General features: G+C 71.1%; 46 protein-coding genes and 2 pseudogenes. 22 read left to right on the forward strand and 26 right to left on the reverse strand.

All coding sequences use genetic code 11. The features are described from left to right. From ABZS54_RS19115 to ABZS54_RS19135, 5 genes and pseudogenes are all read left to right on the forward strand, one after another. Window positions 1–911 (forward strand): alpha/beta hydrolase (locus ABZS54_RS19115; RefSeq protein WP_355536926.1); only part of this gene is annotated, 911 nt, incomplete at its 5' end. Then, window positions 904–2,037, forward strand: a complete 1,134-nt coding sequence (locus ABZS54_RS19120; RefSeq protein WP_355536929.1) for an acyltransferase — start codon at window positions 904–906, stop codon at window positions 2,035–2,037. The genes ABZS54_RS19115 and ABZS54_RS19120, both read left to right, overlap by 8 nt. 46 nt (window positions 2,038–2,083) lie before the next feature. Further along, on the forward strand, window positions 2,084–3,451 hold the full coding sequence (locus ABZS54_RS19125; RefSeq protein ID WP_355536932.1) for a sensor histidine kinase: 1,368 nt from the start codon (window positions 2,084–2,086) through the stop codon (window positions 3,449–3,451). A gap of 5 nt (window positions 3,452–3,456) precedes the next feature. Next, on the forward strand, window positions 3,457–4,122 hold the full coding sequence (locus tag ABZS54_RS19130; RefSeq protein WP_355536935.1) for a response regulator transcription factor: 666 nt from the start codon (window positions 3,457–3,459) through the stop codon (window positions 4,120–4,122). 21 nt (window positions 4,123–4,143) lie between these two features. Continuing rightward, window positions 4,144–4,551, forward strand: a pseudogene (locus tag ABZS54_RS19135) (fumarylacetoacetate hydrolase family protein); the annotation flags it as partial. A gap of 132 nt (window positions 4,552–4,683) precedes the next feature. Here the strand turns inward: ABZS54_RS19135 and ABZS54_RS19140 are convergent. The 3 genes from ABZS54_RS19140 to ABZS54_RS19150 form a co-directional block, all read right to left on the reverse strand. Beyond that, complete coding sequence (locus ABZS54_RS19140; RefSeq protein ID WP_355536938.1) at window positions 4,684–5,079, reverse strand: RidA family protein; 396 nt, start codon at window positions 5,077–5,079, stop codon at window positions 4,684–4,686. Between the two features lie 535 nt (window positions 5,080–5,614). Then, window positions 5,615–7,312 (reverse strand): Cys-Gln thioester bond-forming surface protein, encoded by a 1,698-nt coding sequence (locus tag ABZS54_RS19145; protein WP_355536941.1) that lies wholly within the window; start codon window positions 7,310–7,312, stop codon window positions 5,615–5,617. A gap of 317 nt (window positions 7,313–7,629) precedes the next feature. Next, complete coding sequence (locus tag ABZS54_RS19150; RefSeq protein WP_355536944.1) at window positions 7,630–8,178, reverse strand: hypothetical protein; 549 nt, start codon at window positions 8,176–8,178, stop codon at window positions 7,630–7,632. Between the two features lie 270 nt (window positions 8,179–8,448). On the opposite strand from ABZS54_RS19150, the gene ABZS54_RS19155 reads away from it, so the two are divergent. Further along, window positions 8,449–9,057 (forward strand): hypothetical protein, encoded by a 609-nt coding sequence (locus tag ABZS54_RS19155; RefSeq protein WP_355536947.1) that lies wholly within the window; start codon window positions 8,449–8,451, stop codon window positions 9,055–9,057. Window positions 9,058–9,152: 95 nt separating this feature from the next. Here the strand turns inward: ABZS54_RS19155 and ABZS54_RS19160 are convergent, their stop codons facing one another. The 6 genes from ABZS54_RS19160 to ddaH all read right to left on the reverse strand — a co-directional run bounded on the left by ABZS54_RS19160 (window position 9,153) and on the right by ddaH (window position 14,686). After that, on the reverse strand, window positions 9,153–10,013 hold the full coding sequence (locus tag ABZS54_RS19160; protein ID WP_355536950.1) for a zf-HC2 domain-containing protein: 861 nt from the start codon (window positions 10,011–10,013) through the stop codon (window positions 9,153–9,155). Then, window positions 10,010–10,570 carry a sigma-70 family RNA polymerase sigma factor gene (locus tag ABZS54_RS19165; protein ID WP_355536953.1) on the reverse strand — a complete coding sequence of 187 codons (561 nt, stop codon included), beginning with the start codon at window positions 10,568–10,570 and terminating at the stop codon, window positions 10,010–10,012. Before ABZS54_RS19165 ends, ABZS54_RS19160 begins: the two co-directional genes overlap by 4 nt. Before the next feature lie 229 nt (window positions 10,571–10,799). Then, window positions 10,800–11,591, reverse strand: coding sequence for an ABC transporter permease (locus tag ABZS54_RS19170; protein ID WP_355536956.1), 792 nt, complete (start codon window positions 11,589–11,591; stop codon window positions 10,800–10,802). Next, the gene (locus ABZS54_RS19175; protein ID WP_355536959.1) at window positions 11,588–12,565 is read right to left on the reverse strand and encodes an ATP-binding cassette domain-containing protein; all 978 of its coding nucleotides are present in this window, start codon (window positions 12,563–12,565) and stop codon (window positions 11,588–11,590) included. The genes ABZS54_RS19170 and ABZS54_RS19175 overlap by 4 nt, the downstream gene beginning before the upstream one ends. 574 nt (window positions 12,566–13,139) lie before the next feature. Further along, window positions 13,140–13,607 (reverse strand): hypothetical protein, encoded by a 468-nt coding sequence (locus ABZS54_RS19180; RefSeq protein ID WP_355536962.1) that lies wholly within the window; start codon window positions 13,605–13,607, stop codon window positions 13,140–13,142. Between the two features lie 233 nt (window positions 13,608–13,840). Further along, complete coding sequence (gene ddaH, locus ABZS54_RS19185; protein ID WP_355536965.1) at window positions 13,841–14,686, reverse strand: dimethylargininase; 846 nt, start codon at window positions 14,684–14,686, stop codon at window positions 13,841–13,843. 284 nt (window positions 14,687–14,970) lie between these two features. Here ddaH and ABZS54_RS19190 point away from each other — a divergent pair. The 3 genes and pseudogenes from ABZS54_RS19190 to ABZS54_RS19200 form a co-directional block, all read left to right on the forward strand. Beyond that, a pseudogene (locus tag ABZS54_RS19190) lies at window positions 14,971–15,174 on the forward strand (hypothetical protein); the annotation flags it as partial. 1,087 nt (window positions 15,175–16,261) lie between these two features. Continuing rightward, on the forward strand, window positions 16,262–16,954 hold the full coding sequence (locus ABZS54_RS19195) for an LmbU family transcriptional regulator (RefSeq protein ID WP_355536968.1): 693 nt from the start codon (window positions 16,262–16,264) through the stop codon (window positions 16,952–16,954). A 782-nt stretch (window positions 16,955–17,736) separates the two neighbouring features. Further along, the gene (locus ABZS54_RS19200) at window positions 17,737–19,083 is read left to right on the forward strand and encodes a SidA/IucD/PvdA family monooxygenase (RefSeq protein WP_355536971.1); all 1,347 of its coding nucleotides are present in this window, start codon (window positions 17,737–17,739) and stop codon (window positions 19,081–19,083) included. 91 nt (window positions 19,084–19,174) lie between these two features. Here the strand turns inward: ABZS54_RS19200 and ABZS54_RS19205 are convergent, their stop codons facing one another. Next, entirely contained in the window at window positions 19,175–20,053 is an 879-nt protein-coding gene (locus tag ABZS54_RS19205) for an SAM-dependent methyltransferase (RefSeq protein ID WP_355536974.1), read from the reverse strand. A gap of 202 nt (window positions 20,054–20,255) precedes the next feature. Then, a complete protein-coding gene (locus ABZS54_RS19210; RefSeq protein WP_355536977.1) occupies window positions 20,256–22,034 on the reverse strand; it encodes a CDGSH iron-sulfur domain-containing protein in 1,779 nt (592 codons plus the stop codon). A 117-nt stretch (window positions 22,035–22,151) separates the two neighbouring features. On the opposite strand from ABZS54_RS19210, the gene ABZS54_RS19215 reads away from it, so the two are divergent. Next, on the forward strand, window positions 22,152–22,793 hold the full coding sequence (locus tag ABZS54_RS19215) for a TetR/AcrR family transcriptional regulator (RefSeq protein ID WP_355536980.1): 642 nt from the start codon (window positions 22,152–22,154) through the stop codon (window positions 22,791–22,793). 17 nt (window positions 22,794–22,810) lie between these two features. Here ABZS54_RS19215 and ABZS54_RS19220 read toward each other — a convergent pair whose 3' ends face one another. Both ABZS54_RS19220 and ABZS54_RS19225 read right to left on the reverse strand, forming a co-directional pair. Beyond that, a complete protein-coding gene (locus ABZS54_RS19220) occupies window positions 22,811–23,386 on the reverse strand; it encodes a DUF1707 domain-containing protein (protein WP_355536983.1) in 576 nt (191 codons plus the stop codon). Continuing rightward, a complete protein-coding gene (locus tag ABZS54_RS19225; RefSeq protein ID WP_355536986.1) occupies window positions 23,383–24,138 on the reverse strand; it encodes an MFS transporter in 756 nt (251 codons plus the stop codon). The genes ABZS54_RS19220 and ABZS54_RS19225 overlap by 4 nt, the downstream gene beginning before the upstream one ends. Before the next feature lie 131 nt (window positions 24,139–24,269). On the opposite strand from ABZS54_RS19225, the gene ABZS54_RS19230 reads away from it, so the two are divergent. Next, window positions 24,270–25,040: a TetR/AcrR family transcriptional regulator gene (locus ABZS54_RS19230; RefSeq protein WP_355536989.1), complete on the forward strand. Its 771-nt coding sequence runs from the start codon at window positions 24,270–24,272 to the stop codon at window positions 25,038–25,040. 16 nt (window positions 25,041–25,056) lie between these two features. On the opposite strand, the gene ABZS54_RS19235 is transcribed toward ABZS54_RS19230, so the two are convergent. Genes ABZS54_RS19235 through ABZS54_RS19245 form a run of 3 tightly spaced genes read right to left on the reverse strand, consistent with a single transcriptional unit; the run spans window position 25,057 to window position 26,316 of the window. Continuing rightward, entirely contained in the window at window positions 25,057–25,671 is a 615-nt protein-coding gene (locus ABZS54_RS19235) for a hypothetical protein (RefSeq protein ID WP_355536992.1), read from the reverse strand. Then, the gene (locus ABZS54_RS19240; RefSeq protein ID WP_355536995.1) at window positions 25,668–25,802 is read right to left on the reverse strand and encodes a hypothetical protein; all 135 of its coding nucleotides are present in this window, start codon (window positions 25,800–25,802) and stop codon (window positions 25,668–25,670) included. Before ABZS54_RS19240 ends, ABZS54_RS19235 begins: the two co-directional genes overlap by 4 nt. A gap of 55 nt (window positions 25,803–25,857) precedes the next feature. Continuing rightward, window positions 25,858–26,316, reverse strand: a complete 459-nt coding sequence (locus ABZS54_RS19245; RefSeq protein ID WP_355536998.1) for a MarR family transcriptional regulator — start codon at window positions 26,314–26,316, stop codon at window positions 25,858–25,860. Between the two features lie 177 nt (window positions 26,317–26,493). Here ABZS54_RS19245 and ABZS54_RS19250 point away from each other — a divergent pair, with 177 nt between their 5' ends. Further along, window positions 26,494–28,017 carry an MFS transporter gene (locus ABZS54_RS19250; RefSeq protein ID WP_355537001.1) on the forward strand — a complete coding sequence of 508 codons (1,524 nt, stop codon included), beginning with the start codon at window positions 26,494–26,496 and terminating at the stop codon, window positions 28,015–28,017. 69 nt (window positions 28,018–28,086) lie between these two features. Further along, on the forward strand, window positions 28,087–29,106 hold the full coding sequence (locus ABZS54_RS19255) for an NADP-dependent oxidoreductase (RefSeq protein ID WP_355537004.1): 1,020 nt from the start codon (window positions 28,087–28,089) through the stop codon (window positions 29,104–29,106). Between the two features lie 109 nt (window positions 29,107–29,215). Here ABZS54_RS19255 and ABZS54_RS19260 read toward each other — a convergent pair whose 3' ends face one another. From ABZS54_RS19260 to ABZS54_RS19275, 4 genes are all read right to left on the reverse strand, one after another. Beyond that, window positions 29,216–30,670: a CHRD domain-containing protein gene (locus ABZS54_RS19260; protein WP_355537007.1), complete on the reverse strand. Its 1,455-nt coding sequence runs from the start codon at window positions 30,668–30,670 to the stop codon at window positions 29,216–29,218. A 198-nt stretch (window positions 30,671–30,868) separates the two neighbouring features. After that, the gene (locus ABZS54_RS19265) at window positions 30,869–31,492 is read right to left on the reverse strand and encodes a hypothetical protein (protein ID WP_355537010.1); all 624 of its coding nucleotides are present in this window, start codon (window positions 31,490–31,492) and stop codon (window positions 30,869–30,871) included. A gap of 250 nt (window positions 31,493–31,742) precedes the next feature. Continuing rightward, window positions 31,743–33,212, reverse strand: coding sequence for an SDR family NAD(P)-dependent oxidoreductase (locus ABZS54_RS19270; RefSeq protein ID WP_355537013.1), 1,470 nt, complete (start codon window positions 33,210–33,212; stop codon window positions 31,743–31,745). A gap of 247 nt (window positions 33,213–33,459) precedes the next feature. Then, window positions 33,460–33,975 (reverse strand): PPOX class F420-dependent oxidoreductase, encoded by a 516-nt coding sequence (locus ABZS54_RS19275; protein ID WP_355537016.1) that lies wholly within the window; start codon window positions 33,973–33,975, stop codon window positions 33,460–33,462. Window positions 33,976–34,098: 123 nt separating this feature from the next. On the opposite strand from ABZS54_RS19275, the gene ABZS54_RS19280 reads away from it, so the two are divergent. Then, complete coding sequence (locus ABZS54_RS19280; RefSeq protein ID WP_355537019.1) at window positions 34,099–34,569, forward strand: MarR family winged helix-turn-helix transcriptional regulator; 471 nt, start codon at window positions 34,099–34,101, stop codon at window positions 34,567–34,569. Window positions 34,570–34,731: 162 nt separating this feature from the next. Here ABZS54_RS19280 and ABZS54_RS19285 read toward each other — a convergent pair whose 3' ends face one another. Both ABZS54_RS19285 and ABZS54_RS19290 read right to left on the reverse strand, forming a co-directional pair. Beyond that, window positions 34,732–35,163: a nuclear transport factor 2 family protein gene (locus ABZS54_RS19285; RefSeq protein WP_355537022.1), complete on the reverse strand. Its 432-nt coding sequence runs from the start codon at window positions 35,161–35,163 to the stop codon at window positions 34,732–34,734. A 90-nt stretch (window positions 35,164–35,253) separates the two neighbouring features. Next, entirely contained in the window at window positions 35,254–35,799 is a 546-nt protein-coding gene (locus ABZS54_RS19290) for a GNAT family N-acetyltransferase (RefSeq protein WP_355537025.1), read from the reverse strand. Between the two features lie 149 nt (window positions 35,800–35,948). Here ABZS54_RS19290 and ABZS54_RS19295 point away from each other — a divergent pair, with 149 nt between their 5' ends. From ABZS54_RS19295 to ligD (ABZS54_RS19310), 4 genes are all read left to right on the forward strand, one after another. Beyond that, entirely contained in the window at window positions 35,949–37,436 is a 1,488-nt protein-coding gene (locus ABZS54_RS19295) for an aminotransferase class V-fold PLP-dependent enzyme (RefSeq protein ID WP_355537028.1), read from the forward strand. A gap of 64 nt (window positions 37,437–37,500) precedes the next feature. After that, window positions 37,501–37,671: a DUF5670 family protein gene (locus ABZS54_RS19300; protein ID WP_355537031.1), complete on the forward strand. Its 171-nt coding sequence runs from the start codon at window positions 37,501–37,503 to the stop codon at window positions 37,669–37,671. A 258-nt stretch (window positions 37,672–37,929) separates the two neighbouring features. Further along, entirely contained in the window at window positions 37,930–38,208 is a 279-nt protein-coding gene (locus ABZS54_RS19305) for a hypothetical protein (protein ID WP_355537034.1), read from the forward strand. Window positions 38,209–38,281: 73 nt separating this feature from the next. Continuing rightward, window positions 38,282–39,163 carry a non-homologous end-joining DNA ligase gene (gene ligD, locus ABZS54_RS19310; RefSeq protein ID WP_355537037.1) on the forward strand — a complete coding sequence of 294 codons (882 nt, stop codon included), beginning with the start codon at window positions 38,282–38,284 and terminating at the stop codon, window positions 39,161–39,163. Window positions 39,164–39,344: 181 nt separating this feature from the next. On the opposite strand, the gene ligD (ABZS54_RS19315) is transcribed toward ligD (ABZS54_RS19310), so the two are convergent. Both ligD (ABZS54_RS19315) and ABZS54_RS19320 read right to left on the reverse strand, forming a co-directional pair. Then, window positions 39,345–40,295 (reverse strand): non-homologous end-joining DNA ligase, encoded by a 951-nt coding sequence (ligD, locus tag ABZS54_RS19315; protein WP_355537039.1) that lies wholly within the window; start codon window positions 40,293–40,295, stop codon window positions 39,345–39,347. 154 nt (window positions 40,296–40,449) lie between these two features. Then, window positions 40,450–45,093 (reverse strand): hypothetical protein, encoded by a 4,644-nt coding sequence (locus ABZS54_RS19320; protein WP_355537042.1) that lies wholly within the window; start codon window positions 45,091–45,093, stop codon window positions 40,450–40,452. Between the two features lie 356 nt (window positions 45,094–45,449). Here ABZS54_RS19320 and ABZS54_RS19325 point away from each other — a divergent pair, with 356 nt between their 5' ends. The 3 genes from ABZS54_RS19325 to ABZS54_RS19335 all read left to right on the forward strand — a co-directional run bounded on the left by ABZS54_RS19325 (window position 45,450) and on the right by ABZS54_RS19335 (window position 50,486). Continuing rightward, the gene (locus ABZS54_RS19325; RefSeq protein ID WP_355537045.1) at window positions 45,450–46,559 is read left to right on the forward strand and encodes a glutamate--cysteine ligase; all 1,110 of its coding nucleotides are present in this window, start codon (window positions 45,450–45,452) and stop codon (window positions 46,557–46,559) included. A gap of 90 nt (window positions 46,560–46,649) precedes the next feature. Next, entirely contained in the window at window positions 46,650–48,479 is a 1,830-nt protein-coding gene (locus ABZS54_RS19330; protein WP_355537048.1) for an NAD-binding protein, read from the forward strand. A 213-nt stretch (window positions 48,480–48,692) separates the two neighbouring features. Then, window positions 48,693–50,486 (forward strand): amidohydrolase, encoded by a 1,794-nt coding sequence (locus tag ABZS54_RS19335; protein ID WP_355537051.1) that lies wholly within the window; start codon window positions 48,693–48,695, stop codon window positions 50,484–50,486. Window positions 50,487–50,539: 53 nt separating this feature from the next. Here ABZS54_RS19335 and ABZS54_RS19340 read toward each other — a convergent pair whose 3' ends face one another. Together ABZS54_RS19340 and ABZS54_RS19345 are read right to left on the reverse strand one after the other, a co-directional pair. Beyond that, window positions 50,540–51,085, reverse strand: coding sequence for a YbaK/EbsC family protein (locus ABZS54_RS19340; protein WP_355537054.1), 546 nt, complete (start codon window positions 51,083–51,085; stop codon window positions 50,540–50,542). A 411-nt stretch (window positions 51,086–51,496) separates the two neighbouring features. After that, complete coding sequence (locus ABZS54_RS19345; RefSeq protein WP_355537057.1) at window positions 51,497–52,174, reverse strand: hemerythrin domain-containing protein; 678 nt, start codon at window positions 52,172–52,174, stop codon at window positions 51,497–51,499. Between the two features lie 166 nt (window positions 52,175–52,340). Between ABZS54_RS19345 and ABZS54_RS19350 the strand changes: the two genes are divergently transcribed. After that, window positions 52,341–52,918 (forward strand): BTAD domain-containing putative transcriptional regulator (locus tag ABZS54_RS19350; RefSeq protein WP_355537060.1); only part of this gene is annotated, 578 nt, incomplete at its 3' end.

Raw genomic sequence — 52,918 nt, forward strand, 5'->3', positions numbered from 1 at the left:
CTCTTCCGATCTCCGCGGAGGCCGCGGCGCCGACGCCGCCGACGTTGCCCGCGATGTCGGCGGCGACCCTGGGCGAGCGCTACGCGGCCAATCAGCGGGCCATCGCCGAGGCGGCCGGCCTCGCCCGGGACACCGGACACGCGGGAAGAGCGGTGCACCTCGCGCGGATGGCCGACCCGGCCCGGACCTTCCTGGCCTTCGACGGCCGCGCCGGCCGGGTCCGCGCGGTCGAGGTGCTCGGCGACCTGGCCGGCGCGGACCGGATCGCGGTCCTGGTACCGGGCAGTGACAGCGACCTGGACCACTTCGACACACGCGGTGACAAGCCGTACTCCACACCCGCCGGCGGCGCCCGCGCGCTGTACGACGAGATCCGCACCCAGGACCCGAGCGCGCGGGTCGCGGTGATCGCCTGGCTGGGCTACTCGCCGCCGCACACGATCAGCCTCGACGTGCTCACCACCGGCCGGGCCGACGACGGCGCGCGCGAGCTGCGCCGGTTCGTCGCCGGGCTGTACGCGGTGGCGCCCGCCGCGCAGGTGTCGCTGCTGTGCCACTCGTACGGCTCGGTGGTGTGCGGGCGGGCGGTCTCCCGGATCGACGTCGCCGACCTGGCCGTGTTCGGCAGCCCCGGGCTGGGCGTGGACGACCGGGACGACCTGGGCACCGGCGCCCGGGTCTGGGCCGGGCGGGGCGGCTCGGACTGGATCGACCTGGTGCCCAACGTGCGCATCCCGTTCTTCGACACCACCGTCGGCTTCGGCGCCGACCCGACCGGAGGCGGCTTCGGTGCCCGCGAGTTCGCGGCCGGCGGCGGTGGCCACTCCGACTATCTGCGGCCCGGCGGGCCGGCCCTGCACAACCTCGCGCTGATCGCGCGCGGCCGCGCCATGGAGGTGACCCATGCGTGAACCCGGCGCCCTGGTTCGTCGGATCGAGAGCTCGACACCGGTGGAGCGCGAACGCGAGGTGGACGGCCTGCGGGCGATCGCCATCCTGGGCGTCGTGTTCGGCCACTGGATCGTCACGGGCGTCTACGCGGGCGTCGACCACTGGCAGACCGACAGCCCGCTGCGCCACCTTCCCGACTTCGCCCCGGTCACCTGGCTGCTCCAGCCGCTCGCGTTGTTCTTCCTGGTCGGCGGGTACGTGGCCGCGCGGTCCCAGGTGCGTGCGGACCGCTACCGACCGTGGGCCCGGCGCCGGATGATCCGGCTCGGCCGGCCGATCGCCGCGCTGCTCGTGGTGTGGACCGTCTCGATGGCGGTACTCGCCGACTTCGTGGCCGGCGACACCCTGTACACGGTCGGCAAGCTCGTGCTGTCACCGCTGTGGTTCGTGCTCGTCTACGCGGGCCTGACCGCACTCACCCCGCTCGTGGTCCGGCTCGGTCGGGCCGGACCGGTGCTTGCGATCGGTACGGTCCTGGTGGTGGACCTGACCCGTTTCGCCGCCGACGGGCCGGCCGTGGTCGGCTGGGTCAACGTGCTCGCCGGTTGGCTCGTCCCGTACAGCCTCGGCGTGCTCTGGGCGGGGCCGCACCGGGCCCGCGTCGAGCGGCTCGGCGGGCCGCTGCTGGTGGCCGGCGCGCTCGTCTGTGCCGGACTGATCCGCTACGGCGGCTATCCGGTCAGCATGGTGGGCGTTCCGGGCGAGGCGATCTCCAACCTGAACCCGCCCACGCTCGCCGCGGTCGCCTTCGGCCTCGCCCAGTGCGGGCTCGCGCTGCTGGTCCGCGCCCCGCTGCGGCGGGCGCTGAGTCGGCACCCGCGCACGTGGGCGGTGGTCGCGCTGGTCAACCTCTCCGCGATGACGGTGTTCCTGTGGCACCAGAGCGCGATGCTCGCGGTGACCTCGCTCGGCATCGCGCTCGGTGGGCTGCCCGGGCTGGGCACGGTGCCGGACGAGCTGCCCTGGATCGTGGCGCGGATCGGGTGGATGTCGGTGTTCGCGGGCGCGCTGCTCGTGTTGTGGGCGGTGTTCCATCGCTGGGAGGCCGGCGGTCGCGGCCCCGGGGACTCCCGACGTAGCTCTTGAGAGTGACACCGGGGATCACCCGAGGCGGGGATGCCGAGGACCGGTCGTGCCTCGTAGCGTGCTGCGGGTGAGTGTCGAGGCGGGCAGAGCGAAGCGAGTGGTCGATACCGGGCGGATCGACGAGCCCGGCGGCGGCGCGGCTCGGGTCGGTCGGCTGAAGCGAGGGCTGACCGCGCTGCGCGAGGACCTGTTCGATGTCCGGGTCCGCAGCGAGCGCCCGCCGGCCCCGTTCAGCAGCCTGGCGGTCGCGCGCGGCCTGCTCTACGTGGCGGTCGTGATCACCGTGGGCATCCAGGGTTCGGTCCTGGCGGGTTACCCCGGGGTGTCCGGCGGCCTGGCCTTCGCGCTGGGCCTGGCCACGGGTGCGCCGATCCTGCTCGCGCCGCAACGGCCACTCGTCGCGTGGTGGATGTCGCTCGGCGCGACCGTGGCGTGCGCCGTCGCCGGCGAGTCGAACGGGCACGACCACATTCAGTGGCCGTGGACGGCTGTGGGTGTCTTCGCGCAGGTCGTGGTGATGGCCTATGTGGCCTTCCACGCCCGGCTGCGCATCGTTGTGGAGACGTGGATGATCACCACGCTGCTCGGTCTGGTGCTGGTCCGCAACGCTCAGCACGACCCCGCGCACTGGGGCGCGATGCCGGCGGTCGCGGTGCTGACCGCGATCGTGATGGTGGTCGTGGTCGCCTTCCGGGGCCGTAGCGACGCCCGCCGTCAACTCGCCGTGCAATCCGATCTGACCGCCACCGAGCGCGAGCGTAGTGCCCTCCTGGAGGAACGCGCCCGGATCGCCCGCGAGTTGCACGACGTGGTCGCGCATCACATGTCGGTGATCGCCATCCAGGCCGAGGCGGCCCGCTATCGGGTCGCCGACCCACCGCCCGAACTGGTCCGGAGCTTCGTCACGATCCGCGCCAATGCGGTCGACGCGCTTGCCGAACTCCGGCGTGTGCTCGGCCTGCTGCGCACCGAGCAGGAGGGCGGCATCGAACCCGACGGACCGGGCGCACGTCCGGCCCCGCTGCCCACCCTGGACCGCCTGCCCGAGCTGATCGAGAACGTGCGCGCGGCCGGCATGACGGTGGAGTGCGTCACCGTCGGCGCCCCGCGCCCGTTGCCGCAGGGCGTCGACCTGTCCGCCTACCGGATCGGCCAGGAGGCGCTGAGCAACGCGCTGCGGCACGCGCCCGGTGCTCGGGTGCGGGTCGAGGTCGCGTACGTACCGACCGGGATCGGTCTGCGCGTGCACAACGAGCCCGCGCCGAACCCCGGCCCGCCCGCGCGGGAGGGCTCCGGACACGGGGTGATGGGCATGCGCGAACGGGCGGCGATGATCGGCGGCACCCTCGAAGCCGGGCATACTCCCGACGGGGGCTACCACGTGGACGTCTTCCTGCCGACCGAGGAGCAGTGACATCGATGGCCATCCGGGTACTGATCGCCGACGACCAGATGATGGTCCGCGAGGGTTTCTCCGTCCTGCTGGGCGCGCAGCCCGGGATCGACGTGGTCGGCGAGGCCGTGCACGGGCGCGACGCGGTCGAGCAGGTCGCTGTACTGCGCCCGGACGTGGTGCTGATGGACGTGCGGATGCCGGTCCTGGACGGGCTGGCCGCGACCCGTGAGATCACCGCCGACCCGGGCGGTAGGACCCGGGTCCTGGTGCTGACCACGTTCGATTTGGACGAGTACGTCTACGAGGCGCTGCGCGCGGGCGCGAGCGGATTCCTGCTCAAGGACGCCTCGGCGCTGCAACTCGCGCACGCGGTACGGGTGGTGGCCGACGGTGAGGCGCTGCTCGCGCCCACCGTGACACGCCGGCTGATTGCCGAGTTCGCCCGACTCGGCCCCACCGGTGGGCCGCGCGGCCGGGTCGAGCAGCTCACCGAGCGGGAGACCGAGGTGCTCTCGCTGATCGCGCAAGGGTTGTCCAACGCGGAGATCGCCGCGCGGTTGGTGGTCAGCGAACAGACCGTCAAGACGCACGTGAGCCGGCTGCTGGCCAAGCTGAACCTGCGCGATCGCACCCAGGCGGCGGTGTTCGCGTACGAGAACGGCGTGGTGCGGGCGGGCGAGGGGCGCTGATCCGGGCCGGACGCGTCGGCCCACATCGCGGGCTACACGATCAGCAACGACGTGTCCGAACGGGCGTACCAGCTGGAGCAGTCCGGCGGACAGTGGTCCAAGGGCAAGAACTGCGAGACGTTCAACCTGCTGGGCCCGTGGCTGGTGACCACCGACGAGGTCACCAACCCGCAGGCGCTCGGGCTGCGCTCGTGGGTCGGCGGGGAGAGCCGGCAGGACTCGACCACCGCCGACATGATCTTCGGCGTGGCGTACCTGATCCACCACCTCTCGCAATACCTGGTGCTGGAACCCGGTGACATCGTCAGCACCGGGACGCCGCAGGGGGTCGCCCTGTCCGGGCGCTTCCCGTACCTGGCGGAGGGCGACGTGATGGAACTGGAGATCGATCGGCTGGGGCGGCAACGGTCGCACCTGGTGCAGGCCTGACGGGTCTGCGGCCGCCGCCGGGTGGCCCCTCGATGCCGTGACCGGGAGGTGCGCCGGTCACGGCATCCTTGTGTGGGCAGCTGCGCCGGCCGGTCCGGGACGGCCCACGCTTCGCGCGGTGTCGTGTGCGGGTCAGGGACGTACCGCGACGGCGTCGACCTCGAACAACATCTCCGGCAGGGCCAGGGACGCGACGCCGCTGAGCGTCTGGGTCGGCGGCAGGTCGCCCCAGATCGCGCCGATCGCCTTGCCGAGAATGGCCAGCTTGTCCGAGTCGTGGTCGACGATGTGGGTGCGCAGCTGCACGATGTGGCTCAGCTCCAGGCCGACGGCGGCGAGCGCGGTGCGCAGGTTGTCGAACGACTCCTCGACCTGCTCGGCGAAGTCGTCGGTGGTCACATGGCCGTCGGCGTCCGATGCGTACTGTCCGGCGACGAACACGAGTTCCCCGGACGCCACGGCGACGTGGCTGTAGCCGAAGTGCACCGGGTCGTGCAGGCCGTCGGGGTTGATGATGCGGTGCGACATGGTCGGGATCCCTCCGAAGCGAACGGTCGTCCAGTACAGGTCGTCGGCGCGCCTGATCATTCCCGACGACGGTGACCATCACGGACACCGGGTGGCGGACGGGGAGCCCGTGACCGACGACCGACACCGTTGTTCGTCGGTCACGGCTTCATGACCGGCACGGTGATCGACTGCACCGGCGGCGCCAACCTCCCGACGGGCCGCTGACCCGAGGCCGTAACCGAGCCACCCGGTACGCCCGAGCCGCCGTAGCCGCCCGCGCTGCCCGAGCCGCCCGGAGAATACGGCAAGTACGGCGAAGAATTGTCACACCCGTGTCCCGATCCCACTCTTTCGAATTGTCGAGCAGGCCGGCGTGTGCACGGGAAATGAATCACGCTATCGACAAAACACGGATTGCATTCGCGAGAATACGCATGGGAATCGCGGGTGCAAATGACAAGGGCCCCGCCGTGTGTCGGCGGGACCCTTGTCATTTGCTCGGATCAGGTGGTGACCCGACCCGGGTCAGCGGTGTCGCGGGTGTCGCGGGTGCTCACGCTTGGTGACGGCCACGGCGACGGTTGAGGTAGATCGCCCCTCCGCCGGCGGCGAGCAGCGCGGCGGCGGTGCCGGCGATCAGGATGGTGTCGGAGTCGTCGCCACCGGTCTCGGCGAGGTCCTTGCCGTTGCCCGCGGGGGCGACGGGCAGCCACGGGACGACGACCGGCTTGTCCTCCTTACCGGGGACCACGATCGGCGTAACCGGCTCGCCGCCCTTGGTCGGACTCGCGCTGGCGGCCGGGGCCGAGGCGCTTGCCGAGGCCGAGGGCCTGCTCGACGCGGAGGCCGAAGGCGGAGCCGACGTGGTGGCGGGTGCCGAGGTGGCGGGCGCCGAAGTGGAAGGTGCCGAGGTGCTCGGAGCCGAGGTCGTCGGAGCCGAGGTGCTCGGCGTCGAAGTCGTGGGTGTCGAGGTGGTGGGCGGCGCCGTGGTGGGCGCTTCGCTCGTCGGCGGGGCCGTTGTCGGCGGCTGCGGGTTCTCGACGCAATCGAGCTTGCCCGTGTACGTCTCCGAGAAGCCGCCCGGGCCGGTCACCGTGACGGTGTAGTCGGTGTCCTCGGCGACCTTGACGGACTGCGTCTTGGTCGAGTTGGGCGGCAGGGTCACCTTGTTGCCATTGACCTTGAAGTCGGCGGGACCGTCACCGGTGTTCTTCAGCGTGATGGTCACGCCACCCGCGACGCAGTCCTCCTTGTAGGCCGACGACGGGATCGGAACCGGCTGGTGGCTCCACTTGACCGTGGCGGATGCGAGCGCCGAGAACGGCTGCGACCCGCCCGTGATCAGGGTCTGGGTGTGCTTGCGGTTCTTGCCCACGAAGACTCGGCCGATGTTGACGCCGGCCTTGGTCGAGGCGGAGATCGTGGTCTGACCGGGAGTCTTCGGCGCCTTGACGTACAACTCGGTGCCGTTTGCAGCCGTGTTGATCGGCTTGCCGTCCTTGCCGACCAGCGAGGTGCCGGCCGGGACGGTGCCGTCGAGCTTGACCGCGACCGGTTCGGTCGACGTGGTCTTGACGGTGACCGGGCCGACACCGGGAGTGTCGCCGTCCTTGCCGGAGATGGTGCTGGGCGACAGTTCGAGCGAGGCGCCGGGCTCGTTCGGCTGTCCCTTGTTGGCGTCGCCGGTCAGGTAGTCGTAGAGCGCCACGACATCCTTGTCGTTGGCGTCTTCGCCCTCCCAGGTCTTCCCCTTCCTGAGGTTCGCACCGTTGCTGTAGTGCCAGATCGCCGCCTGGGTGGCCTCGACCGCCTCCTTCGCGGACAGACGACCCTTCTTGTTCGAGACGTTCGCGGTCTTGGCCAGCACGTCGAGGTCGGTCACCTTGGGGAACGAGTTGTTCAACACCCAGTTGATCTTCGCGACCTTGGCGGTGTCCTTGAGCCAGGATTCGGCCCAGGTGCCCTCGCGGTAGGAGGCATCCGTGTCGAGTCGAGTGTCCAGGTCGATGCAGTACAGCAGGACCTGGGGGCTGTTCTCGCGCTCGGCGCCGAGAATGATCAGCTCGGTCTGGAACGAACCGCGACCCGACAGGTCGACGGAACCGTCCGTGTACGGAACGTGACCCTGGAACCGAAGAGTCATCGAGTCGGCATACGCGGCGGGCGACAGCCCGATGATCGCGACGGCGGCCAGCCCGGTGGCGGCACATGCCGATCCGACGCGGGAAATAACCCGCTGTGACAGGAACATGAAAACGAAGTCTCCTTGCGAGAAGGCGGCCCCCACTGCCCGGGTCTGTCACCGGGATCCCCACCCCTGGGCCGCCGAACGCAAGAATCGTGGCATTGCGATGGTTAGTCAATTCACCGGCGGGTAATCCGGCCACAAAATCGCGATTCATCGAAGCCCTTCAATGGCATATCGCGATATTGCGCGTAATTCGGGCATTCCAGGGACGGTCCCGTGCTCCGGTCACCCTTGCGGGCGGGTCGCGTCGCGGTGATGGCGACGACGCACCCCGGCCGCCGTCCCATGCGAGTGCGAGGCGGCGGCCGAGGCGGGTTGGGTCAGGCCGCGTCGTCGGCGAATGTTCCTGCGCGGTCGCCGCGTTGCGGGTCTCGGACGCGCAGCACCGCGTAGCCGGCGATGCCCACCACCAGGGCGCCGACGAAGACGTACGGCAGCACGTTGAGCGCGGACTCCGGGACGGGCCACAGGTTGCGGTGGCCGGTGATCAGCAACTGCCGCAGCGCGCGGCCCTCGTTCAGCTCCGCGAGGGCGTCCCCGGCCTCCTCCGGCGGGCGCCGGGCCGAGATCATCGACTCGACGTCCAGGGAGCCGCCGACCACCAGGTCGACCAGGACCGGGATGTCGCGATGGGCAACCACCGAGCCGTAGTTCGAGCCGAGGATGCGCTGATCGGCCTCGACCAACGCGAGCGGGTCGAAGCGGGCCGTGCTGCCGGTCGGCGGGAGGCCGACGATCACCGCCGCGCCGCCCTGGCCGAGTGCGGCGATGGCCTGCTCGGTGGTGGCGATCTTGCGACTGCCCGGCCGGCTCCGGAACGGTGCGCTGAAACGGCGGGAGGGCGGGTACCGTGTCGCGCGTGCCGGCACATACCGGATGCGAACCGGTAGTCACCGGTTGGCGACCGGTTGCCGACCGGGGTCGATCGGGTGCGGACCCGGTACGGACCGAGTGGCGGCCCGATGTCCGCCGGGCGCGGGCCGGTTCGTCGTGTCCCATACCGACGTCGGCGCCACGCCCCCGCCGGGGCTTTCTATGCTTGCCGCGTGACCGACCCCAATGACCTCGATGTCCGACCGGCGTTCTCGCCGTCCGCAGCCGCCTCTGCCCGGGGGGTGATGGCGCTAACCTGCGAGCGTGTGGCCGCGACATTGGCTTCGTACGAGTTGCGGGTACTGCCGTCGACCGTGGCCCAGTGGGAAGCCGGTACGGAACGCCCGAACGAAGCCGAACTGCTGGCCCTCGCCAAGTCCTTGGTCGTCCCCGTGAGCCAACTCATGGGCGGCCGGCCGACCAATCTCCAGGACCACCGGATCGCCGCCGGCCTCACCCGCGCCGAACTGGCCAACCGGGTACGGATGAGGGAGGTCGGCTACGCCCGACTCGAACGTGCGAACAAGTGGCGCGCCGACGAGGAACGGACCGGCTTCCTGGTCCGCGCCCTCGGCCTGTCGATGCGTGATCTGGCCGAGGTGTCGGGCGTGGGCCCGGAACTGGAAAACCTGCTCGCCGAGGCCGTGGTCGGCCGCTGGAAGACCCAACTGCCGGACATCACCCGGCTGATCGGGATGCGCCGCAAGCGCATCGGCGAGGTGCTCGAAGTGCTGAGTTCGGTCTTCCCGGAAGGCATGGATGTGGCCGACGTGCCGCGGGCCGCGGTGGTCGAGCGGTTCTGGGGCCTGCTCGGCGACCCGGTCGCGGATCCGGGCGCGCCGGGCGTGTGGCTGCTGCAAGGACGTTTCGCGTAACCGACCCCGAACCGAACGGTCCTGCCGTTCCGTCGCAACCGACGGAACGGCAGGACCGCCTTTCTTGTGTTCGTGCCGCTCTGCGTCCGAGCCGGCTATACGGGCACGGCGACCAACGTTCCGCCGTCGGCAATGCGGACGTCGAAGCGGGCGAGTTGGTCCTTGGGCGTCCAGGTGCCGGTCTGGATGACCAGCGGCGCCTCCGAACCCGGTACGCCGTAGCCCTTCGGCGGGACCGTCCAACTGGAGATCTGCTGCTCCGTGCCGTCCTTGCCGACCGCGACCAGCGAACACCGCAACGGTCCGCGCACGTTCCGTAGTTCGAGCGCGAGGTTGGTGCCCCACGCCTTGCTCTCCAGCGCGATCCGGGCAGCCGCACCGGTACGCGGATCGGTGGCCCCGACCGTCGTACCGTTCCTGGCGATGGCCGCGACCGGGTCCGCCGGCACGTGCTGCGCGGATGCGGACGAGTCTTCCTTGAACCAGGTCCGGCCGGTGAGCACACCCGCGCCCAGGCCGATCACGAGCAGAGCGACGCACGCGGCGATCAGGAGCGCCGGCCGAGACCGGCGCCGGGCGGCCCGCCGCGCACCGAGTTCGTCCACCGGTCCCGACTCGGCGGCCGGTGTCGGCAGCGGTGTTGCAGCCGACGTCGTGCGCGGCGGCGCGGTCGGTTCCGGCACCGAAGCCAGGGCCGGCCGCCCGGGCGCCCGCGCCGGTTCGGCCGGCGATGCGGGCGATGCCGACGAGGGCGCCGATGCCGACGGCTCCGGCAGTTCGTACACACCCTCGTCGCGCAATTCGGTCAGCAGCGTGGCCATGCCGGAAAAATCGGCCAGCTCGTCGAGGCACCGGTCGCACGTGGCCAGGTGCTCCTCGAACGCGTCCCGGTCCGCCGGTTCCAGCAGGCCGAGGGCATATGCGGCGATGTCCGCGTGTTCGGGTCGGATGCTCATGCCGACACCCCCCTCTCCTCCAGGACGACCCGCAGGGCGCGCAGCGCGTAGTACACGCGTGACTTCGCCGTACCCGCCGGGATGCCGAGTACGTCGGCCGCCTGATTGACAGTACGGTCGCGGAAGAACGTTTCGATCAAAATTTCCCGGTGCGATGTGGAGAGGGCATCCAGCGCGTCGCCGACCACCACCGCGCGCAGCAGCCGATCGACCTCGTCGCCGGTGGGCAGCGCGGCCAGCGGCTCGTCGCCGACCTCGGGCGGACGGGCCGCGCGGGCCCGCTGTTCGTCGATGACCAGCCTGCGGGCGACGGTGACCAGCCAGGGCAGCAGCGGCGCGGCGGGATCGAGCTTCGCGCGATTGCGCCAGGCCCGGACCAGCACCTCCTGCACGCTGTCCTCGGCTCGCTGCCGATCGCCGCCGTTCAGTCGCGATACGACGGCGAGCAAGGGCCGCGAGTACTCGCGATAGAGCATCGTGACGAACTTGGTCTCCTCATCGGAGCCCGGCGGGTCGGAACCCGGCGGGTCGGACCCCGATACGTCCACATCGGACATTCCCGACCGGCCTCCTCATTCCGTAGCCGAGATCCGCATCCCGGAACAGGCAACACCCTAGGGGGCCCGCGTCCACAGCTCGGCCCGGACCGGCAACCGGGTCGCCCGTGCCGCCGCCCCCGCGGGACAGGCGGCGGTGAACGCCGACGGGGCGGCGTACGCCGACACCGTGTCGGAGTACGCCGCCCTGGGACGGGACGAGCCGGGAAGCATCCCGCGCTCATGTCGCCTACTGCGGGTCGCGGTTGAACGACGCCTTCGACCAGAAGTAGCCGAGCACGGTCAGCGCCAGGCACCAGGCGATGGCGAGCCACCCGTTGTGGCCGATCCCGGTGCCGAGCAGCAACCCGCGCAGGGTCTCGATGGCCGGCGTGAACGGCTGGTACTCGGCGATCGGCTGGAACCACCCCGGCATCGCGTCGAGCGGGACGAAGGTGGTGGAGATGAGCGGCAGGAAGATCAGCGGCAGCGCGTTGTTGCTGGCGGCCTCGGCGTTCGGGCTGATCAGGCCCATCCCGACCGCGATCCAGGTGAGCGCCAGGGAGAACAGCACGAGCAGCCCGAACGCCGCGATCCACTCCAGGACCGTGGCATCCGTGGACCGGAACCCGATGGCCACCGCGATGGCCCCGACGAGGACCACACTCAGCACGCACTGCAGCACGCAGCCGACGACGTGCCCGATGAGCACCGACCCGCGATGGATCGCCATCGTCCGGAAGCGGGCGATGATGCCCTCGTTCATATCCGTGGCGACGGACACCGCGCTGCCGATCGTGGTGCCGCCGATGGTCATCATCAGGATGCCCGGGACGAGATACGCGATGTACTCGGACCGGTCCGCTCCGCCGTCCCCGATGCCGGCGCTCATCACATTGCCGAAGATGTAGACGAAGAGCAGCAGCAGCATGACCGGCGTGAGCAGCAGATTCAGCGTGAGCGACGGGTAGCGCCGAGCGTGCAGCAGGTTGCGCCGCAACATTGTGGTCGAGTCGCGCACGGCGAGGGCGAGGGAGCTCATCGGACGGCCTCCTTGGCCTGGGTGCTGCTGCTGGTCAGGGCGAAGAACACGTCGTCGAGGTCGGGGGTGTGCACGGTCAGCTCGTCCGCCTCGATGCCGGCCGAGTCCAGCCGGTCGAGAATGGAGCGCAGCTCGCGCTGGCTGCCGTCGCTGGGGATCTGCAGTGCCAGCGCCTCGTCGTCCAGGGCGACGTCGTGCAGCGCGGAGGCGGCGGACCGGTACGCGGACGGGTCGGAGAAGCGGAGTCGCACGTGTCCGCCGGGGATGAGCCGCTTCAGCTCGTCGGCGGTTCCCTCGGCGGCGATCCTGCCGTTGTCGAGCACGGCGATGCGGTCGGCGAGCTCGTCGGCCTCGTCCAGGGTTTGGGTGGTGAGGAAGACGGTGACGCCGTCGGAGACAAGCTCGCGGACGATCCCCCACATGTTGTGCCGGCTGCGCGGGTCGAGACCGGTGGTCGGCTCGTCCAGGAAGATGATCCGCGGGTTGCCCACCAGGGTCATGGCGATGTCCAGGCGCCGTTTCATGCCGCCGGAGTAGCTCTGCGCGGGCTTCTTGGCGGCCTCGACGAGGTCGAACCGCTCCAGCAGTTCCTCGGTGATCCGCCGCCCCTCACGCTTGGACAGGTGATGCAGGTCCGCCATGAGGAGCATGTTCTCCTCGCCGGTGATCAGTCCGTCGACGGCGGAGAACTGGCCGGTGACGCCGATCGCGGCACGCACCCCGTCCGGTGACGTGGCGACGTCGTGGCCGGCGACCTGGGACTGCCCGCCGTCGGCGGCGATGAGCGTGGAGAGGATCTTCACGACGGTGGTCTTGCCGGCGCCGTTCGGCCCGAGCAGCGCGAACACGGACCCGGCCGGGATGTGCAGGTCGATGCCGTCGAGGACGACCTTGTCGCCGTACGACTTGCGCAGACCGACGCTGGAGATGGCGGCCGGCGACGGGTGATCGTCGCCCTTCCTGGATGTGGGCATGACAGAAGGAGAAGGCATGGGACCCTCCGGTTCGAAGGCTGAACTGGCCGGCGGAGTGCGTGAGTCGAGAGCGGTTCTTCCGGGGTCGGGCCGCGGCGCGGTGGACGTCGATGTTGCCGTCACCCGGATAACGCCAGCATGGCACCACTATGGCGGCACGTGCAAGCCTGGATGGCGCCTTGTGTCGCACGATCTCCACAGCTAAGGCCCTGAGCTGCGAAAACGTGAAGAAGGCGACCGGCGTTCGGGTGGCGCCACGCGGGCTCAGTCGCTCCTAAGGGTGCGGGAGGACATGTCGCCGGCCCATGGCGCCGAGCGACATCGGGTGGCGCCAAGCAGTACCACCTGGCGTCAAGTGATGCCATGTGATGTCGCGAGAAGGAGGCCTGCCTTCCGTCTCGCGGTCTGCCGTCGGCCCGCCGGCACCTTCTCCGGCGGCATGCCGCGTAGGCTGGATCCGGCGATGACCCTGGTCGGCCACCCGTGGTCGCGCTCGAACTCCGAACGCGAGGCCCGGCACGCCGCGTAGGCGATGTTCCGGCGCTTCGTGCGCACGGACGAAGGGCCCGGCCCGTCACCACGTGACGGGCCGGGCCCTGGGTTTCTCGCCGGTCACTCCCGCCCGGGCGGCGGCCTGGACGGAATCCGCGAACGGGCCGTCCGTACGGTCCGGTTCGGCGTACTCCACTTTGATGTGACGCACCTCGGCGGGATCGATGCCGGCCTGTCGACAGGCATGCCACAGCGGCTCGCGGTGCGCTTCGTCGGGTCGCCCCGAGTTCCGGCGGATGGACCGGCCGGCGATATTTCCCGGGTGATTGACCGGTGGCCGACCGACGAGGGAGGTTCCAGGCCGCCGCCGGGAATTGCGCGAGCAGGGGAAATTCGCGTCGGCAGTGGATGGCTGGAATCGACGATGGGCTTTGTCCGGGCATGGATCGGGGAATTCGGTCGACCTCTCGTAGGGGCCGGACCGGATCCGGACCTTGATCCCATTCTCGATCCGGATGCCGATATTCCGTTCTTGACCGAGACCGAGCATGCCCACCGCGTTCGGACGACGGTGCGCGGACGCGGTGGTCGGGCGCGCCGGCCGTAAAGAATTCGGCCCACGGGGAATCCCCGGCGGCAGCGGGGAATCGGCGCCGGACCCGCCCGGGAATCCGCGCCGGACCTCCGACCGGGCGGGCGAGCCGTCGACTCCGGCGCCGCCCGGAGAGCTGTCCCGTCGACGGGACTCGGCCGCGAGGAGCCGCCCGCCGGCGCCGGAGCTGCTCAGCCGCGCAATTCGAGCGTGCAGCACTTGGCGTTGCCGCCGGCCTTGAGCAACTCGGTCAGGTCGATCCCGATCGGAAGGTAGCCACGCTCGCGCAGCTGAGGGCCGACGAGTTCGACCGCCCGCTCCGGCAACAGCACGTGCCGGCCGTCGGAGAGCGCGTTGAGCCCGAACACGGCGGCGGTGGCCTCGTCGGCCAGGATCGCATCGGGGAAGCGCTCGGCCAGTCGACGCCTGCTGTCGAGGGAGAACGCCTGCGGGTAGTACATGACCTCGTTGGGCCCGAGTACCGAGAGCGCGGTGTCCAGGTGGTAGAACCTGGGGTCGACCAGGGTCAGGCTGAGTACCGGGACACCGAAGAACTCCCGTGCCTCGTGGTGCCCGCGCACGTCGCTGCGGAAGCCGCAGCCGGCCAGGAGCTCGCCGCCCACGTAGAGGAAGTCGCCCTCGCCCTCGTTGAAGCTCTCGGCCTGGCGCACCTCGGACCACCCGCCGGCGCGGAACCAGTCGAGGTAGGCACGCGACTCGTCGGCGCGCTGACGGTGGCGAAAGCGTGCGACGAGCACCTTGCCGTCCACGACGGTCGCACCGTTGGCCGAGAAGACCATGTCCGGGAGACCGGGAACCGGTTCGATCAACGCCACGTCGTGCCCGAGCGCCACGTAGGCGTCGTGCAGCCCCTTCCACTGGGCCAGTCCGGTGTCCGCCGAGGTGGGCACGCTCGGATCCATCCACGGATTGATCGAATAGGTGACGTCGAAGTAGGTCGGCCGGCACATCAGGAAACGCCGCGGCCGAACCGTGCGGTTGTCGTTCGACGCCTGTTCGATGTCTGTCTGGGTCACCTTGATTCCCTTGTTCTCCGTGATTGTGTCCGGGGCGAAATCAATGCCGATGCAAAACGATGAGTTCGACCGGACGGAAACACGGCGTGCGCCGGATACGGGCATGCCGGAGAAAATGCGGGATCGCCGCGGGCCGAAGCTAGCACGAGGCGCCGGGCCGCACCCGTCCCGTTGACGGGACAACTGCGGGCAATGAATATTCACGATTTCACCGGGGCCGGTTCGGGTAATTCAACCGAGCGTTATGCCTTACCTGCGTGCTATCGCGTGCCGAGCATGGCCGAATGGAACTCGCGCGGTATACGAACCGAGGCGCGAACTCGCGGGGTGGTCGAGGCGGAGGGGCATCGGCACGCGCACCGGCCGAACGCCTCGTGGCGCCGGCGATGTCCGCGGGCCGGCCGACCTTGCCGGAGGCGCCGTCGGCGGCCGTCGACGAGATCACCCGTGAACCGGCGCCCGGATCCGTGGAGTTGCGGCTGCGGGGCCGGCGCCCGGCCTCGTGGCGACCCCGCTCGCGGACCTCGCGTCCGAGCCGGCCGGTCAAGCGCCCGCCGATGCCGCGTGGGCCCCGCCGAACGTGCCCGCGTACGAACCGCCGCCGGCACCCGACGGCGGGGACGTGCCCACGCGGATGATCGGCTTCCGGCCGCCGGGCCATCGCGAGGTTCGGATCGCCCGAACCGCCCGATTCGAACAGTTGTCGGTCGACCCACCGGCCCGTCCGCGCCCTGTCCGCCGCCTTCGACGGAGCTGCCTCGGAGAGCGGGGCCGGACCCGGTTCGGCGCCGAACCGGCCGGCCGGATCCGATCGTTCGACGGGCGCGATCCGCACCCGAACGGGTCGCCCGGAAATCCGTCCGGATGGTTGAAGTCATTCCCGATGCGGCCCGCTCGTGAATGTGCGATGACACTTACCTGGCGTGGCCGTTAGGAAGGCGTCAAGACGGCCGAGTTTTCGAGCCGCAGCAGGTACGCACCTCTATAGTGACCGCCCCGCGAACGCGATCGATCCGATCACCATAGCCGTGCCTCGACACAATCTGGTTGGGCGAATCTTTTTTGGCCGGTTCCGGAAAGCGGCGATCGACTACGGTGCAGGTGCGGGCGGTATCTCTCCGAAACAACCAGCGTTCGGTTCCTTGATTTCCGGGAGTTGCTGGGATCTACTCGGGTGGGCCGTCGAAGAACCACATTGAATGTGGATCTTCAGGTGCCGGCAGGGCGTGACGCCGGCAGCCGCAAACGCCAACGGGGATCTGTAAAGAGGCGAACGGGGCGAGTCGTTGATGCACGCATTCGTACACATGTCGACCATTTCCGACCGCGCGATCTCGAAGATCGCGTGGCACGGTCGTACGCAGGTGGAGCCCGGGCCGTCGACCATCCGGCCGGGAGCGATCGGAGAGCGACAGTCGTCGTGCCCGGTCGCGCCGGTGGGGTCGACGGTCGGCTGAATGCATATCGGATATGTCTGGCATTCCGCCCGTGGCGGGACTCCCCGTGGCGACGAGCTGCGCAAGAGCGGCAAACTGCGCAACATTCGCTTGTTCGAACGTGCACTCACATGGAGGCATGGTGGCGAATCAAACCAGAAATCATGAAAGCGCGAGAGAGGCGCAGCTCCACTCGGGCCCGGGGGTCGTCCCCCGACCGCGAAGAGCTGTCGGGGACCATCCGCATCACGGCCGGCTACTCACGACAAAAGTGGGTTTGCAAATACCTGCCGACATGACCTTCGAGGACTGGGAGCAGGCCGGGCGCAAACTATCGGGAATCCTGGATTCCTCGTCGTGGTGGCTGGGCGACTGGTTGGTATATGGGAAGGACCACTACACCGACCTGTACCAACGTGGGATACGCGCGGCTGGGTTAAGCTACCAGACGTTGAGGAATTATGCATGGGTCTCGCGGCGTTTCGAGTTCAATCGCCGACGATCGGCACTGAGTTTCCAACATCATGCCGAGTTGGCCTCGCTGCCCGTCGCCGAACAGGAGCTGTGGCTGGACCGTGCCGAAGAGATGAACTGGACCACCAAGCAGTTACGGAACGCCATCCGTGACGTCCGGACGGCGACCGACGGACAGGACGCCCGGCAGGCCGAGGCGACGCGTCGCCTCGCGGTGCCGGGCGATCGTATCCAGTGGTGGCACAAGGCCGCGGAACAATCGGGGATCGACTTCGAGCAGTGGGTGCTCGCGACGCTGGACAACGCCGCCGAGCGGGTCCTGGAGGACGTCGAGGAGCAGGAGAGCATCAGCGCCTGACGTCAGGCAATCGAGGTACACGGGGTGATCGAGGCAGCCGAACCGCCCGAGGCGGCTCGGCGCGCCACGATCCCGGGGGCCTGTGCTCGCGAGCGCGGGCCCCTTCGGTTCTCTGCGGGAAGCCGCCCGGGTCGGCGCAGTCGGCTCGTCCGCGCGGCCCTCGCGCGATGCCGCGGGAGCGGTCGACGGATGCGGATATGTTCCTCGGCAATGTGGCGCCGGACGAATCGTCGGCCCATTCCTCGATCGCCCGCGCGTCGGGAATAGCCGACAGGGGCGTCGCGAAACAGCCGTCCGCCGGGCTGCCGTTCGGCGGCGACAGTGCCGATGGATTACCCGAATCGGCTCGACCATCCACGGACCCTCCGGCTCGCCATACTGCGCGGGAACGAAAATCCGGAAGTCACCCCTTCGGTAATCCGGCGCGGTCATCCCCCGGTGCACTACGGCCTCATCAGAGGAGCCGGCGGTTCAGCGCACGGTACAAGCGAGTCGGCGGGCCGACCGGAGCGTTGTCCCGTCGGCAGGACGGCGTTGGCCGTTGTATTGCGGGCCGGGCCCTTGAAAGCTTTGCCCGGCCCCTCTACGTTGAAGCTGCGGTGCCCGCCGACGCAATACCGAATGCGTTTCTCCCGGACGGCCGATCGAGTGGCGCGGGAGTATGGGCACGTCGGACGATGTTCATCGTGAATCCCCGACCAGGGTCCTCCTTTGGTTTCCGTGACCGACCCGTCGAAGATACGGAAGTTCCTGTCGCCGCCACGCTAGCGGGAGAGTTTTCTATGGGCACTTTTGCACGCGAGATCTACGACGTGGTGGGCATCGGGTTCGGCCCGTCCAATCTGTCGCTGGCCATTGCGTTGGACGAGTATCGATCCGAGGGCCCGGACAACCGGCCGAAGCCGTCGGCGATGTTCTTCGAGCGACAGCCCTCGTTCGGCTGGCACCGCAATATGCTGTTGCCCACGACGACCATGCAGATCTCCTTCATGAAGGATCTGGCCACGTTCCGCAATCCGGTGTCGCGGTTCAGCTTCGTGTCGTATCTGCACGCGTCGGATCGGTTGACGCAGTTCGTCAACAACCAGGACTTCTTTCCGACGCGCCAGGAATTCCACCAGTACCTGGAATGGGCGGCGGCCGGCTTCGCCGACCGGGTCCGCTACGGCACCGAGGTCACCGGGATTCGACTGCCGGCGACGACCGAGGCCGGAGCGGCCGAGGCGTACGTGGAACTGGAGATCCGCAGCGGCTCCGCGACCCGGGTGGTGCACGCGCGCAACGTGGCCATCTCGACCGGCCTGGTGCCGCGCATGCCCCAGGGCGTGCAGAGCGACGAACGGGTTTGGCACAGCTCGGAGTTCCTGGACAAGTACAGCCGGATGAACCCTTCCGAGCTGAAGACGGTGGCGGTGGTCGGCGCGGGCCAGAGCGCGGCCGAGATCACCCGCTACTTCTACGACGAACTGCCGCACGCGCAGGTCTACTCGATCATTCCGTCCTACGGCTACTGCGTGGCCGACGACACCCCCTTCGCGAACCAGATCTTCGACCCGGGCGCCGTGGACACCTACTACTTCGGCACGGATCGCTCCCGAGAGGCGTTCTGGCACTACCACCGCAACACCAACTACTCGGTGGTCGACGACGAGGTGATCCGGGACCTGTACCGGCGCTCGTACGACGAAGAGGTTCGCGGCCTCGACCGGTTGCGTTTCCTCAACCTGACCAGGGTGGACCAGGTCAAGCGGGCCGGTGACGAGACGCGGGTGTCACTGCTGTCGTCGGCCGACGAGACACCGGAACTGGACGTGGACGCCATCGTGTTCGCCACCGGGTACGACGGGATGGAGCCGACCGCACTGCTCGGCGACCTCGACCGGTACTGCCTGCGCGACGAGAAGGGCCGGCATCGGGTCGCCCGCGACTACCGGCTGGTCACCACTCCCGAACTGGGTTGCGGCATCTACCTCCAGGGCGGCACCGAGCACACCCACGGCCTGACCTCGTCGTTGCTGTCGAACCTGGCCATCCGCAGCGGCGAGATCGCCGAATCCATGATCGGCCGGCGTGCCGAGTCGGCGGCGGAGACACCGTTTCGTCGAGTGGGCGCCGGCGAGACCGGGTGACCCCTTCCATCCGGAGCCTACGGCCCGTCGGCACCCCGACGGGCCGTACCCCATTCCCGACGGCCGACGACCGACGGTCGACGACCGACGGTCAGGGCTTGACGCCGACCGCGCCGTAGCCCCAGACGTTCTCGACCGCGTCCAGGGGGTGGTCCGGCTCCGCGTCCGGGTTCCAGTGGGTGCGCAGGCCCGGCTCGACCAGGTCGAAGCCGGTGAACATCGACAGGATCTCGTCGTGGCTGCGCATGGTCATCTCGGCGGAGGCGTTCTTCCAGCCGTCGGCGCCCTTGCGGGCCTGGTTCGGGTTGGCGTCGAAGGACGCGTGCGAGAGCAGCAGCATGCTGCCGGCCGGCAGCGCGTCGCGGAGTCGGGCGACGATCTCGTGCGGCTTCTCGTCGTCCCGGATGAAGTGCAGTATCGCGACCAGCATCAGCGCCACGGGCTCACCGAAGTCGATCACCTCCAGCACCTCGGGTGCGGACAGGATGTCCTGGGGCGAGCGCAGATCGGCGTGGGTGAAGGTGGTCCGGCCGGGCCCGGCGTCGGTCATCAGTGCCCGCCCGTGCACCAGCACGATCGGGTCGTTGTCCACGTACGCCACCCGGGCGTCCGGAGCGATCTCGTGCGCCACTTCGTGCGTGTTGCCCGACGTGGGGATGCCGGTGCCGATGTCCAGGAACTGGCGGATGCCCCGGCGCGCGGCGTAGCGCACGGCGCGGCGCAGGAAGAGCCGATTGAGCTGGAGGGTGACCGGCAGGTCGGGGATGGCGGCGACGATGGCGTCGGCCGTCGCGCGGTCGACCGCGAAGTTGTTCTTGCCGCCCAGCAGATAGTCGTAGATTCGGGCGGTGTGCGGAATGCTCGTGTCGATCCGAGCGGGCAACCGCCGACTTTCGACCTCGTCGAGGCGAGGCAGCCGCCACGCCTTCTCGTTACGGTCTCCCGCGTCCCCCGCCGGTATGGATGTCACGTTCGCATGCCTCCGCACAACCGATTCCCTACGTTCGCCGAGGGTACTGCGGACACTCGCGGTTTGGGTTCGCGCAGAGGTGCTGTCGAGGAATCGGTACACACCCGAAGTCGTCGGGCAACCAACCGGATCGAACCGGTGGATGGGGTCGGTGCCGGCGGTCGGCCCCCGTGGCGCGGACCGCCGGCCGATGCCCGAGGAACTACTCGGGCACGCCTTCGTCGACCCAGCGGGCGAACGCGTCCACCCGGTCCGCCGGCCAGGCGCCGTCGCATGGCATGGTGCCCTGGCGCAGTCGGGCCAGGATCGCCTCGGCATGCGCGCTGACGTCGGCGTGCGACCACAGGTCGAACATGAAGCTCATCGACTTGCGGTCCATCTCCCGGAACAGCGGCTTGATGTGCTCGGCGAAACCGATCGCCTCATCAGCGGCCGGCAACGGCATGTCGGTCGTCTCCTCGTTGGACGGCGGGGCCAGGGCGGACACCCGGGCACCGGGGGTGGCGCTGCAGACCCACCACCAGCGGGGCACCGGCATGTGGGCCGGCGGGCGGGCACCGGGCTGCGAGTTCTCCACCGCGATCCGCGAGCCCCACTCGACGTAGCCGGCGAACGCCGCGCGGAACTCGGCGTCGGTGGGCAGGCCCGCGTCGTCGGCGGCGAGGCTGATCAACTGGGCCCAGCGGGCCCGCCATTCCTCCTTGAGCGCCTTGCCGGCGTGCTCGCCGACCATGTGGTCGTAGCCGCCGTAGTGCTCGGTGTACAGCTTGGGTCCGCCGAACGTCTCGACCAGCCAGGCCGCCACCCGCTCCGGGTGATCGGGTGCCATCCGGGCGAACAGCGGAGCCAGCAAGGGGTCTTGGGGGACGTACTTGTCGTAGAAGATGTGCGTCATCCGGGTCAGCGCGGGCAACCCGCCGGCCCATTCGTAGAGCGTGGGCTCGGCGGAGGGCGGCGGATCCGCGAAGCCGACGTACCAGTGCATGCCGCTACAGAACGGCTTGTTCCGCGACCGGCCGCACCGGCACAGGCTGTAGTGCTCGGTCGGCGCGCCCGGACCGCGCGGCTCCGGCTCGCCGTCGGCACTCACCAGCGGGATCCCGCCGGTCACCCGGTACGGGCCGTCCAACGACACCTCGATCGCCGGTTCGCGCTGCTGCGGCGGTGGTTGCCGACCGTCGAGCAGGTAGTCCAGGGCCCCGGACGGACAGGCCCGGACGGTCCGGACGATCTCGTCCATCCGGCCGCCGGACGGCGCCACGAACGGCTCCTCCTTCTGCCGGAAGACCGAGGAAAGCCGGTCGGTGCACAGGCCCGAGTGCGCGCACAGGCCGCGGTTGTCGGTCACCACGACCGGGTCGCCGGGATGGCTGTGCCGTTCGTCCGGCACCCGGGCGGGATCCTTGGCGCCGCTGAAGCCGATCCGGGCGTGGCTGCCGTCGCACAGCGGCTTGGTGGCGGACTCGCCGCACCGGCACAGCGCGGTCTGCGGCAACACCGGGATCGGCTCGCCGAGCCGGTCGGTGACGTGGGTCGCGTTGGTGACCAGGTACGGGCCGTTTGGCGCGACCTGGATGCGGGCGGGCAACTCGGCCTGGATCGCCGCGAACTCGGCGACCAACGCGGCCCGGCTCGCGTCGTCGTCGGCGAACAGCCAGGCCAGGTGTTGCAGGGCCGCCGCGGCCTCGAGCAGGGTCGGCGGCGGTTCGCCCGCGACCTCGGTGCGCAACCGGGTGACGTCCGAGGCGAGTTCGCGGACCATGATCGCCGGATCCCGATCGGCGCCGGTGGAGTCGGCCGGCTCCGGGCCGGTGGAGTCGCCGCCGAGGGCGAGCAATGCCTCGGTCAACGGTCGGATCACCGTGTCGCGCAGCGGCTCGGCCGCGTCGGCGTCGATCATCCGGCCGGTCAGTTCATGGTCGAGAACACGGGCCCGGATCAGCAGCGTCCGCAGCCGAGCCTCGATCGGCGCGCCGGTCATGGCCTGCAACCGGTGAGTCGGCTCGACGGGATGATGGGACGGTTGAACACGAAGGTCACGCTCGCTACCCCTGTCTCGGTGCGGTGCTGATTCAATACAATACAGGAGTGTATTGAAATGGAAAGTGGCAGTCGCGGTTCCGGTCGCGCCCGGGACAGTGCGATCGACGCCCGGATCCTGGCCGTGGCCGGACGCCACCTGGCCCGGGACGGGTACGCCGCGATGTCGCTGGCGGCGGTCGCGCAGGAGGCGGGTACCACCAGGCAGGCGCTGTACCGCCGCTGGCCCGGCAAGGCCGAACTCGCCGCGGCGGTGGTCGCCGCGCTGGCCGAGGACGAGCCCGGCGACCTTGCCGCGGACAATCCGTTCACCGTTCTGGTGGCCGAGCTGACCGACTTCCAGCGCGGCGTATCCAAGCCCGGCCGACTCTCGCTCGTCGGCACGATGCTCCAGGACACCACCGACCCGGACCTGCGCGCCCGCTACCGATCCCGGGTGATCGCCCCACGCCGGGCCCGGCTGCTGGCCGCGCTGGAGTCGGCCCGCCACCAGGGTCACCTCGCCCCCGACGCCGACCTGGAGATCGCCCTGACGATGTGCACGGGCGCCTGGTACGGCCGCGAACTCGCGGGCGCCCCGATCCCGGCGAACTGGCCGTACCGCACCGCGTCGCTGATCTGGCGCGCCCTCGGCGGCACGATCCCGCCCGGGACACCGCCGCCGACCCCCGCCTCGGGACCGAGGGCTGACCCGAAATAACGCCCGTCCGGCCGCCCTCAGCCGCTTCGGCGCACGCGGTGCCGGTGCAGGCGGGAACGACCGGCGAGCAGGATCGCCGCCCCGAGCAGGACCCAGGCCCACCGGTCGAGGTGCAGGGCCCACCCGACGAGCACCGCAGCGAGCGCGAACAGCACGTACCGGCGCCCGGGCCCGCCGCCATCCGACCGCAGCCGACGGAGGACCCGCCCGCCGCACCCGTCGTCTTCGCGCCATGCGTCCCGCGAAGCCGGTCCGCGCCGACCGGGCCGGCCGTGCCACCGGTGCCGCTCGTGCCCGCCGCGCCGCTCCTGTCGCTTCGACCACGTCCGGCCGCCCGGTCGATCGTCGGTTCCGTCGGCTCGCGTCGCCGCCGTTGCCGGTACGGCCAGTCCGGCCGTCGCGCGCCGCAGCGCCGCCACCGAGTCGGCGGTGAATACGGCCGACAACCGGCGGTCGAGGTCCTCGATCTCCAGCGTGCCCATCGCGTAGTGCTCGGCGAGCAGTCCCGCCGCCGCATCCCGCTCGACCTCGCACACCGGCTCCGAGAAGGGAGACCCGAGCGGCCCGAGCGCGGGCTGCGCGTCCTCGGTCATCGATGCCCTCCGTTCGGGTCGGCTGCCGCTGCGGCGGCGATCGCGAGCGGAGAGTCGATCGGGTCGACCGCGGGCCGCCCGGGCAGCGGGGCCTCGGCCGGCCCGCCGTGCTCCTCGTCGCGGGCCCGGCGCGGCAGCAGGAACGCGGTGAGCAGGACGAGTGCGAGCGCGGCCACGACCACCCACAGGGTCTGTTCCAACGCGTGGGTGTACGCGCCGGCCCGTCGCGAGCCGTGCGATCCGGCTGCGGCGTCGAAGAAGAGCGTGCCCAGAACCGCGACGCCCAGCGTGGCGCCGAGTTGCTGGTTGGCGTCCAGTAGGCCGGACGCGGAGCCGGTCTCGTGCTCGTCGACGCTCGCCGGCGCGATGTCGAAGAACGGGGCGAGCACCAGGCCCATGCCGACCCCCGTGAACAGCAGGGCCGGCGCGAGGTGCCGGGCGTCGGCGCCCACCTGATGCAGCGTCAAGGACAGTGCGGCCACGCCCGCGGCCATCACCACGGCGCCCGCGTGCAGCACGGTTCGGCCGAACCGGGGCACCAGCACCGCCCCAGCGGCCACCGCACCGAGCACCACGCCCAGCGCGATCGGGGTGCTCGCCAGACCGGCGTGGATGGCCGACCAACCCAGCCCGATCTGGAGGAACAGGCCGAACACCAGGATCAGTCCGTTCATCGCGGCGAAGAACACCAGTCCCGGCGCCGAGGGCCGATCCGGGGTCGGCGCCGGCGACGGGAATGTGTTGACGTCCATGACTCTCCTCGACGAATGGTGTTCGTTCACGACGAATCGCGTTCGATATGCCGATCGCCGTTCGTTACAGGAGTCAGTGTTCGGGTCAACTACGCTGTTCGCAACCCTCGATCGAAACAGGACGGCAACAGATGGCGAGAACGTCGCGGACCGGGCCCCGAGCCATCCCCGGCCAACCGCCCACGGACGCGGGCGCCGACGTACCGGATCTGCCCACGCCGCCGTGGCGCCGCGGCCGGGCCAAGCCGGTGCGCCCGCCGCTGAATCGGGCATCGATCGTCCGGGCGGCGCTGGCCGTACTGGACGAGGGCGGGCTCGAAGCGGTGAGCATGCGTCGGGTCGCCGACGAGTTGCACACCGGACCGGCGTCGTTGTACGTCCACGTGTCGAGCAAGGAGGAACTGCTCGAACTCGTGCTGGACCACGTGCTCGGCGACGTGGTGATTCCGGCGCCGGACCCCGAGCGCTGGCAGGCCCAGCTCAAGGAGGTGGTGCTGGGCTTCCGGGCGGTGCTGGCCGCGCACAACGACCTGGGCCGGGCGGTCCTGGCGGCGATTCCCTCCGGGCCGAACGCGCTGCGGATCAGCGAGGGGCTGCTGGCCGTCATGCGCGGCGGCGGCGTCCCCGAGCAGGCCAGCGCGTGGGTGCTGGACGTGCTTCAGCTCTACATCTCGGCCGACGTCTACGAGGCCGCGCTGCACCTGTCCCGGTCCGAGCAGGGCGAGGATCCGATGGCGATGGCCCAGGCATATCTCGGCGAGGTCATCGAGGCGTTGCCGCGGGAGCGATTCCCGACTCTGACCGCGCTGAAGCCGCACATGACCAGTGGTGGCCGGATGGAACGGGTGGAATTCGGTCTGGACATCTTCATCCGAGGGCTGGCGGACATCCCACGACCGTGACCCGAGCGCCGCCGACTCAGCGGTCGGCGGCCGGCTTCGGCCGGGGCAAGGCGGCGCACGCGGGATCCGAAACGGGGGAGAGCCACCCGGACCGGGGTCGGGCGAGCGCCTGTTGCCGCAGCCAGCCGGTGGCGTCGACGAAGGCCCGGGCTGCGGCGAGCGGCGTGTCGTGCTCGGAGGACACGTCGGCGAGCGGATGCCCGCCGCAATCGGCCGGCGCCGGGCAGTACCGGGTGATGTCCGCCTCGACCACCCACGGCGGCCCCCAGCGCAGGTCGAACCCGCAGCGGCGCGGGAAGTACAGCGCGGTGACGAAGGTGAAGCCGTTGTCGAGTTCGAGGACGCCGAGCAGGCTCGCCAGGGCGCGACCGTCGAAGCGTTGACACCCGTAGTGGACCCCGGCGACGGCGCCGACGTGTGCGCCGAGCCCGCGCAGGTGCCCGTCGGCTGCGGCGAGCGCGTGCCGAACCGCCTCGACCTCGGCGCCGGTGACCTCCGGGAACACCCAGGCGGGATCGCCCAGTTCCAGCGGGACCGCGACGATGTCCAGGCCGGATCCGAGCTCCGGTTCGACGTCCGGGGCAGGGGAGGCGTCCGGGGCAGGGGAGGCGTCCGGGCCCTGCGGGGTCATCGGATGCCGAACCGGTGCTCGGCGAGTTCGTCGAGGTCGGTGACCGAGCCGGGAATCGCAGTCGACTGCGGCCGGGGGCGGTCGATCGCCTGGAATTCGGCTTCGGTCGTGGCTGTGGGGAAGTCGGTCACGGAGCGAGCGTGCCGGGCGCGGGGCCGCACGGCAAACGATTTCGGCCCGATGCGGTCAGGCGTGCGGCGCTTCCATGGCCGGGCGCAGCCGCGCCAACAGGCCGAAGAGGGCGAGGCGTTCGTCGGTGGTGAGTGCGTCCAGCGCGGCGCGCGTGGTCTTCATCTCGCTACGGATGCGCCGGATCGTGGCGTGGCCCTCTTCGGTGGCCACCACGTTCTTGACCCGGCGGTCGTGGGGGTTGGGCTCGCGGCGGACCAGACCGCGCGATTCCAGCCGGTCCACGATGCCGGTGACGTTCGAGGCGTCGCACACCAGGCGGTCGGCGAGCCCGCGCATGGGCAGCGGGCGGCGGAGCAGGGAGAGCGTCTTGGCCTGCACCGAGGTGAGGCCGTGTCGGCTGACCACGGCGGCGAAGTCGTGGAAGTACGCCGTGCCCACGGCGGCCATGGCGTCCATGATCTCGGCCGTGCTCGGGTTGGTGGGATCGACCTCGGTGTCCGTGGTGCTGCTCATGGATCCAAGTTAACGCAAAAAGGTTGAAGACTTCAATCTTTGAACTTGACGTAGCAATTTCCGAGTGTCTACGGTCGGATCCGGCATATTGCTTGAAGGCTTCAACCATCGAGGCTGCCAAGCTTCGCCCCAGCCCCCCGAAGTCCCCCCGAAGTCCCCTCCCAGGAAGAGCACCCCGTGAGCAGCCCCACCCCGCCCGGCAAGAGCACCGGAACCGGCGCCGGAACCGGTCCCGCCACCGCCGACAAGCGACGATCCGGTGCCCCGCTGATCCTCGCCCTGGGTCTGGCCGCCATGGTCGTCGCGATGGCGCAGACCCAGGTCATCCCGATCCTCGGGCTGCTCCAACAGGAACTGGGCACCACGCCCGCCGGCGTCGGCTGGGTGACCACCGCGACGCTGTTGTCCGCGGCGGTGTTCACTCCGCTGCTCGGCCGCTTCGGCGACCAGCACGGCAAGAAGCCGACGCTGATCGGCGTACTGATCGTGATGATCGCCGGCTCCGTGCTGGCGGCGGTCACGTCCTCGCTGCCGTTGCTGATTCTGGGCCGGGTGCTCCAGGGCGCGGCGACCGCGATCTTCCCGCTCGCGCTGTCGATCATCCGCGAGGAACTGCCGGCCGAGAAGCTGCCCGGCGCGATGTCGCTGATCAGCGGCACGCTCGCGTTCGGCAGCGGACTCTCGCTGGTGGCCACCGGGCTGCTCACCCGCGGCGACGACCCGAACTACCACCTGGTCTTCTGGTTCTCCGCGATCCTGTCCGCGGTCGCCCTGGTCGCGGTGATCCTGCGGGTGCCGGCCAGTCGCACCAAGGCGGGCGGCCGGATCGACCTGCTCGGCGCGGCCACCCTCGGCCTGTTTCTGGTACTGCTGCTCCTGGGCATCTCGCAGGGCCACGAATGGGGCTGGGCGTCCGGCAGGACCATCGGCGCCTTCGTCGGCGCCGTGCTGATGGCGGGCGTGTGGGTCCAGGTCGAGCGCCGGGTCACCGACCCGCTGGTGGACCTGCGGATGTTCGTGCACCGCCCGGTCCTACTGACCAACCTGGCCGGCCTGTTCGTTGGCTTCGCCGCCTTCAGCCAGTTCATCGGCATCTCCTACCTGGTCCAGATGCCCGAGCGGGTGGCCGGCTACGGATTCACCGCGTCGGTGCTGCGGGCCTCGGTCGAATACCTGCTCCCGGGCGCGCTGATCTCGCTGCTCGCGGCTCCGCTGGGCGGTCTCCTGGTGGGCAGGATCGGCGCCCGGGTGACCCTGGCCATCGGCTCGGTGGTGGGTATCGCCGGCTTCGTGTGGCTCGCCTTCGGCCACGGCGCGTCCGTGTCGGTGATCCTCGCGGGCATGCTCACCGGTATCGCGATCTCCTTCGGGTACGCGGCGATGCCCGCGCTCATCGTGGCCAACGTGCCGCACCACCAGACCGGCATCGCGAACGGCATCAACTCCATCTCGCGCAGCGTCGGCAGCTCGATCGCCAGCGCCGTGATCACCTCGCTGCTCGCCTCCAAGTCGGTCGCGGGCCTGCCAGCCGGCTTCCCGCCGATCCCGGCCGAGAGCCAGTTCACGCTGAGCTTCGTGATCGCCGGGGTGATGCTGCTCCTGGTCGTCGGGGTGGCGTTGGCGGGCCTGAAGCGGGTACCCGCCAGGGCCGAACCCGTGGCCGTCTCCGTGCCGCAGGACCGGCAGTCCGTGGACGCCTGACGGACGCACGCCGCATCGACAGCCGCACCGACGCCCCGACCCACCCCACCGTCGAGAAAGGCCACTTGGATGATCCCCACCACCAGCCGCGAATGGCACATCCTGGCCCGCCCCAAGGGCTGGCCGAAGGAGGAGGACTTCGCCCTGCGCGAGGTCGAGATCCCGGAACTCGCCGACGGGCAGATGCTGATCCGCAACCTGTTCCTGTCGGTCGACCCGGCGATGCGCGGCCGGATGAACGACGTCAAGTCGTACACCCCGCCGTTCAAGCTGAACCAGGTCATGGAGGGTGGTGCGGTCGGCCGGGTCGTCGCGTCCAAGGCGGCCGGCTTCGAGGTCGGCGACGCGGTGCAGCACTGGCTCGGCTGGCGCGAGTACTCGGTGGTCGAGGGCAAGGGCGCGGGCGCGGTCAAGGTCGATCCCGACCTCGCGCCGCTGTCCGCCTACCTGGGCGTCCTGGGCATGCCGGGCATGACCGCGTGGGCAGGCCTGCTCGACGTCGCCTCCTTCCAGCCGGGCGAGGCGGTGTTCGTCTCCGGCGCGGCCGGCGCGGTGGGCAGCCAGGTCGGCCAGATCGCCCGGCTCAAGGGCGCCTCGCGGGTGGTCGGCAGTGCCGGCTCGGCGGACAAGGTCGCGCTGCTCGTGGACGAGTACGGCTTCGACGCCGCGTTCAACTACAAGGACGGCCCGATCGCCGAGCAACTCGCCAAGGCCGCGCCCGACGGCATCGACGTGTACTTCGACAACGTCGGCGGCGAGCACCTGGAGGCCGCGATCGGCGCGCTGCACACGCACGGGCGGGTCGCGATGTGCGGCGCGATCGCGCAGTACAACGCCACCGAGCCGACCCCCGCGCCGCGCAATCTGGCGCTGTCGATCGGCAAGCGGCTGCGGCTCCAGGGCTTCATCGTGATCGACCACTTCGGCAGGCGCGAGGAGTTCCTCGCCGAGGTCGGCGGTTGGCTACGCGAAGGCAGGCTCAAGTACCGCGAGACGGTGGTCGAGGGGATCGAGAACAACCTCGACGCGCTTCTGGGCATGCTGCGCGGAGCGAACACCGGGAAGATGGTCGTCGCCCTGCCGGAGTGAGTCGGCGAACGGGTCGGGACATGCCGAAGGGCCGCGCGTGGGGGTGGACGCGCGGCCCCTCGGGGCCTTTCGGGACGGGCAACTCAGGCCGAAGCAACCGGAGTTCCGGTCAGCCGAGGAACAGATAGTCGGCCTGGTAGGGCACCTCGACGGTGGGCCGGCTCGCCGGGTCGCACGTGCCCGCCGGCGCCACGCCGCCCCGCGTGTTCAGCCGCAGCACCTGGGTGGTCGCGGAGAGCAGCAGATCCGGCTTGCCGGTCTGGGTCGCGTTCAGCACCAACTCGGGGATGTTGCCGTCACCGTTGGGCAGTTTGGTCGCCACCGCGCCGGTCACCGCGCTGCCGTCCGGAGCGACCCACTGCGGCGGCCCGGCCGTCGGGTTCACGAAGGTGTGCTTCAGGTCGCCCTGAAGCTTGGCGGCCACATCGAACTGGGTGAACGCGGTGACGCCGTCCTTGGTCGTGCACGCGTAGATCTGCTTGCCCGCGACCACCGACAGGTTCGACGCCGCCGCCTTCGGGGTCACCTTCCGCTCCAGTTGCCCGCGCACCGCGCCGCCCGGGAACTCGCCCGTGTGCAGGTTGGTGTAGTAGTTCGCGGGCGCCGCGTCGATTCGCTCGACCACGGCCGGGTCGATCCCCTCCACCGTGCCGGCCAGGCCGGTCACCGACTGCGGCAAGCCGGCCTTCGCGTCGAACAGCGGCGCGACCACGTCACCGTTGGCACCCGCCGCCGCCCCGTGCAGGTGGCCCAAGGTGGGCGGGGCCACGCCGGTCCAACTGAAGGACCAGTCGATGCAGTTGCCCCACGGGCGCACCGAGGTGTCCGCGCGCCCGTCCGGGTCGCCGGTCTTCTTGCCCTCGGCGTTCGGTACCTCCTGCTTGCCCGTCGCCTCGGCGGGCAGCGTGCCGTTCTTGAGCACGCTGTTCACGTCGGCCGGGCGGGCGAGCTTGACCAACTGGCCGCGGATCGCGCCGCCGGGGAACTCGCCGGTGTGCACGTTGAAGTACAGGCTCGCCGGGTCGGCCTTGATCTTCTCCAGGAGCGCGACGTCGGTGACCTTGACGCTCCCGGTGACCGCGTTCGCGGTGCCGGGCAGCACCGATGCGAAGAACGGCACCTTCACCTCGCCGTTCCTGCCCTTGCCGCCCAGGTGCAGATGGGCCGCGGTCGGCGCGCCGATGCCCTCCCAGCGGATGCCGAAGGTCACCTGGTCGCCTTTGATCCGGACCAGCGCGGTGCCCTTGCCGTCCTTGTCGCCGACCGCCGCGTTGCCGCCGGGGACCTCGTTCGCACCGGACAGGCCCGCGGCGAAGAAGGTCTCCTCGCCGGTCGCGGGTGCGGCCGCGCCGGTGGTGGTCCGGTCGGACGCGGGGACCGTGTTGCCGTGCTCGGTGCCGTGTTCGCCGTCCGGCGCGCCGGGGTCGTTGGCGCCCTTGGCCACGGCGGCCGAATCGGTCTTCGTGGCACCGGACTTGCTGTCCGAGGACGAGCAACCGGTGACGGCGAACGCGAGGCCGGCGGCGAGGGCGATGGTGGGCAGCGTGTACTTGCGTGCGGGCATGACGTATCTCCCCGAGGTCATGGGTCGGTGGATTGCGCGCGAGTGGAACGGCCGGGCCTCGTCCGCGTCGACGGCGCGGGGGCGCGCGGGCCGGTGGTGCCGGGTGACCTGCGGTGGTGCTCGGTAACTCGGTGGTGCCGCTTGGGAGTCGGCAGGCGGAGCGGCGGCCGGGCGGCCGGCCGCCGGTGCCCGGGTCGATCAGTAGGAGGAACCGCCGTTGCCGGTCGAGGGCTTGTCGGTCTGCGGCGCCGTGCTCGTGGCCGCTCCGGCCTTCTTGCCGTCGGGGGTCACCGCGAACCAGCTGCCGTTCACGCCCTGGCCCTTGGTGTCGCCGGGCTTGGCGTCGGCCGCGAACCGGTACACGGGCCAGCCGGCGATGGTGACCTGGGTGCTGCCGTCGCTGCGGGTGACACTGCCGACCGCGGACTGGTCGAGACCGTTCACCGTCACACTGCCGGTGGTGGTGACCGCGGGCCACTTCGCGGCGCAGTCGCCGTCGCAGTTCGACTTGGACGGCTTGGCGGTGTCCTTGTCGAAGCGGTACAGCGTGAAGCCGGAGTCGTCGGTGACGATCGCGCCGAGCTTGGCGTCGGTGCCCGCCTTCAGCACGGCCTTGCCCGCCGTGCCGTTCGCGCTCTGCCCGGGTGCGGCAGGCGTGCCGGGCGCGTTCTGCGCGGGCTGGGACTGCTGTGCGGTGGGCTGTGTCGTGGTGCCGGCGGCCTTGCCGTCGTCCTTCGAGTCGCTGCCACAGGCGGACAGGCCCAGACCGAGCGCGCCGGCGATGGCGACGGCGGCGATGCTGCGGGTGCTGAAAACAGACATGGTGAACCCCCGGAGGATGGTTGTCGGATGTATCGAACGGCGTAACGGGGAAGGGTTTTGGGTTCCGTTCCCGAGTCGACCGGTTCGCGTGCCGGTCGTTGCGCGTCGACATCCAGCAGTACGGGGGAGGGGTCGAAGAGGGTTCAACGTCGCCGAAAGTTTTTTTCGAGGAATGGCGGCCGAACCCGAACCGGCCCCGGCGAAGGTTCTCGCCGGGGCCGGAACGTGCAGGTGGGCGGCAGGACACGCCCTACCAGGCGGCCGGCGCGTAGTCCTTGAGGAAGCAGCCGTACAGGTCCTCGCCGGCCTCGCCGCGCACGATCGGGTCGTACACCCGCGCCGCGCCGTCGACCAGGTCGAGCGGCGCGTGGAAGCCCTCGTCGGCGAGCCGCATCTTTTGCGGGTGCGGGCGCTCGTCGGTGATCCAGCCGGTGTCCACGGCCGTCATCAGGATGCCGTCCGAGAGCATCTCCTCCGCGCTGGTGCGGGTCAGCATGTTCAGCGCGGCCTTGGCCATGTTGGTGTGCGGGTGGCCGGGGCCCTTGTAGCCGCGGCTGAACTGGCCCTCCATCGCGGACACGTTGACCACGTACTTGCGTCGGGCCTTGGCCGCGGCCATCGCCGGGCGCAGCCGGCTGACCAGGACGAACGGCGCGGTCACGTTGCACAGTTGCACCTCGAGCAATTCGACCGGGTCCACCTCGTGCACCCGCTGCGTCCAGCTGTTCACCGGATCCAGGTCGGGCACCAGGCCGCCCGCGTCGATCGCGGTGCCGGTCTCGATCCGGGCCGGCGAGGCCGAGCCGCTGGTCAGTGCGAGGGCGGTGAGCGCCTGCGGGGTGAGCGCCTGGTCCTCCGAGCGGGACTGGCCGGGCAGCAGCACGTGGCCGCTGCCGCCGATGTGGCCGAACGAGACCATCTCCGGCAACTCGCCGGCCGGGAGCGGCGCGGCCTCGGCGGCGGCCAGCGCCGCGTACGCCTGCGGAGTCCGGCGGACCGTCTGCGCGGCGTTGTTGATCAGGATGTCCAACGGCCCGGCCTCGGCCACCGAGTCGGCCAGGGCGACCACCTGGGCCGGGTCGCGCAGGTCTATCCCGGCGATCTTGAGCCGGTGCAGCCAGTCCCCGCTGTCCGGCATCGCGGCGAACCGGCGGATCGCGTCGTTGGGGAAGCGGGTGGTGATCGTGGTGTGCGCGCCGTCGCGGAGCAGGCGCAGCGCGATGTACATGCCGATCTTGGCCCGGCCGCCGGTGAGCAGGGCGCGGCGTCCGGTCAGGTCCGTGCGCTGTTCGCGGCGGGCCCGGTTCTCGGCGGCGCACTCGGGACACAGCTGGTGGTAGAACGCGTCCACCTCGCGGTAGCGCTTCTTGCAGATGTAGCAGGCCCGGGCGCGTTCGAGCACGCCGGCGATCTCGGTCGTGGTGACCGTGGTCAGTGCGATGCCCAGCGTCTCGTCGTCGATCCGTCCCGGCGCGCCGGTCGCGGTGGCGGCGGTGACCGCCTCGTCGTTGGCGATCACCCGGTCCCGGCGCTCCTTGCGGCGGCGCTCCTTGACGCTCTTGTAGATGCCGGCCGTGGCCCGCCGGATTCGCACCGCGTCCGGGTGCTCGACGTCCAGGTTCTCGACCTCGGCGAGCACGCTCAGGCACAGCTCCATACGCGCGGGGTCGACCCCCTCCGCCACGCTCGTGTCCGCCTGAATCTCGCTACTCGCTGTCATCGCCGTTGCCGTTTCCTGTGTTCGCCGCCACCACAAAACCCCGGCGAAACTCTACGTCGTGCCGGGACCTGGACCAATTCCCGCGCTTGGCGGGCCGGATGCGCGGAGTCCGGTCACCGCACATCACGCACCGCCACGGCGTCGGAGCGGGCGGTGTCCGCGGCGGCACATCGTCGAGCGGCTGTGGGTCGCGCTCCCGGACCCCCCGTGCGGGCCGGGAGCGCGACGTTATGGGGACGGGTGCCGTTCAGGTACGAGACCAGCCGTAGGTGCGCTCGACGGTGATGCGGATGACGACGCGGTGTTCCGCGGCCATCACGGCGCGGTACTCGGTCCAGTCCGGGTGTTCGCCGACGATTCGGCGGTACACCTCGACCAGTTCGTCGGCCGTCGGGTCGTCCGGGGCGCGGCACTCGGCGCCGATCTCGGCGTGGCCCTCGGCGACCAGGTAGCCGGCGTAGTCGGGGGCGGTGACCAGGAAGCTCGCGCGCGGGTCGCGGGCGAGGTTGCGGGTCTTGGCGCGGTCCGCGGTGGCCGAGATCCGAATCGACCGGCGGTCCGGCTCCCACAGGTAGGAGACCGGGGAGAGCTGGGGTCGGCCGTCCCGCTTGAGGGTGGTGAGGACGCCGCGTCGGTCGGCGCCGAGGAGTTCCGTGTCCATGTTCGGTGGCTCGCTTTCGTTACGGGCCTCAGAGAACGGCAACCCGGTCCGCTCCGCGACGCCCTCGTACAACCGATTCGGCAGGCGATCGAGCGTGATCACGGAGCACCGGCCTTCCTGGCCATCACGTCGGCGCGGACGCCGGGTCGCGGCAGTAGTTGATGTGTCATGTAGATCGTCCCGGGCACGTACATGACATGTCAAGTAGCTGCTAGATTGGTAGCCATGGCCCGTATCGAGGAGACGCCCTGGCTCGACCCCGTGCAGCAGCGCGCGTGGCGGGGATATCGCCGATTGCGGCTGCTCGTGGACGCCCGGGTGGCTCGTGATCTGGCCGTCGACTCGGGCCTGTCCGATCCCGACTACGACGTGCTGTCCGAACTCTCCGAGGCGAGCGGGCACCGGCGCAGACTGGGCGAGTTGGCCGAACGCATGTTGTGGTCGCAGAGCCGGATGTCGCATCACGTCAAGCGCATGCAGCAGCGTGGCCTGGTCCGCCGCGAGGAGTGCGCGCGCGACGGGCGCGGCGCCGAGATCGTGCTGACCGCCCAGGGGCTGCGGGTGATCGAGGAGGCGGCGCCGCACCACGTCGCCTCGGTCCGGCGGAACCTGATCGACCTGCTCACGGCCGAACAGATCGCGATGCTGGAGCAGATCGCGGACACCGTGGTCGAGCACGTCGAACCGCGCCTCTGACCCGGCTCCGGCCGCCCGTCGATCGCCTACCGGCCGCCCGCCGGCCGCACGACGCGAACCGCCCACGACCGAGATCGTGGGCGGTTGGTGGGAGGCGACCCTGCCCGGGACACCTCGGCGGTGACCGTGGTGCCGTCCGGCTCGATCCTCCCCGGCGTGAGGTCAGGCGCCCTGCGCGTAGCCCTTGGCGACATGCTCGAGCCACCACTGCGGCGCGGCGTTCATCAGCGTGCCGAAGTCCCAGTAGTCGTGCCAGCGCACGATCTTCCCGTCCCGGAACTCGTGGACGGACACGAACGGCAGGACCACCTGCTCGCCGCTCTCCCAGTGCCACTCCTCGGCGTGTTCGGTGACCACCAGGTCGCCTTCCGCGACGGTGCTCCTGTGGTGATGGATGTAGCCGGTGAGCATCTCCAGGCCCAGCCGTAGCCGGGCCTCCACGGCGGCCGGCCCGGTCGCGCCGGGACCGGGCGCGGCGACGTCCGTGTAGTGGCCGTCGGCGGCGAAGTAGCCCGCGACTTTGCCGAAGTCGCGGGCGTACAGGTCCTGCCAGAACTGTTCGATCAGCCGCTTGTTGGCGGTCGCGTCACTCATGGCGGGCACCCTACGCACGCGCGCTGAAACTAAACAGAGGCAAGCTTCTCGCCGGCCGGCCGGTGCTCGCGCAGGGTGCCGGGACGCCGGTCAGCTTCGATCGAGCAGCAACACCGTGAGCAACGGCGCGTCCGGCCAGGCCGGACGCAGACCGCCGAGCACCCGGTAGCCCCACCGTTCGTAGAGCGCAAGGACCTTCGGGTGGGTCGGATCCACCAGCAGGGTCACCCGCTGCTCGGTACGGGCCGCCAGCAGCGTGTCGTGAATGGTGCGGGCCGCGCCCGAACCGCGCCACGGTTCGCGGACCATCAGCTCGTTGAGCGCGAACGTGCGCCGGCCGTCCTCCTCGATGTCCACCGCGGGCACCGGATCGGTCAGCCCGATCCACCAGCGCGCACCGGCCTGGAGCGTGTAGCCGAACGCGTAGCCCACCGCGATGTCCCGGCTCCAGCCCACGACGCACTCGAAGCCCGGCGCGGCGGCGTAACCGGCCAACCGCTCCGCGAAGCTGTGCACCGAGTGGAAGGGGCGGTCCAGGTCCGCCGCGTACACCTCGGCATAGATGTCGAGCAGCATCTGCCGGATCTCGTCGAGGTCGCCGCCTCGGTGATGGGTCCGCTCGATGTCGGTTGCCACGCTTCCTCCAGATAGAGGTCATCGCCCCCCGGAGCGGATCTTCCCCGCGCCGCGCACGCCCACGCTCCGCCGCCCTGATGATCCGTCAACGACCCTTCCCGGTAAGGAAATACTCGACGCGGATCGGATTCGCATGGTCCCCTGCCGGTATGGCTGACCCCCTCCACGAACGCGACCTCGCCCGGCCCGCCCTCGACCTGGTGGCCAAGGCCGCCGGGCCCTATCTGGAGGCGCTTCCCGATCTGCCGGTCCGGGATCCGGCCGCCGACGTGCTCTTCGACCGGCTGGGCGGACCACTGCCCGAGCGCGGCGACGGCACGCTGGCCAGTGTCGAGGAACTGCTCGACGTCGGCACTCGCGCCGCGATGCAGTCCTCGGGCCCGCGGTTCTTCCACTTCGTCGTCGGCGGCGCCACGCCCGCCGCCCAGGCCGGCGACTGGATCACCGCGCTGCTGGACCAGTCGGGCGGTCTGTGGGCCGCGTCGCCGCTGGCGACCGAGACCGAGACGGTGGTGCTCGGCTGGCTCAAGGACCTGTTCGGGCTGCCCGACGCGTACGGCGGCGTGCTCACCCCCAGCGCCACCCTCGCCAATCTCACCGCGCTCACCTGCGCCCGCCACTGGTGGGCCGCGCGGCATGGTGTGGACGTGAGCGCCGACGGGCTCGCCGGACTGGCGACCATGCCGGTGCTGGCGAGCGGATACGTGCATCCCAGCAACCGCAAGGCGCTGCAGATCCTGGGCTGCGGGCGGGACACGCTGCGGGTGTGCGCGCGCGACGACGCGGGCCGGGTGGACATCGACGCGATGGAGCGTGCGCTGATCGAGATCGACGGACCCGCGGTGCTCATCGCCACTGCCGGGGAGGTCGCCACCGGCGACTTCGACCCGATCGACGCGCTCGCCGACCTGGCCCGGCGCTACGGTGCGTGGCTGCACGTGGACGGCGCGTTCGGCCTGTTCGCCGGCGTCTCGCCGCGGCTGCGCCACCTGGTCCGGGGCGTCGAACGGGCGCACTCGGTGGCCTCCGACGGACACAAGTGGCTCAACGTGCCCTACGAGAGCGGCTTCGCCTTCGTGCGCGACGCCGAGCTGATGGGCAGGGCGTTCGGCGCGTGGAACGCCCCGTACCTGCCCGGCGTCGGCGACACGCACCTCAACTACTCCTCGCTCGGGCCGGAGTCCTCGCGTCGAGCACGGGCGTTGCCGATCTGGGCCACGCTGCGCGCGTACGGCAGGGCCGGATACCGGGCGATGATCGAGCGGCACAACGACCTGGCGAACCACCTCGGCGCGCTGGTCGAGCAGGCCCCGGATCTGGAACTGCTGGCCCCGGTACGGCTGTGTGTGGTCTGCCTGCGCTATCGCCCCGACGCCGCGCTCGGCGAGGCCGAGCTCGACGAGTTGAACCGCCGGCTCGGCGCCGAACTCAACGAGGACGGGCGGGTGTACGCGGGCACCACCGTGTACGAGGGCCGGGTCGCGCTGCGTCCGGCGATCGTGAACTGGCGGACCACCGCGGCGGACGTCGAACTGTTCGCGCACGTGGTCCGGGAGATCGGCGCGCGGGTGGCCGCGGAGCAGCGCGCGGGTGCGCCGGCGCGTCCGGGGGAGCCGGACCCGGGCGCCGTCGAATAACTTTGCGATCGCACCGCGTGAACCCCGGCTTCCCGGGCAGACGTCCGGGCGGAGGTGGTTCAAGATGATTCCGCTGCTTGTAGTGCTTTTGCTCGCTTTGATCCTGTTCGGTGCAGGATTCGCCCTCAAGGCCCTCTGGTGGATAGCCGTCATCGTATTGGTGCTCTGGGCCCTCGGGTTCGTCTTCCGCAGCGCCGGCGCGGGTGGTCGTCGCGGGCGTTGGTATCGCTGGTAGCCGACGCGTTGCCGAACCACCGGAGACGGGGCCCGTCCACGCGACGGGCCCCGTCGCCGCGCCCGGAGTCGGTCGTCGCCCGGTCGGCCGAATCCGCCGCGACGCGATGTCGAAACGATTTTGCGCAGGGGTCTGGACGGAGGAACGGTAGGAGTACTTTGGGGAGACCGAGGGCACCTCGTATGCCGTCATCCATGGCGGCGTCGTCTGCGGCGATCCGGACATTCGCGCACCAGACCGACCAGAGGATTCGAACCCATGTACTCACAGCACTCGATCGCGGGACACCGCCGAAGCGCTCGACCGGAGACCACGGTCGAGATGACCTACGGTCTGGCCTGCACGATGTGCGGCCGCGACCTGCGGGCCGCAGCGGACCGACCCGCGCACGACGCGGTGCCGGTCGGACACGTGGAGGATCGGCAGACCTTCGCCTGCCGAGGAGTGTGCGCACGGTTCGCCAGCGGTTCGGCGGACGGCATCGCCGAGGAGCCGGTGCCTCTGGACGAGCGGATGGCGGCCTTCCCGACCGACTGATCTCCGCGCGAGGCCGACCCGGCGATCGGTCGACCCCATGCATCGAAACACGGCGCCGGGGGATCCTCCCCGTATGCCGGACCGCATCGCCACGACAGTCGACGGACGTTCGCTGACCCTCACCCACCTCGACAAGGTGTGGTGGCCGCGAACCGGATACACCAAGGGCCAGGCGCTGGACTACTACGCCAGAATCGCTCCGGTCCTGCTCCCGCACGTCACCGGACGCCCGGCCACCTTCGTCCGCTTTCCGGACGGCGTGGACGGCGGCAGCCGCTTCTACAACAAACACGTGCCGCCCGGTGCGCCCGACTGGGTGCGCACGATCGCGGTGGCCGGCCGGGACGAGAACAGGGATCAGGTCGACGTCGACTCGTTGGCCGCCCTGATGTGGGCGGCCAACCTGGCCGCGATCGAGATCCATGTACCGCAGTGGGGCGCCGACCCGAACCGCCACGATCGGCTCGTCCTCGACCTGGACCCCGGGCCGGGCACGGGTATGTCCGAGTGTCGTCGGGTCGCGCTGCTGGCCCGCGACCTGCTGGCGGCGGACGGGCTGACCTGCGTGGCCAAGACCTCGGGCAGCAAGGGGCTGCATCTGTACGCGGCCCTGGAGCCGACATCGGAGGCGGCGGTCAGCGGGTACGCCAAGGCGCTCGCGATGCGCCTGGAGCGGGAGCGGCCCGAACTGGTCGTGCACCGAATGGCCAAGAACCTGCGCACCGACCACGTATTCGTGGACTGGAGCCAGAACGCGAGCGCGAAGACCACCGCCGCGCCGTACACACTGCGCGCCCAGTCCGAACCGACCGTGTCGGCACCGGTGTCCTGGGCCGAGATCGAGTCGGACGCGGACCTGGTCTTCGGCCCGGTGCAGGTGCTGGAGCGGATGGCCCGGGACGGCGACGGGTTCGCACCGCTGCTCGCCGCCGAGACCACCGGCCGGCTGCCGTAGGGCGCATTGGGCGCCGGGCTCAGCGGGCGCTGGGGTCACGGGGCACAGCGGTCCCGGGGCACAGGGCTCACGGGGCGTGGTGCGCATCGGGAGCAGGGCCCGCTGGGGGTAGGACTACCGGGCCCGGGGGCACGGAGCACAGGGCTCGCGCCGCGTGCACGGCCGCCCGGTCGGGTGCCGTTCAGTCGTCGGCCAGGTCCGGGCGCAGCCGGTGCCAGGAGGGATGGCGCAGCAGGCCCGCTCGGGTGCGCGTCGCGTAGCGGACCTCGCCGATCAACCGCGGCAACACCCAGCGCGCGTCGACCACCTGCGGCCGGGGCGTGAACGGGCACGTGTCGATCGCGGATACCCGAAGCAACTCGCCGAGCACGGTCCGATCCCGGTCGCCGAAGCCCGTGCCCACCGCGCCGACGTAGCGCAACACGCCCTCCTCGCGCACCCCCACCAGCAGAGCGCCGGGCAGCCCGGTGAGCCGACCGCGACCGGGGACCCAGCCGCCCACGATCACGTCCAGGGTGTGCACGTGCCGGATCTTCACCCAGTTCGGCGAGCGCTCGCCGGGCGTGTACACCGAGTCCAGGCGCTTGCAGACCAGCCCTTCCAGGCCCTCCGCCCGGGTCGCAGCCAGGGCCGCCTCGCCGTGACCGACCAGTGCGGCCGGCGTCGACCAGTGCGGGCCGCGCAGATCGAGCCCGTCGAGCACCCGGCGCCGATCCGCGTACGGGTGGCGGATCAGCGACCTGCCGGCCAGGAACAGCACGTCGAACAGCAGCAGCCGGACGGGTACCCGATCGCGCATCCGAGCCGCCTCGCCCGGGTGGTCGGCCAACCCCATCCGGGACTGCAGGCGCTGGAAGTTGCTGTGCCCGTGCTCGTCCAGGGCGACCACCTCGCCGTCCAGCACCGCCGAGCGGGTACCGAGCACCGTGCGCAGCGCGTGCAACTCCGGATAGGCCGCGGTGATGTCCGCTCCCGAGCGCGAGCGCAACACCACCGTGCCGTCACCCGGGAGGTAGCCGACACATCGCTGACCGTCCAGCTTCGTCTCGTACGCCCAGCGATCGTCCTGGGTGGCCGGCGGCAGCGCGCCCGCGGTGGCGAGCATGGGCGGATACACCGGCAGATCGGCCATGGGGTGAACGTGGTCGCCGCAGCCGCCGACTACACGCCCGGTCCCCCGAACGGTCCAGGTCCGTGCGATATGCCGGGCGGCCCCGCCGCGATCCGCCGGACCGGACCCGGACGGGCGCCCGCCATCCACCGATCTGTGGATGGCGGGTGCGTGCTCAGCGGGTCAGCAGGGACTCGATGGTGGAGCCCGGGGACTCCGGGGACCACGTGGGGTCGCAGCCCGCGAGGGCGGCGAAGACCCGGTCCCAACCGGTCGGGTCGGTGGCCGGGTGGGTTTCGAGCAGGGCGGCGATCTCCGCCTGGGCCTCGGTCGCGGCCGCGCGGATGCGCGGTTCGACGCCGATGCGATGGGCGGCCTCGGCGATCCAGCGCAGCACCGAGCCGGCGCCCCGGGCGACGTGCACCAGGTCGTGGCCGGTCAGCAGGCCGGCCATGACCAGGTTGTCCAGGTGGGTGTACCAGACGGCGTCGCCCAGGACGCTGTTCCCGAAGGCGACCGAGGCACGCGCGTGGTCGGCGTCCAGAGTCGCGGCGTTGAGGGCCACCCGGTGGTACACCGGCCCCAGTTCGAGCAGCCGCGCGGGCGAATCCGGCTGGAGTACGAGTCGGTTCAGCACCTCGATCGGGAACGGCTCCCGCTCGTGCTCGGTGAGGATCAGGTCCCAGTCGCGCAGATACGGCAGGTCGAGCACCTCGTCGGTCTCGGTCGTCCCGAAGCACCTGCGCAGCTTGGCCACCAGTTTGTCGCCGGCCCGCTCGCGGTCGATCCGCTCGGTCAGTGCCGCGTCCGGATCTGCCGTCGCGAGTGCCTTGACCACCACCCGGCCGGCGGTCGCGCCGAGCACGCCCTGCTCGACCAGCTCGCCGATGCGCGCCGCGCCCCCATACCGCAACAGGCCCCGCAGGCCCCAGAGTCGGTCCAGCAGCGAGGCCTTCTTGCCCAACTGGCGCAACGCGTGCTCGATCAGCTCCGGGTCGGCCGCCTCGACCTTGATCCGCAGCGCCGGCAACACCGACCCGGTGGGCCGATTGTCGGCCGACAACCGCTCGCGCAGCGCCGGATCCAGCGCGAGCAGATCCGCCGGCCCATTCGCGGGCCGACCCTGCGGCACCCGGGACAACACCGCTCGGCGCATCGCGACGTCCTCGCGCACCAGCGGCGCCCCGTACAGGTCCGCGTTCAACTCCGGGTCGTCCAGCCGCAACAGCCGGGCCCGGACTTCGGCGTCGCGACGCCAGGCCGCCATGATCCGCAGCGCGGCCCGGTCGTTCGCCAGGAACGGGTACTCGTCCAACGCGCGCGACGTGTGCTCGACATGGCGCTCGTACGCCCACAGCGTGGGGTAGGCGTGCTCGCCCAGGCGAGGCAGCACCACCGCGAGCGCCTCGGGCGACGCGCGCAGCAGCAGGTCGCCGGCCGGCCACCGCCAACCCCGGCGAATCCGCCACGTGTTCGCGTGTGCCGCGGCGAACTCGATGGTGATCGGCGACTCGACGCGCTGCCAATCGCCATCGCCGTCGGCCCCCGACTCCGTTATCGCGTCCAGGAGTTCGGGCAACGAGCGGTCGCCGACCGAGCCCATCGCGATCAGCGCGGCCAACCATCGGTCCGGGTCGACGCCCAGCCGCTCGGCGACCAGCGCCTCGGTCGCCCGGTTCAGCGGCCCCGCGAGGACCCTCGACCGCCACTTCCTGGGCAACGGGGTCAGCGCCCGCGCGGGCAGTACACCGAGCACCTCGGTCGGACCGACCAGGCCGTGCCGGTAGGCGCCCTCGGCCAGGAAGTCGCCGCCGCCCCGCGTCTCGTCGTAGTACTCGCGGATCCAGCGCAGGTACGAACCCGGCTGGGTCGGGCCCGGCCAGGTGTCCTTCGTCGGGTACCGGTCCGGGCGTTCGGCCGGGGTGCCGGCCAGGATCGAGGCGAGTCGATCCCTCGTCGGCTCCTCCAGGTCCTTGTTCTCGGCCATCGCCGCCAACACCTCGGGCTCGCCGAGGTCGATCAGGTCGTTGGCCACCGACTCGTCGAACACCCGGCGCCCCAGGGCCACCCGCGGCTGCACCGAAGCGCTGCCGAAGCACGCCTCGTAGAGCCAACTCGGGAATTCGTAGCCCGGCGCGTCGCTGATCCGCACCGACGCCAGCGCCGCGAGCACGCTCGGATCCTCCGGCACCGGAACGCGATCCGGCCCGGGTTCCGGGCTCGAACCCGCCGTCATCGTGCGCAGCAGATGCACCGCCACCAGCCGGGACGTGCGATCGTACTCGGCGGCCCGGCCCGCATTGCGGCGCCGGACCGTCGGCGCGGGCGCGGACACCTGCTCGGTGTTCGCGGTCTCGGCCGCCTCGCGCCGCGCGACCTCCAGCGCGGCGGCGTCCACACGGGCCAACTCCTCGGCCCCGGGCCGCGGACCCGCGGCTTGTCCGGCCAGCACGATCAGCTCGGCCAGCGACGCGGTGAAGCCGTCGACCAGACCGACCGCGACGGCCAACGCCTCGGTGTGGCCCGCGAGATGCTCCCGGGTCAGCTCGGCCAGCCGGGCCCGCATCGGAGCCAGCACGGTCCCCGGGTTCAGCGCGTGCGCGGACAGGACCACGGCCTGCGCCGGATGGGCCACGTCGATCAATCGGACCGGATCGAGCAGGCCGTGCTCCACCGCCTGGTTCACCCAGTCCTCGTCACGGTTGAAGGGCTCGGAGCGCAGCCACTCCAGCGGCGGGGTGTCGATCGACCGGCGCGCGTAAGTGCGTTGGGCGTTGACCAGTACCAGGCGCAACCGCGCACGATCCTCGTCGGTGGCGTCCTCGTGCCGGATCAGGTCGTCGATCGCCTCGTAGGCGAACGGTTCCTCGCGGTTGGCCGCCATCAGCAGCGGGAAGTCGTGCACGTACGGCTCGTGCACCAGGTCGCGCACGGTGGTGCGGCTGGTCCGGGTCTGGAAGCGGTGCGGCAACGTGGCCGGGTCGTCGTACGGTTCGCCGCTCGCGCGCAGGTCGGCCAGGCCGTCCTCGGCCCTGAGCGCGGCCTCCACCCGCTTGCGGACCTGTGCCGCGGTGCCGGCCCCGGTGCAGTCCAGGAGCGCGCGTACGCCGTCCGGGCCGTGCCGCTCCCACACCTTGACGTAGGCGTACTGCTGGGCGACCTTGCGGCAGCCGAACGACAGGGCTCGCGCGGCCAGTTCCGGTTCGCCGCTCGCCACCAGCGGAAGCAGGGTGCGCCGGTCGCCGTGCGTGAGCAACTCGCTGCGCAGGCTCGGGTCCAGGGGAGAGCGTCGGGCGATGGTGCGGCGCAACGACGGGGTCGAGCGCATGCCGAGATAGGCGGCGGCGTCCACCGCCGGGACCTGCTTGGCGACCAGGCGGGCGAGTTCGCGGATGTCCAGGCCGATGTTGCGGGCCATCGCCTCCCACGCGCGCGGGTCGGTCGAGGTGATCGCCGCCTCGTGCACGTGCCGCGGGAGCGAGCCGCTGGAGAGCAGGTCGCGCACCAGGCCGTCGGGCAGGTCGGGCAACAACTCCCGCAGGTCGTCCGGGTCGGCACAGGCCAGCAGGTGCCGGAACGGCTTGGTCAGAGTCGGCGGCGGGCCGCCGACCCGCTCCGGCGGACCGGTGACGGTGCCCGCCTCGATGCCCGCCAGCAGGGCCGGCAGCGCGTCACGGTGTCGGGGCAGCACCGCACGCAGGGTGTTCCAGCGGTCGGCTCGGGCGCCCAGGTGTCGGTGCAACAACTCGCGCAGCTCGGCACACTCCGGAAGTTCGACCAACGTGGCGACCGCGGTCCGGGCGGGAGTCACCTCGTACAGCACCCTGGCCAGGTCGGCGGGCTGGGCCAGGTCGCGGGTAAGCGCCGCGATTCGGGCCAGCGCGGGGTGCTTGGGGGTGCCGATCGCGGCCCGCAACACCGCGAGCGTCGGCCGGGCCACCGGGCCCACCGTCGTCGGATGCGCCGTGTACAGCGCGACCAGCAGGTCCTCGGGGCAGTCCGGGTCGGCGGACAGCAGCACGGCGGCCGCCTCCGGCAGCGGCTCGCGCCGCTGCTCGACCCGCAGCGCGGCCCAGTCGATCCCCCGACGCCAGGTGGAGGGATGTATGCCGGAGCGCAGTTCGGCGATCAGCCCGGCGGGGCCCTCGGCCTCGGCCACCGCGGCGGCCAGGGCGCAGAGTGCTTCGGTCGCCTCGCCTGCTCCGGTTGCCTCGGCCGGCCCGGCGGCGAGCGCGGCCACCTCGGGCCGTACGTGTCGCAGCGCCTCGGGCAGCAGGTCGGCGCCGCCGTGGCGGCTCAGCGACAGCAGGCCGCGCAGTTCCTCGGCGGCGGTCAGCGCGCCGGCGCATACCCGAAGCGCGTGCGCGACCAGGTCCGGCCGTTCGGCGACCACGGCGGCGCCCAGCCGGCGCGGTTGATCCCCCTCCGTGGGCTGTGTGAGCAATTCCTCGTGCAGCGCGGTCAACGGATGCGGCGTCTCGGGGTAGCGGCCGGGGGCGAGTACGACCCGGCGCATCCAGGCGGTGGCCTCGGGATGTGCGTAGACGATCCGGTCGACCACCGGGTCCGGTTGTTCGAGCAGCGCGGCGAGGTCGGCCGGCGTGAGCACGGTCCCGTTGTGCGCGAGGGTGCGGCGCACCCACGGGTCGGGATCGCGTGCGGCGAGCGCGCGCAGGTTCGGCGACGGCTTCCGGTCGCCGAGGAGCGCGCCGATCACGTCGTCGCCGATGCGATGGCGGACCCGGCCGAAATCGCCGACCGCGGCGCCCTCGAACAGCAGTCCGACCAGAAGAGCCTTGTTCGCGACCTGTACCGACACCACTCACCCCGTACTCGCCCGTTCCACTTGCGGGTTACACCCCACCACAATGCACGGACATCGGGTGTTCCGGCCCCGGAGGGAGGCGGCCTTGCCCGGACGCGACCCCGGGTCGACGTGTCGACCTGCGGTGGTTACGGGTACAACCGAGCGAGTCCTCCCAAGCAGTGCGGCCTGTCCGGATCTTGGTCGAGCACGTACTGCGTCGCGATGTGTCACGCCTGGTGGGGTTCCGGGGCATTCCCGGGGCCGGTGGGTGAGTGGGCACGGTAGTGGCGCACACCGGCCCCGGACGCGTCATGTCCAGGCGGAGGCCCTGCCCGGCGGGTTCGCCCGCTCGAAAGGACGGTTCGGTGATGACCACCCTGGGTGTCGAGGAGGAGTACCTGCTCGTGGACCCGGTCAGCGGACTGCCGGTACCGGCGGCCGAGCGGGTCCGGGCCGAGGTGAGTCTGCGGCCCGGGCTCGACCTCGGCGACGTGCAGCCCGAGTTACTGAAGGCGCAGTTGGAGGTGGCGACCCCGGTGTGTTCCTCGCTCGACGAGATCGGCGGACACCTGTATCGGATGCGGCACGAACTGTCGGCGGCGGCCGAGCGGATCGGCTGCCGGCTGGTCGCCTGCGGGACCGCGCCCGCGGGCAACGGGAAGCCGATGGAGATCAGCGAGCATCCGCGCTATCTCGCGATCGCCGAGAACGCCCGGCGATTGGCCGACGTGCAACTCATCCACGGGATGCACGTGCACGTGGCGGTACCGGATCGGGAAACGGGCGTGCAGATCGTCAACCGGATCCGGCCGTGGTTGCCGGTGCTCGTCGCGATGGGAGCCAACTCCCCGCTCTGGCAGGGGGTGGACACCGGGTTCGCGAGTTGGCGCACGATCCACTACGCACGCTGGCCGGTCGAAGGGCAACCCCCGGTGTTCGTCGACCTGGAGGAGTACGAACGGAGGGTGGACGCGCTGCTCGCGGTGGGGGTGATGCTGGACCGAGGTCAGTTGTACTGGCAGGTGCGGCTGTCCGAGCGGTTTCCCACCATCGAGATCCGCTGCCCGGACGTGCAGCTGCGGGCGGACGATGCGGTGATGCTGGCCGGGCTGGTCCGGGCGCTCGTGGTCACCGCGCTGCAACAGCACGGCGAGAAGGCGCCGTACGCCGCACCCGATTCGGAACTGCTGCGCGCCGCCTGCTGGTTGGCGGCTCGCGACGGGCTGGACGGGGACCTTTTCGGGCCGGTGGGGCCGGCGGGGACGGCCCGTCGGATCGACGCGGGCGACATGGTCCGCGAACTGCTCGCGCACGTCACCCCGGCACTGGACGAACTCGGGGACACCACACGGGTGGTGGCGCTGGTCGAGCGGCTGATCCGGCAGGGTACGGGAGCCGACCGGCAGCGTGGGGCGTTTGTGGCCGGGGGGCTGCCGAGTGTGCTCGATCTGCTGATCTCGGACACCTCGGCCGGGTAGCCGACGGCCGGCCGTGATGTTTGTGCTCGGCCGGGGAGTAGGGGTGGAAAGGGGCTGACGGGGGAAGGGCCCGGGAGGCAGGGTGGGGGTGTGTCGACTCCTGCGCATCACCCGACTCCTCCGCCTCGGGCCGGCCACCTCGTGGTATGCGGCGACGACGCGCTCGCCCAGCGACTGTCGTCCGAACTCGCGCACGTCTACGGGGAACACGTGACCGTGCTGCTGCCTTCGGTACACCGCAACCACGGTCCACAAATCGAGGACCTGGCGCGTGGCGGCGGACTTTCGGTGTCCGTGGTCGAAGCCGCCGAGCCGACCGACGACGCGCTGCGCTCGGCAGGCGTGTCGGGTGCGTCGGCGCTCGCGCTGGTCTATCGCGACGACCGGGCCAACATCCACGCGGCGTTGCGAGCCCGGCGGATCAACCCGCGGATCCGGCTCGTGGTGCGGCTGTACAACCGCAAGCTCGGTCGGCATCTGCAGGAACTGCTCGACCGAGCGGTCGCGGCCAGGGTCGGCGACGACTCGGCCGGGGAGGTGACCACGACCGTGCTCTCCGACGCGGACACCGCCACCCCGGCCCTGGTCGCCGCCGCGATCGCCGGTACGGGCAAGGTCGTCCAGGCCGACGGACTGCTGCTGCGGGCGGCCGAGCGGTCCGCCGACGAGCGCGACCCCGCGCCGTACCTGTATACGCTCGCGCTGGCCTCCGAGGGGGCGGGCGGCAGCCCGGAGTTGTTGCCGGACGATGCCGCGGCGGCCGCCGGCGGGGCCACGCGGGGCCGTACCGTCCTGGAGACGATCAGCCTGGAGGAGGGACCCGCGACGCCGGTCAACCGGCCCCACCTGCCGCCGGGATTGCCGGTGGCCACGCTGTTCCCGCGGCGGTTGCGCTACGCGATCCTCGCCCTGGTCGCGCTGCTCTTCGTCTTCGCCGGGCTGACCTGGTGGGTCACCCGGGACCCACCGCTGCGGGCCGCCTATCGCTCGATCCTGGACGTCTTCGGGATGGGCGATCCGGCGCTCGGTGAGGGCACCGGACGCCAGATTGTCCAGGTGTTGTCCGGGCTCGCCGGATTGGCGCTGCTGCCGGTGCTGTTCGCGGTGGTGCTGGAGAGCCTGGGCACCTTCCGGACCGCGACCACCCAGCGCCCGCCGCCGCGCGCGATCGCCGACCACGTGGTGCTGTTGGGCCTGGGCAAGATCGGTACGCGCGTGCTGGATCGGCTGTGCGAGCTGGGTATCCGGGTGGTGTGCGTGGAACGCGACCCGCAGGCGCTGGGCATCGCCGGCGCGCACGCGCGCCGGGTGCCGGTGGTGATCGGCGACGTCACCCGCGAGGGCGTCCTGGAGGCCGCGCACATCGGCGCGAGCCGGGCGCTGCTCGCACTGACCAGCGATGACGCGATCAACCTGGAGGCGGCCCTGTACGCCCGCGAGATCGATCCGCAACTGCGGGTGGTGCTGCGGCTGTTCGACGACGACTTCGCCAGGACGGTGAACGGGACGCTGCGCGAGTCCTATCCGAACGCGCTCACCCGCAGCCGCAGCGTGTCCTCGCTTTCCGCGCCGGCCTTCGCCGGCGCCGTGATGGGTCGGCAGATCCTGGGCGCGATCTCGGTGGAGCGCGAAATGTTGTTGTTCGCGGCGATCGAGGTCGCGGCCCGTCCGGAACTGCAGGGCCGCACGGTGGCGGAATCGTTTCGGGCCGGGATGTGGCGGGTGCTCGCACTGGACGTGGCCGATCCGGCGGAGCGTCGGGCCGACCTGGGCGCGGACGCGGCACCGCAGCGCGACCTGGTGTGGGAACTGCACGCCGGCTATGTCCTGCAGCCGACGGACCGGGTGGTGGTCGCGGCGACCCGGCAGGGACTCGCGGAGTTGTTGCGCGGGGAGCGCGGGAGTACGCCGACGAGTTAGTGCCGCACCTGGTGGACGCCCGGTCGTTCGGCGGCTCGGCCGGCAGCCGCCGTCGGATTCCCCGGGCGGCCCGTCGATCGACACCTCGGTCCGTCCCTCGGTCGGCCCGGTGAGCGCAAGATGTCCGAAATTCACCTTCGATGTCACGGTCCGTCGCCGACAGACTGCGTAGCGACACGATCGTCGAGGCAGCGAGGGAGAGGGTGAGCGGTGATGTCCGAGGGATTCGCCCCGGAAGCGGGCGCGAAAGCGGGTACGGGATCCGGGGCCGAAACGGCCGACGTGATCTTCCACGGCGGCGAAATCGAGACGGTGGCGGGTGGGCCCGGCCCGAAGGGGGTCGTGGGGGAGGCCGGTCCGCGACCCGAGGCGGTCGCCGTCAAGGACGGCCGGATCACCTTCGTCGGCAACCTTGACGAGGCGCTCGCACACTGGCAGGGGCCCACCACCCGGCTGCACGACCTGGCCGGGCGGGCGCTGCTGCCGGGGTTCATCGACCCGCACGGCCACGTGGTCGGCACCGGACTCCAGGAGACGGTCGCCGACCTGCTCGGCGAACCGGACGGCGACGTGGGGGACGTCGACGCGATCGTGCGCAAGTTGTGCGAGTTCGCAGACAGCGAGGTCGGCCGGCGGTCCGCGTGGATCGTCGGGTTCGGCTACGACGACGCGCTGCTGGACGGCGAGCTGCATCCGACCCGGGAGGACCTGGACCGGGTCTCCACCGAGCGGCCGGTGCTGGCCATCCATCAGTCGTTCCACCTGGGTGCGGTGAACAGCAAGGGGCTGGAACTCCTGGAGTACAGCGCCGCCACGAAGGACCCGGGGGGCGGGGTGATCCGGCGCGGTGACGAGTCGGTGCTGCCGTTCGGCGAGCCGGACGGGGTGCTGGAGGAGACCGCGTTCTTTCCCGCCTCCGGTCGCGCGATCATGGGCATCGCCGAACAGGACCGGGCGCGATTTTTGGACAAGGGCCTGAAGGCGGCGGCGAGCTACGGCTTCACCACGGTGCAGGAGGGCGCCGCGGAACTGGCGGTGCTGGGCGACCTGCGGGCACTCGCGGCGGCCAAGGCGCTGCCCCTGGACGTCGTCGTCTACGTGAAGGCGGCCGAGGCGATCAAGACGCCCCATCTGGTCGAGGCGAGCGCGGAGTACGTGAACGGCCTGCGAGCGGCCGGGATCAAGCTGAACCTGGACGGCTCCCCGCAGGGCCGGACGGCTTGGCTGCGTGAGCCGTACAAGACCCCGCCGGGCGATCCGGACAAGGAATACTGCGGCTACCCGGCGCTGGAGGACGAGGTCGCCCTCGACCAGGTCCGGGCGGGCTTCGCGCACGGCTGGCAGGTGATCGCGCACGTGAACGGCGACGAGGCGATCGCCCAACTCATCCGCTGCGTGCGGATCGCCACCAAGGAGGCGAGGCCGGCCGATCGGCGCACGACCGGTATCCACTGTCAGACGGCGGGTGAGGACCAGATCGAGGAGTTCCGCCGGCTGGGCATCATTCCGTCGTTCTTCTCGATGCACACGTTCTACTGGGGTGACTGGTACTACGAGACGGTGCTCGGAGAAGAACGCGCCGTCGAGATCTCACCCGCGGGGTGGGCCCTGGCCCGCGGCATGGTCTACACGTCGCACCACGACGCGCCGGTGGCCCGGCCGAGTTCGCTCGCGATCCTGTCCAGCCAGGTCACCCGGAAGACCCGGAAGGGGATGACCCTCGGCAAGCATCACTGCGTGTCGGGATCGGACGCGGTGCGGTCGATCACCATCAACGCGGCCTACCAGTACGGCGAGGAGGCGCACAAGGGCAGCATCGAGGTGGGCAAGCTGGCCGACCTGGTGATCCTGAGCGCGAACCCGGCGACGGTACCGGGTGAGGCGATCGGGGAGATCACCATCGAGGAGACGATCAAGGCGGGCCGTACGATCCACCCGCCCGTCGAGGAGATGCCCGTTCCGGTGCCCTCGGGCGTGGGATTGAAGTTGTTCACGCACCACTGCTGACGGCGTTTGCGTCCTGCCCGGGCCGGATCGGCGCGGGCAGGACGACCCGGCGGTCAGGTCAGCGGCACGCCGAGGTCGGGCAGGACCTGTGCGCCCGGAAGTTCGGCCAACAGCCGGCCGGGCACCCACAGCTTGGAGCCGCGGATTCCGGAACCGACCACGACGCGCGGGTGAGCGGCGACGGCGGCGTCGATCAGGATCGGCCAGTCGGCGGGCAGACCGATCGGGGTGATCCCGCCGTACTCCATCGCGGTCGCGGCGAGCACCGTGTCCACCGGCGCGAACGACGCCTTGCGGGCATCGAGGTGTCGGCGGACCAGGCCGTTCACGTCGGCCCTGGTGGTGGCGGTGATCAGACATGCCGCGTAGGTGACCGTGCCGCCGCGCTTGGCGGCGATCACCACGCAGTTCGCGCTGTCGGCCGGGGCCACGTCGTAGCGCGCGCAGAACGCGGCGGTGTCGGCCAGTTCGGGGTCGATCGCGGCGACCTCGACCAGGTCGGCGGACTCGGCCGGCCAACCGGCCAGGGCACGGGCCACGGGCTCGGCCAGCAACTCGGGGTGGGACAGGGCGGGATGAACGGCAAGTGCGGTGGACATGGGGCCATCCAACCCAATCGGCCGCACTTTTGCGCGAGCGCACGGGAGTGGGCCTCGCGAGGGGTGTGCGGGTCGGCGGGTGTGCGCTTCGTGTCCTGGTGGGTGGGCCGCTCGATGTCGGCTCCGTGATCCGGCCGGATGAGCGCTGGGCCTCGGCTTCGTGTCGGGCGGCTGGACCGGGACCCCGGCTCCTGTCGGACACGGCCGGCGGGCGGGATTTGCTTCCGGCGCGGTCTCGGCGCCCGGTAGGCGGTGCGGTGCGCTCGGCCCCGTTCGCATCCGGGCCGGCTTTCCGGGCCTGTCGGCCCCGGGGCCGTTTGCCGCCATGGCCGTTCACCGCCATGCGGGGGCCGTCGCGGTCGGGTCGCCGGCGGCACGACCGCGCACGATCCGCGTGGCGAACCGGCCCGTTCACCCCCGGACGCGGCGGACGGTGCGCGCGTACATCGGGCGGCCGACCAGGTGCCAGATCAGTCGGGCCTGGAGCGGAAGCGAACCGAGCATCGTGGCCCGCTCGGCGGCGTCCGCGTCCTCCAGCACCACGCCCAGCAGAAGCAGGATCTGCGGCTTGGGCGTGGTTTCCACGAAGTGGTCGCCCATCGCCTTCCACTCCTGCGCGGTGAGCAGCCGCTGGGCGAGCGGGAGCAACTCGGCCTCCTCCTCGTCGAGGTGCTCGACCAGCGCCGCCCGGTGCTCGGCCAGCGCCGCGACCAGCGTGTCGCGCTCGGCGCCCCCGGCACTCGATGCCCATGCCGCGACCAGGTTCTCGGCGGCGGCCAGCGAGCCGGCCACCCGCTCGTGCTGGGCCTCCATTCGCAACACGAGGTCGGCCTCCAGGTCGACCCGCGCCAGCAGCGGCGGCCAGAGCAGCTCGTCCTCGCCGGTGTGGTGGCCGTGCAGGCCCAACCGGTACAGGTCGAAGTGGTCGGCGAGCACCTTGGCCCGGGCGGTGTCGCCCGGCTCGACGGCGGCGATCAGCTCGATCAGCAGGCGCGATTCGCGGCGCAGCCCGCGGTGGATGATCACCATTTCCCGGGTGTCGAAGCCGGCCGAGGCGGGGGAGACGGGGGAGGAGGACGAGGCGGTCATGGTGTGTGATCCCTTCGGTGGGCCCTCGACCTGGTGTCGCTGGGCATGCTCATAGCCTGGTCCCGGCGTCTTGGAGGAATCCTGGAAGGAACATGGAGCCGCTCGACGGGGTTGTCCGGCGAGCGGCTCGTCGATGATCGGGTCGCCGGAACCGGGTAGGGGAGAGATGGTGTACCTGCGTGTGCTCGGCCCGTTCGAGGCCGATGTGGACGACATGACCGTCCCGCTGGGCGGTCCGCGCCAGCGCGCGGTACTCGCGCTTTTGGTGGCCGCCCGCGGGCGGGTCGTATCGATCGATCGGATGATCGAGGACCTGTGGCGCGGCGAACCGCCCGCACAGGCGGTCACGTCCCTACAGGCGTACGTGTCCAACCTGCGTCGCCTGCTCGAACCGGGCCGGCCGCGGCGGTCCCCGGCCACGATCCTGGTCAGCGCGGCGCCCGGCTACGCGCTGCGACTGCCGGACGACGCGGTGGACGCGTGGCGCTTCGAACGGCTGCTCCGGAGCGCGCGGGAGCAGGCCGAGACCGACCCGGCCCGGGCTCGAACCCTGGTCGAGGCGGCGCTGGCGCTGTGGCGCGGTCCGGCGTTCGCCGCCGCCTCGGACGAACCGTGGGCCCTCGCGGAGGCTGCCCGGCTGAGCGAACTGCACCTGAGCGCACGCGAATTGCACATCGCCGCCGGCCTGCGCTCGGGCGCCGCTGCGGGCGCGGCGGCGGACGCCGAACGGCTCACCCGCGAGGC

This window comes from Embleya sp. NPDC005575, from assembly GCF_040605455.1.
Lineage (GTDB): Bacteria > Actinomycetota > Actinomycetes > Streptomycetales > Streptomycetaceae > Embleya.

Bases quoted from the DNA above. Each gene is read 5' to 3' on its own strand.
- ABZS54_RS19120 (WP_355536929.1), top strand. From the start codon at position 904: ATGCGTGAACCCGGCGCCCTGGTTCGTCGGATCGAGAGCTCGACACCG.
- ABZS54_RS19130 (WP_355536935.1), top strand. From the start codon at position 3,457: ATGGCCATCCGGGTACTGATCGCCGACGACCAGATGATGGTCCGCGAG.
- ABZS54_RS19140 (WP_355536938.1), bottom strand. From the start codon at position 5,079: ATGTCGCACCGCATCATCAACCCCGACGGCCTGCACGACCCGGTGCAC.
- ABZS54_RS19145 (WP_355536941.1), bottom strand. From the start codon at position 7,312: ATGTTCCTGTCACAGCGGGTTATTTCCCGCGTCGGATCGGCATGTGCC.
- ABZS54_RS19160 (WP_355536950.1), bottom strand. From the start codon at position 10,013: ATGAGCATCCGACCCGAACACGCGGACATCGCCGCATATGCCCTCGGC.
- ABZS54_RS19165 (WP_355536953.1), bottom strand. From the start codon at position 10,570: ATGTCCGATGTGGACGTATCGGGGTCCGACCCGCCGGGTTCCGACCCG.
- ABZS54_RS19170 (WP_355536956.1), bottom strand. From the start codon at position 11,591: ATGAGCTCCCTCGCCCTCGCCGTGCGCGACTCGACCACAATGTTGCGG.
- ABZS54_RS19175 (WP_355536959.1), bottom strand. From the start codon at position 12,565: ATGCCCACATCCAGGAAGGGCGACGATCACCCGTCGCCGGCCGCCATC.
- ABZS54_RS19180 (WP_355536962.1), bottom strand. From the start codon at position 13,607: ATGCTCGGTCTCGGTCAAGAACGGAATATCGGCATCCGGATCGAGAAT.
- ABZS54_RS19195 (WP_355536968.1), top strand. From the start codon at position 16,262: ATGGTGGCGAATCAAACCAGAAATCATGAAAGCGCGAGAGAGGCGCAG.
- ABZS54_RS19200 (WP_355536971.1), top strand. From the start codon at position 17,737: ATGGGCACTTTTGCACGCGAGATCTACGACGTGGTGGGCATCGGGTTC.
- ABZS54_RS19210 (WP_355536977.1), bottom strand. From the start codon at position 22,034: ATGACCGGCGCGCCGATCGAGGCTCGGCTGCGGACGCTGCTGATCCGG.
- ABZS54_RS19215 (WP_355536980.1), top strand. From the start codon at position 22,152: ATGGAAAGTGGCAGTCGCGGTTCCGGTCGCGCCCGGGACAGTGCGATC.
- ABZS54_RS19220 (WP_355536983.1), bottom strand. From the start codon at position 23,386: ATGACCGAGGACGCGCAGCCCGCGCTCGGGCCGCTCGGGTCTCCCTTC.
- ABZS54_RS19225 (WP_355536986.1), bottom strand. From the start codon at position 24,138: ATGGACGTCAACACATTCCCGTCGCCGGCGCCGACCCCGGATCGGCCC.
- ABZS54_RS19230 (WP_355536989.1), top strand. From the start codon at position 24,270: ATGGCGAGAACGTCGCGGACCGGGCCCCGAGCCATCCCCGGCCAACCG.
- ABZS54_RS19235 (WP_355536992.1), bottom strand. From the start codon at position 25,671: ATGACCCCGCAGGGCCCGGACGCCTCCCCTGCCCCGGACGCCTCCCCT.
- ABZS54_RS19245 (WP_355536998.1), bottom strand. From the start codon at position 26,316: ATGAGCAGCACCACGGACACCGAGGTCGATCCCACCAACCCGAGCACG.
- ABZS54_RS19255 (WP_355537004.1), top strand. From the start codon at position 28,087: ATGATCCCCACCACCAGCCGCGAATGGCACATCCTGGCCCGCCCCAAG.
- ABZS54_RS19260 (WP_355537007.1), bottom strand. From the start codon at position 30,670: ATGCCCGCACGCAAGTACACGCTGCCCACCATCGCCCTCGCCGCCGGC.
- ABZS54_RS19265 (WP_355537010.1), bottom strand. From the start codon at position 31,492: ATGTCTGTTTTCAGCACCCGCAGCATCGCCGCCGTCGCCATCGCCGGC.
- ABZS54_RS19270 (WP_355537013.1), bottom strand. From the start codon at position 33,212: ATGACAGCGAGTAGCGAGATTCAGGCGGACACGAGCGTGGCGGAGGGG.
- ABZS54_RS19280 (WP_355537019.1), top strand. From the start codon at position 34,099: ATGGCCCGTATCGAGGAGACGCCCTGGCTCGACCCCGTGCAGCAGCGC.
- ABZS54_RS19285 (WP_355537022.1), bottom strand. From the start codon at position 35,163: ATGAGTGACGCGACCGCCAACAAGCGGCTGATCGAACAGTTCTGGCAG.
- ABZS54_RS19295 (WP_355537028.1), top strand. From the start codon at position 35,949: ATGGCTGACCCCCTCCACGAACGCGACCTCGCCCGGCCCGCCCTCGAC.
- ABZS54_RS19300 (WP_355537031.1), top strand. From the start codon at position 37,501: ATGATTCCGCTGCTTGTAGTGCTTTTGCTCGCTTTGATCCTGTTCGGT.
- ABZS54_RS19305 (WP_355537034.1), top strand. From the start codon at position 37,930: ATGTACTCACAGCACTCGATCGCGGGACACCGCCGAAGCGCTCGACCG.
- ligD (WP_355537037.1), top strand. From the start codon at position 38,282: ATGCCGGACCGCATCGCCACGACAGTCGACGGACGTTCGCTGACCCTC.
- ligD (WP_355537039.1), bottom strand. From the start codon at position 40,295: ATGGCCGATCTGCCGGTGTATCCGCCCATGCTCGCCACCGCGGGCGCG.
- ABZS54_RS19325 (WP_355537045.1), top strand. From the start codon at position 45,450: ATGACCACCCTGGGTGTCGAGGAGGAGTACCTGCTCGTGGACCCGGTC.
- ABZS54_RS19335 (WP_355537051.1), top strand. From the start codon at position 48,693: ATGTCCGAGGGATTCGCCCCGGAAGCGGGCGCGAAAGCGGGTACGGGA.
- ABZS54_RS19340 (WP_355537054.1), bottom strand. From the start codon at position 51,085: ATGTCCACCGCACTTGCCGTTCATCCCGCCCTGTCCCACCCCGAGTTG.
- ABZS54_RS19345 (WP_355537057.1), bottom strand. From the start codon at position 52,174: ATGACCGCCTCGTCCTCCTCCCCCGTCTCCCCCGCCTCGGCCGGCTTC.